At 61.0% G+C, this 55,680-nt stretch carries 62 protein-coding genes (2 of these 62 only partly in view); 40 read left to right on the forward strand and 22 right to left on the reverse strand.

Annotated features, from left to right (window positions below):
* Both C453_RS17460 and C453_RS17465 read right to left on the reverse strand, forming a co-directional pair.
* Positions 1-1,203, reverse strand: the 5' portion of a protein-coding gene (locus tag C453_RS17460) for an HsdM family class I SAM-dependent methyltransferase (protein WP_007541764.1). 1,011 nt of this gene lie to the left of the window's left edge; 1,203 of the gene's 2,214 nt are visible here — the first part of the coding sequence; its start codon is at positions 1,201-1,203; its stop codon lies off the left edge, out of view.
* 283 nt (positions 1,204-1,486) lie between these two features.
* Positions 1,487-2,224 carry a M48 family metallopeptidase gene (locus C453_RS17465; protein WP_160163414.1) on the reverse strand — a complete coding sequence of 246 codons (738 nt, stop codon included), beginning with the start codon at positions 2,222-2,224 and terminating at the stop codon, positions 1,487-1,489.
* A gap of 57 nt (positions 2,225-2,281) precedes the next feature.
* Between C453_RS17465 and C453_RS17470 the strand changes: the two genes are divergently transcribed.
* The 5 genes from C453_RS17470 to ddh all read left to right on the forward strand — a co-directional run bounded on the left by C453_RS17470 (position 2,282) and on the right by ddh (position 8,534).
* Positions 2,282-4,651: an ATP-binding protein gene (locus tag C453_RS17470; protein ID WP_008326629.1), complete on the forward strand. Its 2,370-nt coding sequence runs from the start codon at positions 2,282-2,284 to the stop codon at positions 4,649-4,651.
* On the forward strand, positions 4,644-5,714 hold the full coding sequence (locus tag C453_RS17475) for a DNA-binding transcriptional response regulator (RefSeq protein WP_008326630.1): 1,071 nt from the start codon (positions 4,644-4,646) through the stop codon (positions 5,712-5,714). The genes C453_RS17470 and C453_RS17475 overlap by 8 nt, the downstream gene beginning before the upstream one ends.
* Before the next feature lie 64 nt (positions 5,715-5,778).
* Positions 5,779-6,525, forward strand: coding sequence for a hypothetical protein (locus C453_RS20710; protein WP_241429830.1), 747 nt, complete (start codon positions 5,779-5,781; stop codon positions 6,523-6,525).
* Between the two features lie 268 nt (positions 6,526-6,793).
* Positions 6,794-7,564 (forward strand): DUF3179 domain-containing (seleno)protein, encoded by a 771-nt coding sequence (locus C453_RS17485; RefSeq protein ID WP_008326631.1) that lies wholly within the window; start codon positions 6,794-6,796, stop codon positions 7,562-7,564.
* Positions 7,565-7,607: 43 nt separating this feature from the next.
* Positions 7,608-8,534 carry a D-2-hydroxyacid dehydrogenase gene (gene ddh / locus C453_RS17490; RefSeq protein WP_008326632.1) on the forward strand — a complete coding sequence of 309 codons (927 nt, stop codon included), beginning with the start codon at positions 7,608-7,610 and terminating at the stop codon, positions 8,532-8,534.
* A gap of 17 nt (positions 8,535-8,551) precedes the next feature.
* Here ddh and engB read toward each other — a convergent pair whose 3' ends face one another.
* Together engB and C453_RS17500 are read right to left on the reverse strand one after the other, a co-directional pair.
* Complete coding sequence (gene engB, locus C453_RS17495) at positions 8,552-9,169, reverse strand: GTP-binding protein EngB (RefSeq protein ID WP_008326634.1); 618 nt, start codon at positions 9,167-9,169, stop codon at positions 8,552-8,554.
* A 58-nt stretch (positions 9,170-9,227) separates the two neighbouring features.
* Complete coding sequence (locus C453_RS17500) at positions 9,228-9,551, reverse strand: DUF7344 domain-containing protein (protein ID WP_049907853.1); 324 nt, start codon at positions 9,549-9,551, stop codon at positions 9,228-9,230.
* Between the two features lie 398 nt (positions 9,552-9,949).
* On the opposite strand from C453_RS17500, the gene C453_RS17505 reads away from it, so the two are divergent.
* Positions 9,950-10,612, forward strand: coding sequence for a helix-turn-helix domain-containing protein (locus C453_RS17505; protein ID WP_008326636.1), 663 nt, complete (start codon positions 9,950-9,952; stop codon positions 10,610-10,612).
* A gap of 44 nt (positions 10,613-10,656) precedes the next feature.
* Here the strand turns inward: C453_RS17505 and C453_RS17510 are convergent, their stop codons facing one another.
* Positions 10,657-11,145 (reverse strand): GNAT family N-acetyltransferase, encoded by a 489-nt coding sequence (locus C453_RS17510; protein WP_008326637.1) that lies wholly within the window; start codon positions 11,143-11,145, stop codon positions 10,657-10,659.
* A 97-nt stretch (positions 11,146-11,242) separates the two neighbouring features.
* Between C453_RS17510 and C453_RS17515 the strand changes: the two genes are divergently transcribed.
* From C453_RS17515 to C453_RS17525, 3 genes are all read left to right on the forward strand, one after another.
* Entirely contained in the window at positions 11,243-11,956 is a 714-nt protein-coding gene (locus C453_RS17515; RefSeq protein ID WP_008326638.1) for a 5-formyltetrahydrofolate cyclo-ligase, read from the forward strand.
* A gap of 72 nt (positions 11,957-12,028) precedes the next feature.
* Positions 12,029-13,333 (forward strand): TIGR00341 family protein, encoded by a 1,305-nt coding sequence (locus C453_RS17520; protein ID WP_008326639.1) that lies wholly within the window; start codon positions 12,029-12,031, stop codon positions 13,331-13,333.
* Positions 13,334-13,422: 89 nt separating this feature from the next.
* Complete coding sequence (locus C453_RS17525; RefSeq protein ID WP_008326640.1) at positions 13,423-14,154, forward strand: SIMPL domain-containing protein; 732 nt, start codon at positions 13,423-13,425, stop codon at positions 14,152-14,154.
* 111 nt (positions 14,155-14,265) lie between these two features.
* Here the strand turns inward: C453_RS17525 and C453_RS17530 are convergent, their stop codons facing one another.
* Positions 14,266-15,243 (reverse strand): NOG1 family protein, encoded by a 978-nt coding sequence (locus tag C453_RS17530; RefSeq protein ID WP_008326641.1) that lies wholly within the window; start codon positions 15,241-15,243, stop codon positions 14,266-14,268.
* Between the two features lie 144 nt (positions 15,244-15,387).
* Between C453_RS17530 and C453_RS17535 the strand changes: the two genes are divergently transcribed.
* Entirely contained in the window at positions 15,388-15,750 is a 363-nt protein-coding gene (locus C453_RS17535; RefSeq protein ID WP_008326642.1) for a DUF5518 domain-containing protein, read from the forward strand.
* 90 nt (positions 15,751-15,840) lie between these two features.
* Here C453_RS17535 and C453_RS17540 read toward each other — a convergent pair whose 3' ends face one another.
* The 4 genes from C453_RS17540 to C453_RS17555 all read right to left on the reverse strand — a co-directional run bounded on the left by C453_RS17540 (position 15,841) and on the right by C453_RS17555 (position 18,564).
* Positions 15,841-16,371 (reverse strand): ester cyclase, encoded by a 531-nt coding sequence (locus C453_RS17540; RefSeq protein ID WP_152418094.1) that lies wholly within the window; start codon positions 16,369-16,371, stop codon positions 15,841-15,843.
* Between the two features lie 2 nt (positions 16,372-16,373).
* Positions 16,374-16,817 (reverse strand): cupin domain-containing protein, encoded by a 444-nt coding sequence (locus tag C453_RS17545; protein WP_008326645.1) that lies wholly within the window; start codon positions 16,815-16,817, stop codon positions 16,374-16,376.
* A 147-nt stretch (positions 16,818-16,964) separates the two neighbouring features.
* Positions 16,965-17,933, reverse strand: coding sequence for a DUF7351 domain-containing protein (locus C453_RS17550; protein WP_008326646.1), 969 nt, complete (start codon positions 17,931-17,933; stop codon positions 16,965-16,967).
* Between the two features lie 133 nt (positions 17,934-18,066).
* Positions 18,067-18,564 carry a DUF367 family protein gene (locus C453_RS17555; protein ID WP_008326647.1) on the reverse strand — a complete coding sequence of 166 codons (498 nt, stop codon included), beginning with the start codon at positions 18,562-18,564 and terminating at the stop codon, positions 18,067-18,069.
* A 114-nt stretch (positions 18,565-18,678) separates the two neighbouring features.
* Between C453_RS17555 and C453_RS17560 the strand changes: the two genes are divergently transcribed.
* The gene (locus C453_RS17560; RefSeq protein ID WP_008326648.1) at positions 18,679-19,026 is read left to right on the forward strand and encodes a nuclear transport factor 2 family protein; all 348 of its coding nucleotides are present in this window, start codon (positions 18,679-18,681) and stop codon (positions 19,024-19,026) included.
* Positions 19,027-19,111: 85 nt separating this feature from the next.
* On the opposite strand, the gene serS is transcribed toward C453_RS17560, so the two are convergent.
* Together serS and C453_RS17570 are read right to left on the reverse strand one after the other, a co-directional pair.
* The gene (gene serS, locus C453_RS17565) at positions 19,112-20,497 is read right to left on the reverse strand and encodes a serine--tRNA ligase (RefSeq protein ID WP_008326649.1); all 1,386 of its coding nucleotides are present in this window, start codon (positions 20,495-20,497) and stop codon (positions 19,112-19,114) included.
* Positions 20,498-20,594: 97 nt separating this feature from the next.
* On the reverse strand, positions 20,595-20,894 hold the full coding sequence (locus tag C453_RS17570) for a MazG nucleotide pyrophosphohydrolase domain-containing protein (RefSeq protein ID WP_007541727.1): 300 nt from the start codon (positions 20,892-20,894) through the stop codon (positions 20,595-20,597).
* Between the two features lie 40 nt (positions 20,895-20,934).
* On the opposite strand from C453_RS17570, the gene C453_RS20060 reads away from it, so the two are divergent.
* On the forward strand, positions 20,935-21,129 hold the full coding sequence (locus C453_RS20060; RefSeq protein ID WP_152418095.1) for a hypothetical protein: 195 nt from the start codon (positions 20,935-20,937) through the stop codon (positions 21,127-21,129).
* Positions 21,130-21,163: 34 nt separating this feature from the next.
* On the opposite strand, the gene C453_RS17575 is transcribed toward C453_RS20060, so the two are convergent.
* Positions 21,164-22,732: an SLC13 family permease gene (locus tag C453_RS17575; RefSeq protein WP_008326650.1), complete on the reverse strand. Its 1,569-nt coding sequence runs from the start codon at positions 22,730-22,732 to the stop codon at positions 21,164-21,166.
* Between the two features lie 189 nt (positions 22,733-22,921).
* Positions 22,922-23,182, reverse strand: a complete 261-nt coding sequence (locus tag C453_RS17580; protein WP_008326651.1) for a hypothetical protein — start codon at positions 23,180-23,182, stop codon at positions 22,922-22,924.
* 85 nt (positions 23,183-23,267) lie between these two features.
* Here C453_RS17580 and C453_RS17585 point away from each other — a divergent pair, with 85 nt between their 5' ends.
* The 3 genes from C453_RS17585 to C453_RS17595 all read left to right on the forward strand — a co-directional run bounded on the left by C453_RS17585 (position 23,268) and on the right by C453_RS17595 (position 28,254).
* The gene (locus tag C453_RS17585; RefSeq protein WP_008326652.1) at positions 23,268-24,173 is read left to right on the forward strand and encodes an MBL fold metallo-hydrolase; all 906 of its coding nucleotides are present in this window, start codon (positions 23,268-23,270) and stop codon (positions 24,171-24,173) included.
* Positions 24,174-24,255: 82 nt separating this feature from the next.
* On the forward strand, positions 24,256-26,259 hold the full coding sequence (locus C453_RS17590) for an AMP-dependent synthetase/ligase (protein WP_008326653.1): 2,004 nt from the start codon (positions 24,256-24,258) through the stop codon (positions 26,257-26,259).
* 129 nt (positions 26,260-26,388) lie between these two features.
* Positions 26,389-28,254: a cation:proton antiporter domain-containing protein gene (locus C453_RS17595; RefSeq protein ID WP_008326654.1), complete on the forward strand. Its 1,866-nt coding sequence runs from the start codon at positions 26,389-26,391 to the stop codon at positions 28,252-28,254.
* 48 nt (positions 28,255-28,302) lie between these two features.
* Here C453_RS17595 and C453_RS20495 read toward each other — a convergent pair whose 3' ends face one another.
* Positions 28,303-28,473, reverse strand: a complete 171-nt coding sequence (locus C453_RS20495; protein WP_169316555.1) for a hypothetical protein — start codon at positions 28,471-28,473, stop codon at positions 28,303-28,305.
* Positions 28,474-28,658: 185 nt separating this feature from the next.
* Between C453_RS20495 and C453_RS17600 the strand changes: the two genes are divergently transcribed.
* Positions 28,659-30,353: an aldehyde ferredoxin oxidoreductase family protein gene (locus C453_RS17600; protein ID WP_008326655.1), complete on the forward strand. Its 1,695-nt coding sequence runs from the start codon at positions 28,659-28,661 to the stop codon at positions 30,351-30,353.
* Positions 30,354-30,396: 43 nt separating this feature from the next.
* Complete coding sequence (locus C453_RS17605) at positions 30,397-30,591, forward strand: hypothetical protein (RefSeq protein WP_008326662.1); 195 nt, start codon at positions 30,397-30,399, stop codon at positions 30,589-30,591.
* A gap of 118 nt (positions 30,592-30,709) precedes the next feature.
* Here the strand turns inward: C453_RS17605 and C453_RS17610 are convergent, their stop codons facing one another.
* Positions 30,710-31,843 carry a thiolase family protein gene (locus tag C453_RS17610; RefSeq protein ID WP_049907872.1) on the reverse strand — a complete coding sequence of 378 codons (1,134 nt, stop codon included), beginning with the start codon at positions 31,841-31,843 and terminating at the stop codon, positions 30,710-30,712.
* Positions 31,844-32,114: 271 nt separating this feature from the next.
* Between C453_RS17610 and C453_RS17615 the strand changes: the two genes are divergently transcribed.
* The 5 genes from C453_RS17615 to C453_RS17635 are packed head-to-tail and all read left to right on the forward strand — an operon-like array spanning position 32,115 to position 35,505.
* Positions 32,115-33,518, forward strand: a complete 1,404-nt coding sequence (locus tag C453_RS17615) for an ATP-binding protein (protein WP_008326665.1) — start codon at positions 32,115-32,117, stop codon at positions 33,516-33,518.
* 55 nt (positions 33,519-33,573) lie between these two features.
* Positions 33,574-34,185 (forward strand): hypothetical protein, encoded by a 612-nt coding sequence (locus C453_RS20715; protein ID WP_241430788.1) that lies wholly within the window; start codon positions 33,574-33,576, stop codon positions 34,183-34,185.
* Between the two features lie 51 nt (positions 34,186-34,236).
* Positions 34,237-35,061, forward strand: a complete 825-nt coding sequence (locus C453_RS17625) for an MBL fold metallo-hydrolase (RefSeq protein ID WP_008326668.1) — start codon at positions 34,237-34,239, stop codon at positions 35,059-35,061.
* Positions 35,062-35,095: 34 nt separating this feature from the next.
* Positions 35,096-35,296, forward strand: coding sequence for a hypothetical protein (locus tag C453_RS17630; RefSeq protein WP_008326670.1), 201 nt, complete (start codon positions 35,096-35,098; stop codon positions 35,294-35,296).
* Positions 35,293-35,505, forward strand: a complete 213-nt coding sequence (locus tag C453_RS17635; RefSeq protein ID WP_241430789.1) for a hypothetical protein — start codon at positions 35,293-35,295, stop codon at positions 35,503-35,505. The genes C453_RS17630 and C453_RS17635 overlap by 4 nt, the downstream gene beginning before the upstream one ends.
* 10 nt (positions 35,506-35,515) lie before the next feature.
* Here the strand turns inward: C453_RS17635 and C453_RS17640 are convergent, their stop codons facing one another.
* Positions 35,516-36,499 (reverse strand): DUF5787 family protein, encoded by a 984-nt coding sequence (locus C453_RS17640; RefSeq protein ID WP_193788084.1) that lies wholly within the window; start codon positions 36,497-36,499, stop codon positions 35,516-35,518.
* Between the two features lie 153 nt (positions 36,500-36,652).
* Between C453_RS17640 and C453_RS17645 the strand changes: the two genes are divergently transcribed.
* The 12 genes from C453_RS17645 to C453_RS17700 all read left to right on the forward strand — a co-directional run bounded on the left by C453_RS17645 (position 36,653) and on the right by C453_RS17700 (position 45,059).
* Complete coding sequence (locus C453_RS17645) at positions 36,653-37,462, forward strand: DUF6517 family protein (RefSeq protein ID WP_008326673.1); 810 nt, start codon at positions 36,653-36,655, stop codon at positions 37,460-37,462.
* Positions 37,463-37,636: 174 nt separating this feature from the next.
* Entirely contained in the window at positions 37,637-38,866 is a 1,230-nt protein-coding gene (locus tag C453_RS17650) for a translation initiation factor IF-2 subunit gamma (RefSeq protein ID WP_193788085.1), read from the forward strand.
* A gap of 22 nt (positions 38,867-38,888) precedes the next feature.
* Entirely contained in the window at positions 38,889-39,257 is a 369-nt protein-coding gene (locus C453_RS17655; protein WP_008326675.1) for a DUF188 domain-containing protein, read from the forward strand.
* A gap of 7 nt (positions 39,258-39,264) precedes the next feature.
* A complete protein-coding gene (locus C453_RS17660; protein ID WP_008326676.1) occupies positions 39,265-39,837 on the forward strand; it encodes a DNA-directed RNA polymerase in 573 nt (190 codons plus the stop codon).
* The gene (gene spt4 / locus C453_RS17665; protein WP_007541684.1) at positions 39,837-40,034 is read left to right on the forward strand and encodes a transcription elongation factor subunit Spt4; all 198 of its coding nucleotides are present in this window, start codon (positions 39,837-39,839) and stop codon (positions 40,032-40,034) included. Before C453_RS17660 ends, spt4 begins: the two co-directional genes overlap by 1 nt.
* A 1-nt stretch (position 40,035) precedes the next feature.
* Complete coding sequence (locus C453_RS17670; protein WP_008326678.1) at positions 40,036-40,575, forward strand: GTP-dependent dephospho-CoA kinase family protein; 540 nt, start codon at positions 40,036-40,038, stop codon at positions 40,573-40,575.
* A gap of 69 nt (positions 40,576-40,644) precedes the next feature.
* Positions 40,645-40,950, forward strand: coding sequence for a 30S ribosomal protein S24e (locus tag C453_RS17675; RefSeq protein WP_008326682.1), 306 nt, complete (start codon positions 40,645-40,647; stop codon positions 40,948-40,950).
* A 36-nt stretch (positions 40,951-40,986) separates the two neighbouring features.
* Positions 40,987-42,645, forward strand: coding sequence for a bifunctional N(6)-L-threonylcarbamoyladenine synthase/serine/threonine protein kinase (locus C453_RS17680; protein ID WP_008326683.1), 1,659 nt, complete (start codon positions 40,987-40,989; stop codon positions 42,643-42,645).
* A 132-nt stretch (positions 42,646-42,777) separates the two neighbouring features.
* Entirely contained in the window at positions 42,778-43,053 is a 276-nt protein-coding gene (locus C453_RS17685) for a DUF5808 domain-containing protein (RefSeq protein ID WP_008326684.1), read from the forward strand.
* A 52-nt stretch (positions 43,054-43,105) separates the two neighbouring features.
* Positions 43,106-43,744: a non-canonical purine NTP pyrophosphatase gene (locus C453_RS17690; RefSeq protein WP_008326685.1), complete on the forward strand. Its 639-nt coding sequence runs from the start codon at positions 43,106-43,108 to the stop codon at positions 43,742-43,744.
* Between the two features lie 94 nt (positions 43,745-43,838).
* A complete protein-coding gene (locus tag C453_RS17695; RefSeq protein ID WP_008326703.1) occupies positions 43,839-44,222 on the forward strand; it encodes an ACT domain-containing protein in 384 nt (127 codons plus the stop codon).
* A 42-nt stretch (positions 44,223-44,264) separates the two neighbouring features.
* Positions 44,265-45,059, forward strand: coding sequence for an SDR family NAD(P)-dependent oxidoreductase (locus tag C453_RS17700; protein ID WP_008326705.1), 795 nt, complete (start codon positions 44,265-44,267; stop codon positions 45,057-45,059).
* Positions 45,060-45,111: 52 nt separating this feature from the next.
* On the opposite strand, the gene C453_RS17705 is transcribed toward C453_RS17700, so the two are convergent.
* Positions 45,112-45,588 carry a PIN domain-containing protein gene (locus tag C453_RS17705; protein ID WP_008326709.1) on the reverse strand — a complete coding sequence of 159 codons (477 nt, stop codon included), beginning with the start codon at positions 45,586-45,588 and terminating at the stop codon, positions 45,112-45,114.
* 231 nt (positions 45,589-45,819) lie between these two features.
* Between C453_RS17705 and C453_RS17710 the strand changes: the two genes are divergently transcribed.
* From C453_RS17710 to C453_RS17720, 3 genes are read left to right on the forward strand one after another with little or no spacing between them, the layout of a single operon-like run.
* Positions 45,820-46,848 carry a substrate-binding domain-containing protein gene (locus C453_RS17710; RefSeq protein ID WP_008326710.1) on the forward strand — a complete coding sequence of 343 codons (1,029 nt, stop codon included), beginning with the start codon at positions 45,820-45,822 and terminating at the stop codon, positions 46,846-46,848.
* Between the two features lie 24 nt (positions 46,849-46,872).
* The gene (locus C453_RS17715; protein ID WP_007541663.1) at positions 46,873-47,565 is read left to right on the forward strand and encodes an ABC transporter permease; all 693 of its coding nucleotides are present in this window, start codon (positions 46,873-46,875) and stop codon (positions 47,563-47,565) included.
* Positions 47,562-48,335, forward strand: a complete 774-nt coding sequence (locus C453_RS17720) for an ABC transporter ATP-binding protein (RefSeq protein ID WP_008326712.1) — start codon at positions 47,562-47,564, stop codon at positions 48,333-48,335. Before C453_RS17715 ends, C453_RS17720 begins: the two co-directional genes overlap by 4 nt.
* 284 nt (positions 48,336-48,619) lie before the next feature.
* Here C453_RS17720 and C453_RS17725 read toward each other — a convergent pair whose 3' ends face one another.
* Both C453_RS17725 and C453_RS17730 read right to left on the reverse strand, forming a co-directional pair.
* On the reverse strand, positions 48,620-49,273 hold the full coding sequence (locus C453_RS17725; protein ID WP_008326715.1) for a potassium channel family protein: 654 nt from the start codon (positions 49,271-49,273) through the stop codon (positions 48,620-48,622).
* A 728-nt stretch (positions 49,274-50,001) separates the two neighbouring features.
* Positions 50,002-51,132, reverse strand: coding sequence for an ABC transporter ATP-binding protein (locus C453_RS17730; protein ID WP_008326717.1), 1,131 nt, complete (start codon positions 51,130-51,132; stop codon positions 50,002-50,004).
* Positions 51,133-51,300: 168 nt separating this feature from the next.
* Between C453_RS17730 and C453_RS17735 the strand changes: the two genes are divergently transcribed.
* From C453_RS17735 to C453_RS17745, 3 genes are all read left to right on the forward strand, one after another.
* Complete coding sequence (locus C453_RS17735; protein ID WP_008326719.1) at positions 51,301-52,527, forward strand: aminotransferase class V-fold PLP-dependent enzyme; 1,227 nt, start codon at positions 51,301-51,303, stop codon at positions 52,525-52,527.
* Between the two features lie 48 nt (positions 52,528-52,575).
* On the forward strand, positions 52,576-53,280 hold the full coding sequence (locus C453_RS17740; RefSeq protein ID WP_008326729.1) for a PIG-L deacetylase family protein: 705 nt from the start codon (positions 52,576-52,578) through the stop codon (positions 53,278-53,280).
* Positions 53,281-53,398: 118 nt separating this feature from the next.
* A complete protein-coding gene (locus C453_RS17745; protein ID WP_008326731.1) occupies positions 53,399-53,773 on the forward strand; it encodes a Rid family detoxifying hydrolase in 375 nt (124 codons plus the stop codon).
* Positions 53,774-53,887: 114 nt separating this feature from the next.
* Here C453_RS17745 and nagZ read toward each other — a convergent pair whose 3' ends face one another.
* Positions 53,888-55,480: a beta-N-acetylhexosaminidase gene (nagZ, locus tag C453_RS17750; protein WP_008326732.1), complete on the reverse strand. Its 1,593-nt coding sequence runs from the start codon at positions 55,478-55,480 to the stop codon at positions 53,888-53,890.
* 70 nt (positions 55,481-55,550) lie between these two features.
* A protein-coding gene (locus C453_RS17755) for a carbohydrate ABC transporter permease (protein ID WP_008326733.1) crosses the window boundary here: on the reverse strand, positions 55,551-55,680 show its final stretch. Its footprint extends 782 nt past the window's final position; only the last 130 of its 912 coding nucleotides appear in the window; the start codon falls outside the window, past its right edge; its stop codon occupies positions 55,551-55,553.

Genomic DNA, 55,680 nt, shown 5'->3' on the forward strand with positions numbered 1-55,680 from the left:
TTTCTTTTCGAGGAGTGTGATACAGGAGGTTGTTTTTGCACCGTCGAATATCAGCGAGTCCTGGTTGTTGTGTAGGATTAGGGCCTTGATGTGGAACTCGTTGAGCAGGAACTGCTTGAGTGGTTCTCCATAGTTCGTTTCCAAGAACTCAGATGGAGTGAGGAACGCCATTTTCCCCCCAGGTGCCAGGAACTGCGCTGCGTGGATGAAAAAGAAGAGATACATTGGAGAGTGTCCAGATAGTGATAGGCCCGACTCAGCTTGTGCGATCTCTTTGATTCGGCTTTTATCGAACTTACTCAGTTCGTGGTGACGTGAATATGGTGGATTGGATAGGATAGCATCGAATTCAGGGAATTGGATCGCTTTCTCGGTATCCAGTCGCTCCTTTGCGTCTGGGTTGACAGTCTCCATGAAGTCTCCGGCGAATACCTTTGGTGACCCTTCGCCGTTCACGAGTTTGAGTGCGGTAGCAGACATCACCACGGCGAGTTCACTGAGATCGATACCATACATCTCATTGACGCGAGAGGGCCCAGGAAGCCCGATCTTGGTTTCGTACGCACATGCGGTTAACGCACCTGCCCCCATGCCCGGATCAAGTACTGTATCTTCTGCTGTATCAATCGACCAGTCAGCTAGTATTCGTGCAACGTGGTCCGGGGTTCGGAATTGGCCGAGTTTACGGCGAGAATCTTGGAGGACTATCTCCTCAAAGATACGCCCGATTAGCTCAGGTTTATTATCGGCATCTAACAGAAGGTGACGGGCGTCGATAACCGGGTGAAGCGTATCATCGCCTGCTGCCTGTGCTATTTCGTCAAGGAAGTATCTAGTGAACGCTTCGTTATTGGTTTCTTTTTTAGCAATGGCGAAGCATTCAGCGAGAGTTTGCTGCGAGCCCAGCTTTGGGAGGTCGACACCGTCAAGTCTGTAAACGGAGTACAGAGCAGATTTCAGTAGAGTACTAAATGCTGCCTGTTTGGCTATTGTAAGGTTAGAATTTTCGTGTTGATCGAGTCCATGGAGACTCTTCCAGTGTTCCGCTTTTTTATTAAGTGTGGATTCTTGGGCAAGGGGAACCTGCTGGTGTATGGCCTCTCCAGCTTCAATAATCGAGTCATGGAGTGATGGCCTTTCAGACATTTCAGTTATGTTGTTGGTGGTAAACGGAAGGATGATTCTTATAAATACTGACTTCACTATCAGGAATATCGTCTATTTGAAATGAGAGGGGTGTTTGGATTGAAAGTGTATGCATTCTCACTCTTTTATACTCATTGACCTTGTTCTAGAAAGACCTATCCTTACGTTCTCGGCAGTCCTTTTTTACAAACAGATTATCTGTGGTGTCGCATATCGGGTTCAACATGTCACCTGATGTGATGAAGCGGATGGTGAAGAGATTCTAGTAGTCCATGCACCAGGTGCTTGAACCACCACTACATTGGGAAGGCCACCGTTGAGAATGGCACCTAGAGCCCGCTCAAACAGGCCCTTGAGAGAGAAGTCGTTGCCACTGGCGATTATGATGCACGGCGTACCAGAATCCCTGTAGTTCGTCCCGGTATGTTTGGTACCCCGGCACGAGAGTATCCACGAGTTCCCAGAATGCCTCAGTGTGGTCTGGTTCACGCAGGTGGGACACCTCGTGGGCGACAAGATAGCGGAGGTGTCCAATTGGGAGGAACGCGCAGCGCAGATTGAAATTTAACGTGTCTCCGTTCGAACAGCTGGCCCATTTTGTCCGCTGTGAACGGATACTTAATTTCGAATAAGTTACATTTATCTGCTCACAGAAATCTGAAGCAATCGCCTTAATTGCAACAGAAAGTGCCTGTCGAAGCTTATTATAGAGGTACTGTTCGGTTGACTTCGATTCGGGTGATGTAACACGTAATGTCGCAGCATCGATGCTGAGATCGTATTGGCCAGTCCGTTCAATGAGGGAGTAGCTCTTTCCCCAAATAGTGAATTCTTCTTCCAATACCTCGTACTGTTCTCGAATCGCTAAGAGCTTAGCCTGCTGTTCATGATACTCTTCCGCAATCCAGTCCTCTTCGCGAGCAACCAATGTGTGCCCCGGTGTGTCCGGCGGAACAATGACAGCAAGCGTGCCATCAGGATTGAGTGTGATTCGGGGGTGCTCAACCTCTCTCCGGTCAATTGAGTAAGGAAGTCGCTCGCCGGAAGGGAGAGTCACCGATTTCGGGCCGCTGCTCACGCTGGTGAAAGCGTACACCCTGGATACTTTTAACCTTGCCTACGGTGAGATTAGCCAATGGCCGACTCAAACCAAGAGACAGTCACATTTACAATTGACAGTCGGCTTCTGGAGGAGTTGGGTGAAAACCTAGTCACCCGAAACCACGTCGCTGTCGGTGAACTGATCAAAAACGCGTATGACGCTGACGCGACAGAGGTGATCTTAGAGTTTGAAGACGCGACAGCAGACGATACGACTGACAGTGAAATCCGCGTCATAGACGATGGAATCGGGATGACAATGGAAGAAGTCCAGGACGACTTCATGCGGATCGCGACAACGAACAAGCGTCGCAATCCCATCTCAGAGAAATTTGGCCGGGAGAAAGCAGGTGACAAAGGGATTGGTCGATTCGCCTGTCGACGGCTTGCAAACATTCTCGAGATCGAAACGACTGCTAAGAACTCAGACGGGGCCTACGAACGGACAGTATTGGAGATTGACTGGCGGGAGTATGCGGCTGATCAGGAAATTGAGGAAGTCACCTTCCAAGCCGACGTCGAGATTCTCGAAGAAGAGGATGAAGCCGAAATATCGACGGGAACGACTCTCCGGCTACGAAACCTTCAGGATTCGTGGTCACAACGGGATTTCGACACGCTCCGACGGAATGTAGTGAATCTCGCGATAGTTCAACCACAAAACCGCCCAGAAGGTGAAGAGCCTGACCCGGGATTCGATATAACGTTCCGGGCACCAGAGTTTGAATTAGGAGATGGATCCCTCTCCGAGCAAGTTCACGACGCTAGCTGGGGCTGCCTCGAAGGAGAGATTGGTTCTAATGGTAAAGTGAGCTTAGAACTCAATGCGAAGCTGATCGGGCATCGATCGTATTCCTTCAACCACGACTCAACGGGACTCAAAGGTACAACGTTCAAAATATCGTATATCCCATTGGATACGAAAGAGCACTATCGCGACTCCAAGACTTTAAGCCTTGGACGAGCCCGTGATATAGCCGATGACCAGAGCGGGGTTCGTGTGTACAAAGGTGGGTTTCGGGTGTTCTCCTATGGCGGCCCGGATGACGACTGGCTAAATGTCGATCAAAAAAAGACAACTCACGCAAACCGATCGCCCAGTGAAACGTTCAAAGGGCTGCGTGGGAACATGGACTTCCACCGGGACTTCGATAACATCCTCCTATCAGGCCCCTCAAACAGGAATCTGGTAGGGCGGGTAATGATCAGTTCTGACGCCGATCTGAAGATGGCATCGAACCGAGAAGACTTCATGGAGAGTGATCTCATGGATGACCTCCGTGAGATCGTTAGCCTCAGTCTGGAATGGCTCACACTCCAGTGGAGCCATTACAAAGCGGTGAAATCACGGAAAGAACTCGAGGAAGAAACTGAGAAGTTTCTGGACGAAACGACAGATGGCAATTCAGACCGTGAATCGGGGGACGTTGGTCTAGATAAGTGGAATAAAGACAGTCCTGACGAGGATACATCTGACGAGGAAGATGAGCCCGAGCGAGAGCCCGTTGATAGTGCGATTGATTTGTTGGAGGGTGTCGCGGACACTGCAACAGATACCGTTCCCGAAGATGAGCGGCAAGTCTCGAACGAAGCGGTCGAAACTGCGACACGCGTAATCCGTAACACGATCGACCAGAAGGAACGCGAGATCGACTTCTTCCGGTCGGCATTTTCTGTTAATCAGGTCGTTTTCTCGTTCTCCCACGAACTCCGGTCCATGGTTGGGCGTCTAGGAAGTAATGCGGCCGAGATTGAGAGAGTGTTAGACGATATTCCGGAGTCCCGCCGCGACGATTTCGAAGAAGTAATTTCGGATCTCCGAACCATGGAAGAGCGGTTCAAGAACCAGATGGAACTCTTCGGCCTCTTTATGGAAACAGGAAATCAAAAGACAGCAGAGGAGCAGCACGTACGCGAGATCGTAGACGACGTTATTGAAGCAACGGAATATATCGCAGAGTATTATAATGTTGAGATCAGTCAGGATATCTCAGACTTGTTATATACTCCGCCGATGTTTAAGTCAGAACTTTATTCAATCGTTATAAACCTACTAACTAACAGTATCAAAGCTGTGGGAACATCTGGAAAAGACGGAAATAGAATTCACGTGGATGCCAAACAATCAGAGGAAGGAGTTCGCCTGCGAGTTTATGATAACGGTGTTGGACTCCCAGAGGGGGCGCGTGAAGAGGCTTTCCAACCGCTTATTTCAGACCCAGTAAACAACATTTACGAGGATCTATCCACCCAAATGCCTGCAGAGTTGTCTGATCAGTTGGGCCGAGGGACTGGTCTTGGGCTCAGTATCGTTCGGAATATCGCTGAGAAGTATGATGGTCAAGCTCAGTTCATTGATACTGAAAATTGGTCGACCTGTGTTGAGGTGACGCTGAATGAGTGAGTACACTATCTGGTGGATCGATGACAATGAGAGTCGCATTGAGGATTCTGAACGCCTAGAAGATGAATTGAACAACGCTACAGTCCAGTTCACAGGGCCTGATAAAGCCATAGAACAACTCAATCCAGAGCACGAGAATATCGAGGGTTTGGACGAGCTTGATTTGGTACTCATCGACTGGAAGTTACACGAGAAGAGCAAGTTCCCTGGCAAAGGTCTCACGATGGCAGGGCGAGTTCGTGAGGTATATCCGGGAGTCCCGATCTATGGCTTTAGTTCTGAAATTTCCGCACTACGTGCAGGTGCTGGAGACGATCAATTTGAAGCTATCTACGAGGACAGCGATCTAAAAGGGGGTGATAATGCGGCTCTGATTGAGTCTGATCTCGAAGACTACGCTACGATTGAAGCAGCTCGTGGGGAGGGATTCGAGGCACTCATTGAAACACTCAATCCCCCGGAGGACGCGATAGAGGCCCTTCGAAGTGTCGTCCCGCGTGAGTATAATAATGGACTGAGATCAGATCCCAATGTCAAAGGCGGAAGTACAATCCAATTTGGACGCTGGATCCGTAGCCGGTTCTTAGAAACGCCTGGTCCGCTCATCGATAATGTCTGGGCTGCGACGAAAATTGGGCTCCGTCCTGACCAACTGGAAGATTATCACGATGAGTTAAACGGGACAAACCGCGGTGAAATCACCTACGATGGAGTGTTCAGCCACCGAGTTCCAGACCGGTGGTGGTCGACATCAGTGATCGGTGCAGTTGTCGCAATTGCAAGTGATCGTGAGGCCCAGTTCGGGAAACTGAACACTTTTGGGAAAGACGTCTTCGAAGTAGATGAACTTCCGCGGTGCCAGGTTTGTGGTGAAGAACTCCCCGAAACAGTTGCAGCAGGACGAGATGGTAGAGACGCAGAGAGTCAAGTTCACCTGAGGTGTAGCCATGTACATCATACTAGAGAGGGTGAGTTCGAAGACTACCGCATTGCGGACAAACTGGAAGTTTCAGAAGAAACAGAAGAGCCCCCAATAAATCCGGAACAGGAGGGCTCTAACTAGAATGCCGCGGCTACCTTCTCCGGACACTTTACTCCCAAAGCCTAAAGAGCTGTATTCACGGTTAGTGGATGAGGTTAGATTTCTCAAAGATCAAGCTGGAATGAAAGAGAATAACAAAAACAGCCTCGAGCGGAGCTACCACAGACTCTCTAACCAGGAACCAACAGATTGGACTCTCAATATTCAGCCAAATTGGATAATTAAGATTGAGGCGCCCGATGAACGAACACAGCGAGACAGGTCACGGGATTTCAGTAACGATGATGGATGGGCAGTAATCGGGGGATATATTTCAGTTAGAGACAATGAATACACTAACTATTCAATCAATCTAACTATATTAGCAGGTCGTGACTCGGAATATCGTGGTCAAGGCATAGGGGATCCCTGTTGTTGGGATGGCGAAGGCGCAGAGGACGCCTGGAGGGTGGCAAAGCAATACCACTTTGACATCGATGTCGGCGATAACGACGATGAGTCTAAGCCAATTACACACTTCCAATCACGGGGGAAGTTCGACCCAGACCGGTTGCCGAACGCTATTTGGGAATCTGTTCATTACTGTTCTACTCCATTAGACAAGCCACGACTTCCGTTCCCCCCGATGGATCCTGTTCTTCTTGTACAAATTATCAAGGACCAATATGGCTGTCCGGAGCAGCTACATTCGGAATACTGGGGCTCCGAGGTTCTTGATTCTGAATCTATGCTGTGGGGGAGCTACTACTCCGGCATTGCTCAGCACATGGATGATGACAATCGGTCCGACCCGTTTGATTCTCTGCTTTCTAATGGACGGATGAACTCGTAAGGGAGAACAAACGCCAAAGCGTGAGGTTCTTCACCTGCACAACCGACAATCAACCGGTGGCGATGATGAGGGTTACCCCCACCGAGCCCCTTGTGACGACCCTCACTAACACCTGAGCCACTTTCTGACGGCGCTCGACCGGTGAGTGACAACGCTCCACTGCCTGATTCCCGAGTCACACCGCGAATAGCACTGCATCCACGACACCCCGTGCGACACCCACGCACGACCCCGTCGCTGTTTCCCTCGCTGCGGCCGCAGATGTGCTATGAACCGACGGGCGTTTCTCGGCCTCTTGACGGGAGCGACCGCCAGCCTCGCCGGGTGTATCGAGGGGACCGCCCGCCCACCGATTGCGGGCTTTCCGGCCCCCGAAAACCCAGACCCGATAGTGCAACACGGGTTCCCCGGAAGCGTCTGTGGCGACCCGCCAAACCCGTTTATCGGCATCAAAGCCGTTCTCGAACCGGCGGTCGGTCCTAACTGGAACGACCTCGCCGTCGCCGAGAAATACCGCTTCGGCTACGAAGTCGGCCCAGGCCTCTCGGACGACGGCTACGTGGTCGGGGTCGAACGCAACGGTGAGGCCCGCGCCTACGCGCTCTCGATTCTCTGGTGGCACGAAGTCGTCAATGACACCCTCGGTGGCGACCCGGTGTTAGTAACGTACTGCCCGATTTGCCAATCCGGGATGGTCGCCGAGCGGCGTGTCGATGGCGAAGAGGCGGTGTTTCAGGTCTCCGGGCACCTCTGGCAGCCACCCGCCGTGTACGGGTACGCCAGTGTCGAAGAGGGGCGAACGTTCGGGGCCTCAGCCACCTCGGGCGAGGCCGAAGTCCGAAACTCAGGGAACCTCGTGCTCTACGACGAACTAACCGGGAGTTATTGGAGTCAGATTCTCGCGAAGGCAATCTGCGGTTCGGAGTCGGGCGAGCGAATGGAGATTCTCCCGTCGACGGTGACGACGTGGGGCGAGTGGAAGCGCGAGCACCCAGACACTGACGCGCTCTTGCCGCCGCCGTGGTCGAAGACGGCATAGTTCGGGCGCAAGTTCCTTCGTCCGGCGACGAGACACATCAGCCATGCACATCGAACGCATTGCGCTCGACGAGTCGGTCGGAAAGGCGATGCCGCCACAGTTGCTCGTCGATGCGCTGTCCGACCTCGACCCGACGGTCGAACTCGTCGAAGACGGCGAACAGTTCGGGCCGGGCGACGCCGTCGTCTCGTTCGGGCACCGCGACGCGTTCTTCGACGCCGACTGGGTTCACTGCATCCGCGCCGGATACGACGAGTTCCCCGTCGGCGTCTACGACGAGGCGGGGACGTTCCTCACCAACAGCACCGGAATCCACGGCACGACCGTCGGCGAGACGGTTCTCGGGTACCTGTTGACGCTTGCTCGGCGTCTCCACACCTACCGCGACGCGCAGCACGACCACCGCTGGCGACGCCCCTCCTACGAGGAGTCGTTCACACTCCGCGGGGAACGAATCTGTGTCGTCGGCCTCGGAACGCTCGGCCAGGGGGTCGCAGACCGGGCCGCCGCCCTCGGCATGGACGTCGTCGGCGTTCGTCGGTCTGGTGAGTCGGTCCCGAACGTCTCCACCGTCTACACGCCGGACCAACTCCACGAAGCCATCGAGGACGCTCGGTTCGTCGTGCTCGCAGTCCCACTCACCCGTGAGACGACCGGGATGATTGCCGCGCCGGAGTTCGAAACGATGCGCGACGACGCGTATCTCGTGAACGTTGCGAGAGGGCCGGTCGTCGAGACAGACGCCCTCGTGTCGGCGCTGGAAGACGAGGCGATTGCCGGTGCTGCGCTCGACGCATTCGACGAAGAACCGCTGCCAGAAGACTCGCCGCTGTGGGACTTCGACGACGTGCTCATCACGCCGCACGTCAGCGCGGCGACGGGCGCGTATCACGAAGACATCGCGGCGCTCGTCCGCGAGAACGTCGCCCACATCGAAGCCGGTGAGACGCTGAGAAATCGGGTCGTCTAACGAGGCAGGCGACCGCCTCAGAGGAACTTAAACAGATCGTCGCGGCCCTGTTCGTGGAGGTGGGAACGGAGCGCCGATTCGAGATTCGAGATGTCGCCGCGCTTTGCGGTAATCGGGGCGATGATGTTGCGGTACTGCTTCCACGGCGGGAACAGACCGAGTCGGTCACAGAGGTTGTCCAGCCGTTCGTCTTTGTCGTCGACTTTGTCCATCTTGTTCACTGCGACGACCGTCGGGATGTCGAGTTCGTCGAGGAAGTAGAACATTTCAACATCGTGTGGGATAGAGTCGTCGGTCGTGTGGCGGTCGATAATATCGACGACACTCTTTCCGTCCACGACGAGGACGGCCGCGAGGATGTCGTCGGCGTTCTCCTCGATATACTGGACGATGTCGGTCTTGATGGCCTCACGCGTGTCGGCGTCGACGCCAGACATGAACCCGAATCCAGGAAGGTCCGTGAACATGAACTTCTCGGAGGTCCAGTCGAAGTGGTTCGGTTTCCGGGTGACGCCGGGCTTCTTGCCGGTCGTGAACTTGTTGTGGCCCGTGAGTTCGCGCATCAGCGTCGACTTGCCCACGTTCGACCGCCCGACGAGGATAACCTCGTCGTAATTCGGTCGGTCTTCGAACATACCTGCGGTTCGCCGTCACGACAGATAAGCAGGGCGGAAGTCTGTCACTGCGCGGTGCTCACACCCACTCGCTCGGTAGCTCGTCGGTGTGGTCGGCGAAGAGTCTGAGCACGGGTTCGACAGCGTCGAATCGCGGCCCCCGGACGACAGCGCCGGTTCGGGGGTCCCAGTCGACGAATCCGGCGTCGTCGAGTTTCGGAAGGTGGGTGTGGAATAGTTCCACCTCCAGATGCTTGCAGCCGCTGCGGCCACCATCCGCAACGACTCGCGACGCCCCTTCGAGGTGTGGGACGTGGCCGTCTCGGAGGTCCATCAAGAGACGTCTGCGGTGGACGCTCGCGAGGGCAGCGAATACCTCGTCGAGACACTGGGTGGTTGTCATGACCACACCGGAACCGGCACGCTCTGAACCGGCACCACTTGACACTTGGAAGACGCCGACGGTGAGCGTCGGTCGCTCGGTTCGTTTCCCTGGACTCGTTGCGACGGAGTTGCAGCCACCACCACGTTCTGTGTCCGTCCCGAGTGAGACTGGGTCGATACACCGGACGCCGACGCGTCAGTCACCCCCCCGTAACCGGTGGTCGCGGTCGGTGAACGGTGTCGCTGTGTGTTCATAACTGTGCACCCAGTGTGTTGCTTGCAAGCAAACCGGTTTCTCGTTGTGCTTTCGTACTCAGGCCATTCAAAACAGACTGTAGGCATCGTCGCTTTCTCTCTTGATTTCTCAACGAACCCACATCGGGATTCAAGTCGTCTCCAAGAGAACGCACATCGTATATGGCCGTACTCGTCGAATTGACGATTGACTCTCAGGATTTCGACCTTGGCCGGGTGACAGCTGTCCAAGACGGTATCCACATCAGCCTCGAACGTGTCGTCCCGACCGGTGGGGAGGTCATGCCGTTTTTCTGGGCAGAGGGAGCAGATTTCGAGTTGTTCGAAGCGAGCGTCCGAGAGAATCGAATCGTCGACGACCTGACTGCGGTCGCACGAGTCGGGGACAGAGTTCTGTACCACGTCTTCTGGGGAGACACCGTATCGAGCCTCACAAACATCCTCACCGAGAGTCAAGCGACTATTCTGGAAGCGCACGGGAACGACCCGTGGTTCTTCCGCCTTCGCTTCAACGACCACGCTGGACTCACGGAGTTCCACAACCTCAGTCAGGCAGAAGATATCGACTTCCACGTCGAGCGCATCTACTCGCTCGCGGACGGGGAAACCGGCGTGCTGACGTTCGACATCACCCCGGAACAACAGGAAGCCCTCGTGGTCGCCGTCGAAGACGGCTACTTCGAAGTCCCTCGGCAAACAACACTCGGAGACGTTGCCGACCAACTCAGCATCAGTCCACAAGCAGCCTCAGAGCGCGTCCGACGCGGTGCCGACACCGTCCTCCGGAAGGTACTGTTGTCGCGGTCGGCTGCCGACTTCGAATGAGTGCGGAACGTCAGATGTGCAAACGAAGACAGCATCGAACCGACTCAGATTTCCCTGACGAGTTGCAGTGATTCGGTCGGGAGCGCGTCGTGTTGTGCTTGGCCAGTGACGTCGAACCCGCGCGCTCGGTAAAACGCGAGTGTCTCCTCGTCGCCGTCGAGACAGGATGCCCACTGTTCGCGAGCCCCGCCGACCACGTGTTGGGCCGTAATCGTCCGCAAGAGCGCCGTGCCAGCACCGCTGCCCCGAGCGTCCGGCCGGACGTGGAGCGCGAAGACCTCACCCGATTTCGTCCCCGTCAATCCCCCACCTCCGGCCGCGACGACTCGACCGTCTTCGACGGCGACAACCCACCCGTGCATGTCGTCCGCGCGTCGAACCTCGCGTTCCAGTCGGGACGTCTCGAACCGTGTTTCGACCGTCGCCTCGACGTTCTCGTCGGCGACGATGTCGGCGGTCGCATCACGCCACCCAGTCGCGCAGATGTGGGCGATGTCCGGTACGTCCTCGTGTCTCGCGGCGCGGACAAACATACACAAACATTCGTGAAGGTGCTGGAAAATCGTTTCGCGTAGATGAGAGTTCGAACACGGAGCCTATTCCCCCGACTGTCGAGTACACGCGAGTACGATGGACAAAGACGCGTTGCGGGAGGCGGTCTGGGACCGACTAGAGGACTCAGGCGAGGCTCGATTCCCGTTTCCACCCCACGGTCGGATTCCGAACTACGCCGGCGCGGGTGATGCGGCGGCCCGACTCGCCGAGACACAGGAATGGGCCGAGTCGGCGGCAATAAAGGCGAACCCAGACGCGCCACAACTCCCGGTTCGGCGGCGTGCACTTCGCGAGGGGAAGACGGTCTACATGGCGGTTCCACGCCTCCGTGACGAGCAGTGTTTCTACGAACTCGACCCGGCGCGAATCGACGACGACAATCTCGACAGCGCCCCGACTGTCTCGCACGTCGAACAGTACGCAGAGAAGGTCGGCCCCGACGGCCTCCCCGACATCGACCTCGTCGTCTCAGGCTCGGTCGCCGTCACCGAGTCCGGTGCACGAATCGGCAAAGGGGAGGGGTTCAGCGACCTCGAATTCGCGGTCCTCCGAGGCCTCGGAGCCGTCTCCGACGAGACGACTATCGCGACGACGGTCCACGAGATGCAGGTTCGTGACGACGCTCCCGACCCCGACGCCCACGACGTTCCGATGGATATCGTCGTCACGCCGGAGCGAACGATTCGAACCGAGACGCCGTACGCCCGGCCGACCGGAATCGACTGGAGTGCACTCTCCGACGAACAGGTCGAAGAGATGCCTGTCTTGCAGCGCCTCCGCCCCGAATAAGCAGCCGTCAGATTCGGGGTCGTACAACACGAGCACCCGTGTTTATTTGCCCGCCCGGAGAGAGGTGAGAGCGTGCGCCTCGTCCAAGTTCTGGTTCCGACCGGCAAGCGCAAGACGGTCCTGCGGACGCTCGACGAAGAGGGCGTAGACTACGCCGTCTCCGAGGAGACGTCCGGCCGGGACTTCGTCGCCGTCGTCACCTTCCCGGTTCCCAAGGAAGCCGTCGAGCCGGTGTTAGAGCGACTGCGAGAGGCAGGCGTCGAACGCGACGCCTACACGGTCGTCGTGAGTGCTGAGACAGTCGCATCGACCCGTTTCGACCAGCTACAAGAGAAGTACGAAGAAGACGAAGACAACGGCGACCGTATCTCGCGTGAGGAACTGGCGTCCAAGGCAGAGAACCTCGCGCCGTCGTTGCCGACGTTCGTCATCATGACGGTCATCTCGGCCGTCGTCGCCACCGCCGGGTTGCTCCTCGATTCGCCTGCCGTCGTCGTCGGGTCGATGGTCATCGCACCGCTCGTCGGCCCGGCAATGGCCGCCAGCGTCGGCACAGTCGTCGACGACGACGAGATGTTCATCCGCGGCGTCCGTCTGCAGGGATTGGGCGGCATATTAGCGGTCGGGTCGGCCGCGTTGTTCGCCCTCGTTCTCAAAGAGACGGGTGCCGTCCCGCTTGCGACTCCCGAGGTACTGTCGATTCCCGAAGTCAGCGAACGGCTCTCACCTGACGTGCTCTCGTTGGCCATCGCTCTCGGTGCGGGTGCTGCCGGCGCAATCTCACTCTCATCGGGCGTTTCGACGGCGCTCGTGGGCGTCATGATTGCCGCCGCGTTGGTTCCACCAACCGCTGTTGTCGGCATCGGCATCGCGTGGGGGACGCCGGAGTCGGTGGTCGGCTCGGCCATCCTCGTCCTCGTCAACTTTCTCTCTGTCAACTTCGTCGCTATCGCCGTCCTCTGGCAGCAAGGCTACCGCCCCGAACGCTGGTTCCGCCAGAGCAAAGCCCGGCGGACCACGCTGTTTCGCATCGCAGCCCTCGGCCTCGGGTTGCTCGTCCTTTCGTCGTTCCTCGGAACGGTCACGTACACGACTTACCGAAACGCGGGCTTCCAAGCCGACGCAGAGACAGCGGTCCAAGACGTTCTCGACGACACCGACACGCGGCTGTTAGAACTCGACGTCAGATACGACGGCGGGCCACTCCAAGAGCCGTCGGCGGTCGTCGTGACTGTCGGCTACGACCCGTGGGGTGACCCACCGCAAGTCCAAGCCGAACTCACAGAGCGAATCAACGCGGTCGCGCCCGACCCACTGACGCCGTGGGCCGCAAACGAAATCGACGTTGAAGTCCGCTACGTCGCCGTCGATAGCTGAGTCGCGCTCTCGTCTCCGACGTATCGAAGAGTACAACGACTCTTTGTCTCTAGCGCGAGTTGAATATCTCACCTGACGTCAGGAGAGATATGAACCGACGCATCATTGCACCATTCCTCTTTGCGAGCCTCGTCTTGCTCGCAGGGTGTCTCTCCGCCCCGCTCCAGACGGCTGGCGGCGAAGCGGGAACCGACGCGACGACTATCTCGACCACCGGTACCGGTGAGGTCACAGCAGAAGCCGACCTCGCGGTCATCTCTGTCGGCGTGACCGCCACCGCAGATTCGGCTGACGAAGCCCGTGGCACCGTCGCCGAAGACGTCGCCGCCGTCCGCGACGCACTCACCGAAGCGGGCATCGCCGAGGATTCGATTCAGAGTTCCGGCTTCCACATCTATCCCGAGTACGACTACGGCGGCGAGAAGCGCGAACTCGTCGGCTACCGCGCCGTCCACTCGCTGACTGTCGAAGTCGCGCCCGACCGCGCCGGTGAAGTCATCGACCTCGCAGTCGGTGCCGGTGCGTCCGAGATTCGCGGCGTGCAGTTCACCCTTACCGACGAGACGCGCGACGACCTCCGCTCGGAAGCCCTGACGAAGGCCGTCGATTCAGCCAAGTCCGACGCCGACGCAGTCGCCAGCGCCGCCGACCTGTCCATCACGGGCGTCCACACCGCGAACGTCGGCGGCAGCAGTTCACCCGGCCCGTACCCGGTTGCCTTCGCCGAAGACGCCCGCGGCAGTTCCGGCGCACCGACCGAACTCTCGCCCGGTCCCGTGACCGTCTCGGCGACGGTCGAAATGGTCTACACGGCCGAGTAGAGGCCTCATCTACACTCTTTTTAGCACGACGTCCGTGAAAACAGCGTCCGAGTCCGAACTCGGGTCGGGTTCGACTTCGATACAAACCCGCGCTCAGTGTTCGCTACCGGACTACTCGTTACGCGACGGCGGGATGTCGGGTTCGAAGCCGACCGCCTCCACGGCGGCGTCGAGGACTTCCTCGACGTTCTCGCCCGTCTCGACGCTCATGTACAGGTCCGCTTCGACGTCGGTCGAGCGGTCGCTCTTGTTGCAGACGGTGAGCACCGGAATGTCGCGCTGTTCGAAGCGCGTCTTCACGGCGTCACGGAGTTCGAGTTGCGACTCGATTGGGTAGCCACACTCCCCGCTCGCGTCCACGACGAAGAGGACGGCGTCGGCGAGGTGTTCGAGCGCGCTGACGGCCTGTCGCTCGATGTCGTTGCGGTCTTCTTCCGGGCGGTCGAGAAGCCCCGGCGTGTCGATAATCTGGTAGCGGATGCGGTCGCGTTCGAAGTGGCCGATTTGGACACCCTTCGTCGTGAAGGGGTAGCGGGCGATTTCGTTCGACGCGCGAGTCACGTCGTTGACGAACGACGACTTTCCGACGTTGGGGTACCCGGCGACGACCAGTGCCGGTTCGTCGGGGCGGATGTCGGGGAGCGTCTTCAGCGCGTCGCGGGCTTCACCGAGGCGGAGCAGGTCGTCTTCGACTTCCTCGACGACGCTGGCCATGCGGGCGAACGCCTGCTTTCGGTGCTTGCGCGCGGTGTCGGCGTCGGTCTTGCGGAGCTTCGACTGGTACTCGCGGGCGAGATTGTCGATTTGGCGCGAGGCCCACATCACTTCCGAGAGACTCTTTCGGAGTTCGTCGACGTCGACGATGGCGTCGGCGAGTTCGTAGTAGAACGGGTCGACCAGTTCGAAGTCCGGCCACTCGACGACGACGTTCTCCAGATTGTCCGAGAGAATATTCGAGGCGGTCTGGAGCATCGACTGCTGAGCCTCCAACTTGTTCTGCTTCGCTCGCCCCGTGCGCGCGGCCCGCGAGAAGGCCTTATCGATGAGTTCGTCCGACCGGGGCGTGGTCGGGAGAGACTCGAAAATCATTGCAACCCGCTACACGGTCGAGGCGTAAAAGCGCGTCCGTTTGGGTTTCGACGCCTCGGACGCTGAATTTGGCGTGGCTGGGCGTCGCACGGGTGGGCGCGGTTTCGCCACGAAGCTCATGCCCGGCGATGGTCTACTGCGACTATGACCAACTGGAAAGCGGTCGCCGTCGGCTTCGTCGTCATCCTCGTCGTCGGAACTGGTGGCCTCTCGATTCCGATTCTCGGCCAAATCGGGGCTGGTCTCCTCGGTGGATTCGCGGCCGGTTATCTGGCCGGTGGAACGCTTGGCAACGGCGCGTGGCACGGACTCGTCGCTGGGTCGGTGGCGGGCATCATCGTGTCTGTTCTCGCGGCGACACTCGGCGGTCTACTCGGACTGGCCGGTGGGCCGCTCGGTGGGCTCCTCGGCGGCCTCGGCGTCCTCGTTGCAGGCATCGTGCTGACGCTGCTGTTTGCTATCGACAGCGCCATCGCCGGGGCTGTCGGGGCGTGGGTCAAGAGCTGATTGCAACGGTCGGTTCTGGCGGGGCCTCAGAGGGTATCGGAGAAGTCAGCAACGGGATGCTGAAGACAGGACGGCACCCGCCCAGACAGCTCAGAGCGCTCGTCTCGCTTTGCCGACGACGAGTTTTGGGAGTTGACCGAGTATCTGCGGGAAGGTCAAACCGAGTTGCTCGGTCGCCTCGGTCATGTTCGTGTGGAAGCGGTGTTCGGTGATTATCCCCGCGTCGATGCGCAGTATCGAGACGCCGCGAAGTTGGACTTGTCGCCCGGTTGGAGGGAGGGCACCGAGAGGACCGTCGTGGGTCATCGTCAGTTGGACCTCGTACATGGCGACATCCTCGCCCGTGAGCATTTCGAGGACTGTAATCTCGAAATCGGAGAACGACGTGGTTAGCAACTCCATGAACTGTCGGAGCCCGTCTCGTCCGTGAACCTCTCCCTTCGGGCCCGGTATCTCTGCCGCTGACGCAGCAGGGTCGTACATGACGAACGACTCCGAAACCAGTCGCGGAATCGCCGCGTAGTCCCGGTCGTTCCACATCTTCACGTACGCGCTGGCAACCACTTCGAGTTCGGTCTCAGCCTGCACTCGACCCGCATTCGGGGATTCTTGCGATGGCATCGCTACGTTTTGAGGACCGCCTCTCCGAACGGTTCGACTGGTTCCTCGAACTCCGAGATGGTCACCCGGTCCGAGAAGAAGCCGAGGAACCGAGCAGTGTGCTCACCCCTGTTGTGGAATCCGTGGGGTGCCAGTGGTGGAATCACAGCCAACTCGCCCCCCTCGATTGACCCCGTCTCGTCGCCGACCCACACGTCAACGCGCGACCCCTCGAGACAGACGATAATCTCCTCGGGGCTGTCGGTGTGTGTCCCCAGTTGCTGTCCGGGGTCAAGTTCGAAGTAGACGATGTTGTGCCCGCCTTCGAGTTCTAGCCCAGTTGACGCAGGGAACGATGGTGAGAAGGGAAAATTCACCCGCACGTCCATTCCCGAACCGGGTTGGGTCCCTCTGAGCAGTTCGAGTTCGTCGAGACCGAACGTTTTCAGTGTTGTCGTATCCGACATGGTCAGTTATTCGTACGACAGATTCGAGCATGAGTGTTTGGAGAATGACATTTCTCTCAGAAAAACTAGTGAAAGGCTCTTCTCTCATTCTACTGGAACGTTGCGACAGCAACGTGGACGTGCACAGAAGTCGAGCAGTTGGTACTGCTACTGGGAAATTTCGACGACCGACAGGTGTTCGTCCAGCGTCAGCGTCAGGGTATCGCCCTCAGTACCGATTGTAGTGCGTACGCCACGTGGGGTTTCGGTGACAGTAGTGACTACCTGCGACTGGACGAGGTCGAAGAGGTCATCGAGCGAAGGGGCGAGCACGTTGGTTCCCTGTGCATACAAGAACCCGATAACGGGGGCGAGTCCCATCACACAGAGTTCGATTGGCAGCCGTTTGGCGAATCGACACGTCTCACACCGCAGTTCGCCCCACGCGACGAAGGGAGTCGCACAGGCCGGACAGGACCGCCCGGGAGTCGCGTCGTGTGTCTCGCACACCGAGAGAGTTCCCCGGACAGCACTCGCACACTCGGGGCAGACGCCCTGCACCATGTGCGTTAAATCCGACATGCACCGATAGAGCTCGGTCGCAAGCAGGTCGTCGGGTGTCCGATTGGCTAATCCGGGTGTGGGAAACGGCGCGTTCAAGAGTGTCCCTTTGGGAGCCACGTCACCGAACAGTCCGGCACACTCGGTACAGGAAAATCGGAGCCACTGGTCTTCGTAGGTCGCCTCGATTGCACCGCCACAGACGGGGCAATCGGAATTCACTGCACCGGTGATTTCAGTCCCGTGTTCCCCCGCAACCGTGACGACTGCTCGCGCGATGCGCTTGCCACCACCACTCAGCCGGTACCCATCGTCGGTCTTTCGCACGAAGTGTGGAACCAGCTTCGAGAGATGGTAGTTGAATCGGCCGTTGTCGCCGACGTTGACGCGTCGACGCAACTCCGAGAACGACAACGCCGACGCGCTGTCGTCGATATCGTCGTATTCGTGGAGGGCACCGGCCCGCCACAGCGTTCGGACGATGTTCAGTCGCGTCTCGTCCCCAAGAATTGCGAACGCTTCTTCCGGCGACACGCCATGTAGCTCGGTTCTGGGAGCCGACTGAACGTCATCCATGCGTCTAGGTACCGCGTGACAGAGAATAAAGCTGTCAGCGCACGATGCTGGGAACGACGTGACACAAGGCGTCACCGCGAGACTGAACGTCGTCCGCTTTTTCGGCGGGGTGTCCCCGAGAGAGGCCGCAGATTCACTCCGCGCGGTCCAGGTACTCCTGCTGAATCTCGACGACTTCGGTCGAATCCTCACACTCCGAATACCGGCGCAGGGGTTCTTCGTTGAGTTCGAGGAAGGTGTGTCCCCAGTTGAACTTCGAGAGAATCTCCTCGGCCTGCGGCTTCTCGCCGAAGATGACGAGTGCGGCGGCGAGGGCTTCGACCGTCGTGAGTTGCATCGGTCGCCCGAAGTTCACTGGGTTGGCGGCGACGAGATACGGCAGTGCGCGGTGCTCACCGGGAAGCGAGAACATCGCCTCTCCGGCCGACTCCCACGAGCAGTCGAGCGCGACGAGCGCGCCCGTGTCTCTGTCGGCGGGAGACAGCGCTTTCTCCGCATGAGGGTTGAGGACGACGCCGTAGGGCGTCGCGCGGTCCGAGCCGTGGAGGGCGGCCATGTCGAACCGTTCGAGCTTCTTCGCCGTGCACTTCTTCGGGTCGTCGTCGCCCTCGTATCGAACGTGCAGGTCCACACCGGCCGTAAGCGGGTGTGAGAGAAAAGCGTCCCGAACGTGACGAACGCGTGTGCAACCCGAAACCGCGGTCGCAGGCGGCGGATTCTTCCCATCCGAACCCGAACACCCGCCGTGCATCCCGACGCCACGTATCTCGCGCGACTGTACTACACGGCGCTCGACGACCACGGGTACGACACGCTTCAGGAGCTTCTGTGCCCGACGTTCGTCCACGACCGGGAAGATATGACCCTCGACGGCCGCGACGAGTTCGTCTCGTTCATGCGCGATGGGCGACCGCAGACGGAGACGACCCACGTTATCGACCAGTACATCCAGTCGAAACACGGCGACGAAATCGTCGTCCGCGGCCACCTCGAAGATAGCACCGGCGACGAACTATTCGTCTTTCTTGACCGGTTTCGGGCGCGAGAGGGGAAGTTAGTCGAGTTGAAGACGTTCACACGCACGCCGAACTAAGAGAGAACGAGGCCGTCGAAACAGAAGTGATGTCGGATAAGAGACCGCGGAGACTGCAGAAACCGCAGAAATCGCAAAGACTGCGTTAGTCTTTCTTGCCAGCGCCGACGGCCGCCTCACCGACCGGCTCGTGGCCCTCGATGACCTCGCGGCCGCCCATGTAGGGCTGGAGGACTTCGGGCACGTCCACGGTTCCGTCCTCGTTTTGGTAGTATTCGAGCAGCGCGACCATGATGCGGCCGACGGCCGTGCCCGACGCGTTGAGCGTGTGGAGGTACTCGGCCGACTCGTGGCGCTCGGGGCGGTAGCGAAGGCCGGCGCGACGCGCCTGGAAGTCCTCGAAGTTCGAGGCCGACGAGACTTCGAGCCAGCGACCGCCGTAGCCGTCGGGGCTGTCGTCCGACTCGGTGCCGGGTGCCCAGACTTCGAGGTCGTAGGTCTTCGCCGACGCGAAGGTCAGGTCGCCGGTACAAAGCGAGAGCACGCGGTACGGGAGGCCGAGTTGTTCGAGGACTTCGGCCGCTTCGTCGAGGAGGGCTTCGAGTCGGTCGTACGACTCCTCGGGTTCGACGAAGTTGACGAGTTCGACCTTGTTGAACTGGTGGACGCGAACGATACCGCGCGTCTCGGTCCCGTGTTCACCGGCCTCGCGGCGGAAGTTCGGCGTGTAGGCCTGGTGCTTCAGCGGCAGGTCGTCCTTCAGCAGAATCTCGTCGCGGTACATGTTCGTGACCGGGACTTCAGCGGTCGGACAGAGCCAGAGGTCGTCGTCCTCGTAGTCTTCGGTCTCCGACCCGCCGATGCGGTAGGCGTCGTCGGCGAACTTCGGAAGTTGACCGGTGCCGACCATCGAGGTGGTCTTGACCGGGACCGGCGGGAAGAGGTCCACGTAGTCCTGCTCGCGGTGGACGTCCAGCATGAACTGGATGAGCGCGTGTTCGAGCATCGCGCCCTCGCCCTTGAGGAAGTAAAAGCCCGAGCCGGTCGTCTTCGCGGCGCGCGCCTCGTCGATGATGTCGAGTTCTTCGCCGAGGTCGTAGTGGGGTGTCACCTCGTCCGGGAGGTCACGCAGGTCGTCGAACCCCTCGCGTCGAACTTCGACGTTCTCCGATTCGTCGGTGCCGACCGGGACCGATTCGTGCGGGAGGTTCGGGATTTCGAGGAGTGCCTCGTCGAGTTCCGCTTCGAGTTCGTCGGCGCGGGCTTCGAGTTCCTGCAGTTCCTCTTTGAGTTCGCTCGACCGCTCGATGGCTTCCTGTGCTTCCTCGTCTTTGCCCTCCTGCTTGAGCGTGCCAATCTTCTGGCTGACCTCGTTTCGCTCGTGTCGCAGGTCGTCACCGTCTGCTTTCAGCGAGCGCCACTCGTCGTACACGTCGAGGACGTGGTCGACGTCGACCCCGTCGTTGCCGCGAGCGTCGAGTGCGTCTCGGACACGCTCCGGGTCGTCACGGAGCAGTTTCCTGTCTATCATTGGTTCGTGGTTCTCGTGTATGCGGGAAAATCGTATCGCATCGCGCGGTTCGATTCGGGACGGGGCCGCCGACCAAAAGGCGGCTCAGTTCACCGACTTACTCTCCGGAGCCTGCGTCACCGCTCGCCGACATCCGTTCTTGATACTTGTCGAGACTCGCAGCGAGTGCCGCCTCGGCGTCGATGTCGAGTTCGGCCGCCAGCGACAGAAGCGAGTAGTACACGTCGCCGAACTCGTCGACGAGGTCATCAGTTCGCTCGAACTCGGTTTGGCCGTAATCCTGCGCATCGACGACCTCTTTCGAGAGTTCACCGACTTCCGAGGAGAGGTCGAGCATCCGAAGTTCGGGCGAGAGTTCCAGTCCGTGTTCGGCGTTGAATTCGGAAACGTCGCGCATCAGAACCTTCTTGTCAGAACACCGTTGTCAAATTTACTATATGAACTTGACGGGGGACTCTCGTGTTATGCTCATCGGTGGGGTGGTCGCCGACCAGACCAGCGCCACCGTCGCAGTCGCGGCTATCGGCGGCGTGTACCTGTTTTCGAGTCTCTGTTCTGTGGTGTGGGAATCGCCAGTTGTCGGTGCCACCGAGCAAAGCGAGTCAGATGTCGCGTCTGTGGCGACCGATTGATAGGAAGACGAGCGTAGCCAACCAAATCGGGTGACTACCAGAGGAACATCGGCCAGACGTACTGGAACATCATCCAGATGAGCACGGTCAAAACGCCAGTCATCACGATGTTGAGTACCGTCCCGGCGCGCATCATGTGCGACTGTTTGAGGTGACCACTCCCGAAGACGATAGCGTTCGGTGGCGTCGCGACGGGGAGCGCGAACGCGAAGGAGGCAGCGATTGCGCCACTGACCGACAAGAAGACGGCGGCACTGACTTCTGAGAGGCCGAGCGTCGCCGCGAAGATACTCCCGATACCGATGAGAACCGGGACGATAATCGTCGCCGTCGCGGTGTTCGAAGTCATCTCCGTGAGGAAGATAACGAGCAGGACGATGGCACCGACGACGAGAACGATAGGTGCGCCGGTAAGTGAGCCGAAGACGGCCTCCGCGAGCCACTTCGTCGCCCCAGTCGTTGCGAACGCGTCGGCGAGCGAGATACCGCCACCGAACAGGAGAATCGTCCCCCAGTCAATCTCGACGAGTTCGTCCCACTCCATCGTGTCTGCAAGCACGAGCGATGGAATCGCGAACATGCCGACCATCACGTAGTAGAGGAGACCCTGATGGCCGACAACGCCGAGGAGTGTCATCCCCTTGTCTGTCCCGAAGAGCGTGTTGAACACGGGGTCCGAAAGGATGCCCTTGAACATGATGTCGAGACCACCGACGACCCACAACCCCGCCGTGACGGCGAAGATGTATGCGACACGTCGCCCACGGGTCGAGAGCGCGCCTTCTTCGGCGAGATACTCGCGCGCCTGCTCGCGAGCACCATCGACGTTGTCGATTTCTGGCGGGTAAAAGCGGAAGGTGAGGAGGTACCAAACCAACGGAAGCGTGATGACAACGATTGGGAGGCCGACCAACAGCCACTCGGCGAAACCGATATCGTAGCCGAGGAGCGCGTTGAGTTGCGTGGCGACGACTGCGTTCGGAGGAGTGCCGATGAGTGTCCCGACGCCACCGACGGACGCGGCGTATGCAGTCCCGAGTAACGTCGCAATCTGCATGTTGGAGAACTCGTCCCCGCTGGCGTCTGTGTCGTACACCTCGTCACGGCCGAGGACCTGCGCGAGGACACCCAGTGCGATTGGTGTCATCATCGCCGTCGTCGCAGTGTTCGACACCCACATCGACAGGAACGCCGTCGCGACCATGATAGCGAGGATGAGTCGCCGTGGCGACGACCCCATCACCGCCATGAGCCACAGTGCGATACGGCGGTCGATGTTGTACTTCTGGAGCGCGTTTGCGAGCATGAACCCAGCGATGAACAGGAAGATGAGGTGGTCAGCAAATCCTGCGAGTGCCGGGTCGATGTCGTCGTAGACACCGTACGCCGTCAGTAGGACTGGAATAGACAGCGCCGTCACAGCAAGTGGGAGTGCACCAGTAACCCAGAGCACCCCGGCGAAGACCATCGTCGCGAGTGCGTACTGACCTCTGGTCGAGAGCCCCTCGAACGATGGGCCGAAAGCCAGCGTCAGGGACGCAACGAATGCGATCAGGAAAATGACTATTTTGCCGCGAGAGGACGTTGTGAGGCTACGTATCATTGATACACTCTGTTGCTAACGATACGCATACTTAATTATTTTCAATACGGTACAACTGGCCATTCTTTGTCGCCACGGCTCACGGACGTAGCAGTACGGCACCAGAATCGCAAGGAGAAACCAGAACCGCGAGGAGAAGAGAAAACGTGTGAGAGCGACGTGACTGCAGCGGCGTCGGAAGCGGTCGACTCAGAAGTGTTCTAACAGGGCGTCGACCTGCTCGTCGTCGAGTTCAGCAGTGTAGAGAACGAACAACGCACGGCGGCGAGACTGAGAGAGTCCGCGACTACCGGATTCCAGCATCGAGATGTGCGCCTGCATCAGATTGTCGACTTCGCGTTCGACCGCACGCTGGTTGTAGCCCGCCGCAACCCGCAGCAGTCGCCACGCCTTCGGCGAAATGTCGGCAATGTCGACGTCTTCGAGCGATTCGCCGTGGCGCTCAGACATAAACCGGCCTTGACCGTCAGGGGTAATCAACATATTGGGTGTCTGGTGGCCGAACGCTTTTCCGCTCCCGTGACGCCCGTCAACTATGGCGATTGGCGACATCGAACAGGTGCCGAACAGCACTGATATCTACTACGTCGATACGGGCATGTACGAGGTCGAACAGTACGGTTCGGTCTATCTCATCGATGCCGAGCGACCGGCGCTCATCGACACGGGCATCGCCGCCGACCGCGAGCACATCTTCGCCATGCTCGACGAAGTCGGCGTCGACGACCTCGCGTACATCCTGCCGACACACGTGCACCTCGACCACGCGGGCGGCGCGGGATACCTCGCAGAGCGCTACCCCGACGCGACAGTGATGACCCACGAAATCGGTGCGCCGCACCTCGTGGACCCGACGCGCCTCGTCGAGGGGACGAAAGCCGCCGTCGAAGACCAGTGGCGCTTCTACGACGAACCACTCCCAATCGACGACGACCGCGTCGAGGGACTCACCGACGGCGACGAAATCGACCTCGGCGACCGCACACTTACGGTTCACCACGCCCCCGGTCACGCCCCGCATCAGGTCATGTACCACGACAGCGGCGACGACGCGCTGTTTGTCGGCGACGCGATGGGTATCTGGGAACCGAACACGAAAACGGCTCGGCAGACGACGCCGCCCTCGCAGTTCCACCTTCAGAAGGCTCTCGACGACGTGCGAACCATCGAAGACATCGCTCCCGAGACCATCTGCTTCGGCCACTTCGGGTCGGAAGAATACTCCGAGGAGTTGGCCGAATCGTACAAACGAACCCTCGTCGAGTGGGTCGAAGCGATTCGACAGAAGCGCGAGGAACTCGACGACGACGAGGCGGTCATCGAGCACTTCGTCGAACACACTCAGATGGACGAGGTCTGGGGCGTCCGCAAAGCACAGGACGAAGAGCGACTGAACGCTCGCGGCGTCCTCGGCTACCTCGACTACATCGATTCCCAGTAGTCCGGGACCGTACCCCGTTTCTCCGGCAAGTAAACCGACCGAACGTACATAGTTTTAAATGTTGATTCATTATTAATAGGATATGGATTGGCGTGACGCGGAGGCAGCGTTCGATGACCCCGTCATCGGTCGAACGACCCTCCCCCGAATGTTCGAGGAGAGTGTGGCGCGAAACGCCGCGCGCCCCGCACAGCGGTACAAAGGTGGTGTCTACGAGCGGTCGCTGGTGAGCGAAGGCGTCGTCCCGAAAGCACCCCGCAACGACTTCGCCGAGCTAACCTACGAGTCCATGCAGGACATCGTCAGGAAGCTCGCCGCCGGGTTCCGTGACCTCGGCCTCGACGCCGAAGACCGCGTGGGACTCTTCGCGCACACACGCATGGAGTGGGCACAGACCGACTTCGCCGTCCTCGCCGCTGGCGGCGCCGTCACCACGGTCTACACCTCGTCGTCGGAACGGCAGGTTCGGTATCTTCTCTCCGACCCCGGCGCGAACGCCGCCGTCGTCGAAAACGAGGAGCTACTGGAGCGAGTCCTCGCCGTCGAAGACGACCTAGACCTCAAATTCATCGTCGTCATGGACGAGTTCGACGGCCACGACGACCGCGACGACATTCTGACGCTCGGCGAACTGTATCGCCGCGGTGAAGACGTGTTCGACGAGGAAACGTACGAATCGTGGCTCGACGCCCGCGACCCGGACGACCTCGCGAGCCTCATCTACACCTCGGGGACGACCGGCCAGCCGAAGGGCGTCAAGCTCACCCACTGGAACTTCCGGTCGAACGTCAACGAGAGCTACCGCCGCTTCGGACCTCACCCCGGTAGAGACGACGCCCCGTTCATCGGTCCGGACGCAGTCGCACTATCGTTCCTCCCGCTCGCGCACGTCTTCGAGCGAATGGCTGGCCACTTCATGATGTTCGCGGCCGGTGCCACAGTCGCATACGCCGAGAGCCCGGACACGCTCCGCGACGACTTCCAACTCGTCCAGCCGACGACGGGAACCAGCGTCCCGCGCGTCTACGAGAAGCTCTACGACGCGATTCGGACGCAAGCAAGCGAGTCGCCGCTTAAGAAGCGCATCTTCGAGTGGGCAGTCGGCGTCGGCAAAGAGTACCACACGTCCGAAGCACCCGGCTACCTGCTCGAGCTTAAACACCAACTCGCGGACCGACTCGTCTTCGAACAGGTCCGAGACGCACTCGGTGGCAACATGGAGTTCTTCATCAGCGGGGGCGGCAGCCTCTCGGCCGAACTCTGTGCGCTGTACCACGGCATGGGACTCCCAATCTTCGAGGGGTACGGCCTCACCGAAACCTCGCCGGTCATCTCGGTCAACCCCCCCGAAGAGCCGAAGATTGGAACTATCGGCTATCCGCTTCGCAACGTCGAGGTAAAACTCGACAAGACCGTCGTCGGCGACACACTCGGTGACGCGGGCGGCGACATCGGGGAGCTTCTCGTCCGAGGACCAAGCGTCACGGAGGGGTACTGGAACCGCCCAGAAGAGACCGAAGCGGCGTTCGAGGAAGACGACGATGGAAACCGCTGGTTCCGCACCGGCGACATCGTCGAACTCCGACCCGACGGCTATCTCGCCTTCCGCGAGCGCGCCAAGCAGATTCTCGTTCTCTCGACTGGCAAGAACGTGGCTCCCGGCCCAATCGAGGACGCGTTCGCCTCTTCGGACGTCGTCGAGCAGTGCATGGTCCTCGGCGACGGTCGGAAGTTCGTCTCTGCACTCATCGTCCCGAGTTTCGACGGCCTACGGTCGTGGGCCGACAAGGAGGGTATCGACCTGCCGGACGACCCGAAGGCCATCTGTCGGCACGACAAAGTCAAAGAGCGCATCGACGCCGAAGTCGAACGCGCCAACCAGCAGTTCGAGTCCTACGAGAAAATCAAGCAGTTCCGCGTCGTCCCCGAGGAGTTCTCCGAGGACAACGACCTGATGACGCCGACGATGAAAAAGAAGCGCCGGAACATCCTCGACCGGTACGCCGACCAAGTGAATCTTATCTACGAGGAGTCGAACCACCGGACTGAAGAGCGACACCGGAGCGAACAGGCGACGAGCGAGTAGAATTTTAAATAACAATATTATATCCTCATTTTCTACACAATCAATTACCCCTGGCGGGGAGAATGCCGTCCGGGATGTATGCTTTTATCTTCCGTCGCCACAACAACCGAATCAATGGAGGCGATATAAGTGGCCGCCGGAGGTGGAGCGCATCTCATACCGCTCGTCGCCGCAATCATCGGCGTCGGCGTTGTCTCGCAGGTGCTTTCGGACCGATTTCAGGTCCCCAGCGTCGTGTTCCTCATCGCGTCGGGCATTTTGCTCGGCCCAGAGGGGCTTGCGGTCATTACTTCCGACTCGTTCGGGAACGCACTGCAGGCAATCGTCGGTCTCTCGGTCGCTATCATCGTTTTCGAAGGTGCCTTCCACCTTCGAATCGACAAGCTCCGAGAGGCACCGGCAGCGACGCTCAAACTCGTCACCGTCGGCGCGGTAATCTCGTTTATCGGGACCGGACTCGCCGTCCACTACGCGCTCGGCGCACCGTGGATGGTGTCGTTCCTCGTCGGCGCACTGCTCGTTGCGACGGGACCGACGGTCATCGCGCCGATTCTCGAAGTCGTTCCGGTTCGTGACCGAGTCGGCGCGGCACTCGACACCGAGGGTATCGTCAACGACGTGACGGCGGCTATCGTCGCCGTCGTCATCTTCGAGGCCATCCTCGCAGGCGTCACTAACCCGAACGCCCTCGTGGCGCTGTTCGCAGAGCGATTAGGAATCGGTGTCGTCGTCGGTGCAATCGTTGCAGGGACGCTGTACTACGTGCTCCGGTACGTTGACTTGTCTCCCGGAAACGCACCGCAGAACGCTCGACTCCTCACGCTCGCGGGCGCACTCGTCGCCTACGGCGCGGCCGACTTAATCGCCACCGAAGCGGGCATCGCCGCGGTGGCGACCGCCGGTATCCTCCTTGGAAACGTAGAGATACCGTACGAAGAGGAGATTTCCGCGTTCAAGGGTGACATCACCCTGCTCGTGCTCTCGTTCGTCTTTATCGCCCTCGCAGCGCTTCTGGACTTCGGGACTCTCCTCGACCTCGGTGTCGGCGGCATCATCGTCGTCGCCGTCGTCGCCCTCGTTCTCCGGCCAGCGCTCGTGTTCCTCTCAGCCCGCGGCGACCGCTTCACGACGGGCGAGAAGTGGTTCATGAGCCTCGTCGGTCCGCGCGGTATCATCCCCGCGTCCGTGGCGACGCTGTTCGCCATCCAACTGCGGGCGGCGGGCCTGACGGAGGCCGCCGACACCCTCGTCGGCACCGTCTTTCTCGTCATCCTCGTGACCGTCGTGTTCGAGGCTGGACTCGCCCGTCAGATTGCAGAATACCTCGACGTCATTCCAATGCGTGTACTTGTCATCGGAGGCGGTAAGGTGGGCCGTGCGCTCGCCGAACGCCTCGCAGACCGTGGAGAGAACGTGGTCCTCATCGAAGAGGACCAAGAAGTAGTACAGACCGCCCGCAATCAGGGCTTTACCGTCCATCACGGTGATGGAGCCGACACGGACGTACTCAGGTCGGCCGGCGCTGGGAACGCCAAGGTCGTCGTCGCCGCCACCGGTGACGACGACGTGAACCTGCTGGTGTCGCAACTCGCTAGCTCGAAGTTCGAACCCGAGAGCGTTCTCGCGCGGGCCAACAACCCCGATAACGTCGAAGCGTTCGAAGAACTCGGTGTACGGACCATCTCGTCGACCATCGCCACGGCGCAGGCGATGGACAACTACATCGAACGGCCATCGATGTCCAACTGGATGGGCGAAATCGGTCGCTCCGGCGACGTACAGGAGGTCGAGATGACTGCCGAAACCCTCGTCGGCCGGACCATCAAAGAAGTCGGACCGGAACTTCCCGACGGGTGTCTCATCGCGCTCGTCTCTCGAAACGGCGATACGAACGTTCCCGCAGCGGACTTCACACTCCAGCAGGGTGACCGCATTACTATCATCGGCGAGCGCGACGCTGTTCGTGAAGCCGAGTCGCTCGTCCACCCCGAATAACTCGGTCGGGGACGGCTTTTTCTCAGTGTCGTTCGACGAGCGTCCGGGTTAGGTTCGGGCCCACCGAAGGAAGACGGCCCAGTACCCGACGGTCAACGCGACCAGTACGTACCAGACCACGGCCCCGAGTTCAGGCCTCGGAACGACCCCCATCGACGCAACGCCCGCGGCAGCGAGCGCCGCCACCACCCCAGAGACGACGGCCGTCGAGAGATTCATCGTCACCTGTTGCTCACGACGAGGGTAAGAACGTGACGAATTTCAAAAGAACATTCATTATGAATAACCAAACAATGACGGGGTAGCGACCGTCTCAAGCAAGGTTTGGGTCGCAACTCGCAGACAGAGTTGTTGATTCTCGGACATACACGAACGATTATTCACATCCCTGTCGAAGCACGGGCATGCGACACTTGGAGGGGCCACTGTGTTCGGTCGACTTGACCGACCGCCTAGCCGAGACATCGTCCATCGACGGGATTCTCGAATCGTATCTCGGCGGGCGCGGCGTCGGGACGAAACTCGCCCACGACCAGATTCCGTTTGACGCTGACCCGCTTGGGGCCGAGAACCGACTTGTTCTCGCCGCCGGGCCGATGCAACAGTCTCGAATGAGCTTCACCGGGCGGGTGAGCATGACCGGTCTGTCACCACTGACGAATGGGCTCGTCTCCTCGAACGCCGGTGGGTTTCTCTCACGAAACCTCGTCGGAACCGGCTACAGCGCCATCGAATTCACCGGCGAGGCAGACGAGTTGCTCGCGGTTCACGTCCGCCCCGACGGCGTCGAATTCGAGTCCGTGCCGGAACTCGAAGGCGCGGAGGTTCCCGACGTCACCGAGTACGCTGCGTCGGAGTGGGACCTCGACGCCGAACAGACCATCTGTATCGGTCCGGCGGGAGAAAACGAGGTCCGATTCGCGTCGGTGATGACGACCGAGACGCGGGCGTTCGGTCGCGGCGGTCTCGGCGCAGTCATGGGGTCGAAGAACCTGAAAGTCGTCACCTTCGCCGGTGACGACGCGCCCGACGTCGAAATCGAGTTCCCGGACGTCGCGATGGACGTGCATCGAGACGCAGCCACCTCCGACCACTCGATGAAGCGACAGGGAACGACCGCCGGGACCGACTACGCGAACGCAGTCGAGGCGTTCCCGACGCGCTACTTCTCCGAGCGCGAGTTCGAGGGCGTCGAGGGCATCAACGGCGACGCCGTGGAGTCGAAGAAGTACAAGAAAGGGACCTGCTCGCAGTGCGCCTTCGCCTGTAAACTTCCGACGAAAGACGAGGAACGCGGCGTCGAAACCGAAGGCCCAGAATTCGAGACGGTGATGGCCTTCGGGTCGAACTGCGCCGTCGACGACATCGTGGACGTGATGAAGTCCAACGACCTGTGTGACCGCCTCGGTCTCGACACCATCTCCTGTGGCGACACCATCGCGGCGTACCTGATGGCCGAAGACGAGTTCGGCAACGTTGACCTGATTCACGAACTCGTCGAACAAATCGGCCACCGCGAGGGCGTCGGCGACCTGCTCGCGGAGGGCACCCACCGCGTCGCGGACGAACTCGGCGTCCACGACTGGACGGTCAAGGGCATGGAGTTCCCGGCCCACGACGGCCGCCACCTCCACGGACAGGGCCTCTCCTTCGCCACCTCGAACCGCGGTGCCGACCACATGTACGCCTCGTTCTACGCGCTTGAGTACCCCTACGTCGAGAAGTCGAAGGCCGTCGAACCCCACGGTCTCGGCGGCAAGCCCGAACGCCTCGTGGAGAAGGAAAACCACAACGCCGTCCTCGACAGCGGCGTCGTCTGCAAGTTCTCGCGGGACTTCATCGACGAGGAGACGCTGGCGACGCTGTTCGATACGACCTACGACCATCTCCAGGAAGTCGGCGAGCGCATCGTCACGCTCGAACGCCACTTCAACAACCAGCGCGGTTTCGACCGCGACGACGACCGTCTCCCCTACGATATTCCCGGCTTCCCACACGCGCTCTCGGAGTACTACGAGCTTCGCGGGTGGGACGAAGATGGTGTCGTGCCGGAGTCGGCAGTCGGTGGAGAAAGCGGAGCAGCACCGGCGGACGATTGAACGTACAGCCATTTACGGCTGCCCCGAAAATGTTGACTCGTCTATGAGACGAAACGCAAAGCTCGCGTTCGTCACGAGCACCCACCTCGTGTTGCTGTCGCTGTTCTTCAAACTCGAACCGGCCAACGTCGATGCAGCGGGCTTTCTCGCCACGACCGGGGCGGTCGTATTCCTCGCGGGACTGGGACTCGAAACGTCGGTTCTCTCGTTCGGGGCGTCCGAAAGCGAGTCGTCCTAAAAGCAGTTTTTCGAAGCCTTATCGACTGAATTCGATTGTCGCGCCGCTGCCACCTTTTTCCGGGATTCGCTCACGCTCATCCCGCAAAAATCTGGACCAAAAACCGCTTAGAGAGGAGTTACCGGCTGAATTCGATTGCCGCGCCTTGACCGAACCCGACACAAAGCGAGGCGAGGCCGCGGTCCACGTCGCGCTTTATCATCTCGTGGATGAGCGTCACGGGGAGGCGCGCGCCGGAGGCACCGAGCGGGTGGCCGAGGGCGATTGCGCCGCCGTTGACGTTGAGTTTGTCCTCGTCGATGCCGAGTTCGCGGCGGGAGTACTCACACTGGCTGGCGAACGCTTCGTTGATTTCGACGAGTCCGTAGTCGCCGATGTCGCGTCCGGCGCGTTCGAGGAGGCCGCGGGTGGCCGGAACTGGACCGATGCCCATGACCGTCGGGTCGACGCCAGCGACGTTGTTCGTACCCACGGAGGCGAGCACGTCGAGACCGTGTTCCTCGGCGAACTCGCGGGAGGTCACGAGGACGGCTGCTGCGCCGTCGGTAATCTGCGAGGAGTTGCCAGCCGTGACCGAACCGTCGCCCGAGAACGCCGGTGGGAGACCACCGAGCGCGTCCAGCGAAGTGTCGTGGCGGATGCCTTCGTCTTCGGTGACGACGCCGTCTTCGGTCTCGATGGGAACGATTTCGTCGTCGAAACGTCCGGTCTCGGTCGCGTCGGCGGCGCGCTCGTGGCTGCGGAGCGCGAACTTGTCTTGGTCTTCGCGAGAAACTTCGTGCTCGTTTGCAACCTTCTCGGCGGTCATCCCCATCTGGAGTTGGAAGACGTTGTACGCCTCACTCAGTTCGGGGTGGAGGTGCTGGTAGGAGTCGCCGTCCATCGGGACGCGGGACATGCTCTCGACGCCGCCCGCGATGATACACTCGCGGTTGCCCGCGGCGATGGCGTCCGACGCGGAAATAATCGACTGCATCGACGACGCACACCAGCGGTTGATGGTTGTCGCGGGCGTCCCTTCGCCGAGTTCCGAGAGGAGCGCGATGACGCGTGCGACGTTGTTGTCCTGCTCGGTGCGCTGCTGGGCGACGCCCCACATCAGGTCCTCGACGTCGTCTGCATCAACGTCGTGTTCGTCGAGGATGTGGTCGATGAGGGCAATCGAGAGGTCTTCGCTTCGAACGTCTTCGAACACACCGCCGGACTTGCCGAACGGCGTTCGGTATGCGGCCGCGATGACTGGTTCTGGCATGCCACACAATGCGTGTTCGAACACCATAAATAGTTTAGAACTCATAAATGATTGTCAAAAGTTTACTCGTCAGCAGCGACAGCGCCGATATCGGCGTCGTCATCCATCGATTTTTACCCGACGAGGGACGCGTGGGCGGAGACAAGGGGTGCGTGGGCGGAGACAAAGGGCACGTGGAGGGAGACAACAGACACGTTCGGGGTGGCAGAGACAGTTCGCTGCGAACGCTACTCCGACGCTCTTATGCGTCTGCCCCGGCAACTTTGTGCGGATGAGTGAACGGGCGCTCGAGGTTGTCGAGTTTCTGCTGACTGCACACCTCTACACCGACGACCGAACGCTTGATGAGAACGACCTCCCTCCGCGGTACCGCCGCGTCTTCTGGGCCGAAACCGGCGAGGAAGACGAAGGCGCAACGGGGGGTATCGAGCGACCACTCGTGGTGACAGACTCCATCGCGCGCAAGGCGACGGGAGTCGAACATCCGTGGGATGCGATTTCGGACCTCATGTTCACCCAACGTGAGGATTTCTCCGGGCGACTCTCGCTGACGCAACCCGAGATGGCGCTGGAGTGGTTCGTCAAACGAGCCGACCACGACCGGTTGGTGACGAACCCGACTATCGCAAAATCGGTCGAAGAACGCGACGACGTGGACGTGACCCACGAAGAGGCGCGCGACCAGACGCGACCCATCCACGCGGACCGGGTCTGGATAGACAGCCTCCTCGACGAGTACTTCGACGACGAAGACGACGCCGAGATGCTGGACCTCGTACAGGTCCGCGCACCCGAGGAAATCGAGATGACGCTCGACGACCTCGTGCTCACCTCGGACCAGGAGGGCGAGATTCACAAGCTCATGAAGGCCATCGAGCACCGCGAGTACCTCGCGCAAATCGGCCTCCGTGAGATTGGGAAGATTCTGTTCGTCGGGCCGCCGGGCACCGGGAAGACGACCGTCTCCCGTGCCCTCGCACACGAACTCGGACTCCCCTTCGTCGAGGTCAAACTCTCGATGATTACGAGTCAGTATCTCGGTGAGACGGCCAAGAACGTCGAGAAGACCTTCGAGGTCGCAAAGCGACTCTCGCCGTGTATCCTCTTTATCGACGAGTTCGACTCGGTCGCCAAGACGCGCCGGTCGGACGAACACGCCGCGCTCAAGCGCGCCGTCAACACGCTGCTGAAGAGCATCGACGACATCTCGCTGATTCGCGACGAGGTCATCCTCATCGGAGCGACGAACCACCCCGACCAACTCGACTCGGCGGCGTGGCGGCGCTTCGACGAAATCGTCAACTTCCCCAAACCGGACTACGGGATGCGCGCGGACATCCTCCGCGTCATCACGAACCGGATGGACATCGACGAGTTCGACCCCGAAGCAATCGCCGACGTGACCGAGGGACTCACCGGCTCGGACCTCCGACTCGTCCTCCGCGAGGCCGTCCTCGAAGCGCTCACCGAAGAGCGCATGGAACTCACGCAGGACGACCTGCTCGAAGCGGTCGCCGACTTCGAAGAGCGTGACAACCTGAAGAACCTCGATATGATGTCCGACTCGTCGGAACTCGTCGCCGGGTCTGACGATGGTCATGACCACGACCACGACCACGACCATTCGCACGAACACGAAGGCGAGACGCAGAAAGACGCCGGCGCGGCGCAGTAACTGCACCGCGCAGTTCTGACAAAGTATTTACTTGTTGTCGGAGCACGTCGAGTCGATGCCCTCCAGCAGAAGACGCTTCGTTAGAGCGATTGCGGCGGGCGGGTCGATTTCGGTGCTCGCCGGCTGTACGTCGGAATCCGAGGAATCGACCGCGACGCCGCTTCCCGAACCCGAATCGAACCCCGCACCCGCATCCGGGGACCCGATTACGGTCTCGCGCGACTACCGAGACTCGTCGAAGTACGACTACTACCCGGATACTGAGGAGATTCGCCAACGCACCGGCTACCGCAAGCACATCAACGAGTCGGGGACGACGAAAGAGCCGATATACAAGCGCGAACCGGCATCGTCGTGGATGACTCGGGTCGGAGGGACTGTCGCAGGGAAAGCGGCGATGAAGGCGGTGCGGGTGCGACTCGGTGTTGACTCCCTAGATGACATTAGCCCGGGTATTGGATACGACGACGACGGAGTGCAACGAGTGATGATTGGCTACGTGGTGTGGCCCAATCGGAGCGGTGAGACGCGAACACCGCCCGTCGAGTTCGAGACGCTCGTCGCAGAAGTTCCGCGGACGGTTACTGCGAATCTCCAGTTCGAAGAGAAGACGTTCTCGGAGACGTTTCACCCTCTGGTCGAATTCCGGCAGGTGTATCGTTCCTGACTCGCCGCCGTCGGCCACGTTTAAGCCCCGCCATCTCCCTTCTCTGAATCGATGCGCGTGACCCTCCTCGGTACCGGTGACACGACCGGGACGCCGACCGTCGGCTGCGACTGCGACACCTGCCGCGAGGCCCGCGAGCGGGGCATCGAGCGGACGCGCTTTTCGGTCCACGTCGAAAACGAGCGCACCGGCGAGTCGCTGCTGGTGGACTTCAGCCCCGACTTCCGCCACCAGTTTCTCACACAGGAGACGCCACTTCCCGACGAGGCACTCGTCACCCACATCCACTTCGACCACCTCGACGGCCTCGGGAACGTCTACCGCTTGCTCGATGAACTCGACGTCCACGCCGCGGACGAAATCGACCCGATGACCGACGAGAGCGTTGCCGACACGATTCGCTCGAAGTTCGACTACCTCGACCGAATCGACGTGTACGACCAGACACCCCTCGAACCGTTCCGAGCCTGCGGGTTCGACGTGACATTCGTTCCGGTCGTCCACCCGCCGCTTCTCTGCTACGGCGTCGCCATCGAGGACCCCGAAACGGGCGCGAAGCTCTCGATTTCCGGCGACTCGACGTACGCCATTCCCGAGGAGTCGCGGGCAATCCTCGACAATCCCGACTTGCTCCTCGCGGAGGCCATCGTCCCAGCGTCGCTCTGTGAGTACCACCCCGCCGGAGGTGACGACTTCGACGAGGACGGCGTCCCGCGAACCTTCGGCACGAAGCACATGACCCGCGAGGGAGCCATCGCGCTCGGCGAGGACCTCGACGCCGACGTGACTCGACTGGTCCACGTCGCGCACTACTACCCGCCCGAGGAGGCGTTCGAAGAGCCGCTGGCGGTCGATGGCGAAGTGTACGAATTGTAACCAGATTTTTACACGCGGGGCGGAAGCGTCGGGTATGGTCCCTGCTCTCCGAACGCCGCTGGGCATCGTGTCTGGGCTCTCCCTCGGGATGGTGATTGCGACTGGGTACGCGCTCTTTTCGCCGCGACCGCCCACGCAGACGTATCTCACGGGCGTGTTCGTCCTCTCGGTTTGTCTCAGTGCGGCGGGATTATGGTTGCATTCGGCATCCGGGAACGCGGAGGGGAGCGCGTGAGCTTTCGGCCCCTCAGAGAAGACATGACGTTCACCCACTTTCTCACCGCGGGCGTCGTCACGGCGGCGATGAACGCGGGAGTAAACTACGTTAAAACCGGAGAGGTAGCACTCGTCGAGGCCGGTATCCAAATACTGCTGCTCGTCGTCTTCGGCGCACTCCTCGTCACCTATTGGGACTACATGGAGCGCCGCGCCGAGTCGGAGTAATCCGAGGGAACTACCGAAATCGGTCGAGACCGGCCTGCCTGCGCGCGACACCGGAAGGGTCCGAAACCCAGCCAGTCCGACGCTCACGAAGTTCCGCGCGGTCGAATTCCGGTGGGTCGGCTGTTTCGAATGCCCGACAGTCGCCGCCGCACTCTGAGCCGGGGTCGACCACGCGGCCGAAGTGCTCGCAAACCGGGCGACCGTCCTCGTCGACCGCGGCGTGGGCACATCCCGGCAGGTTGTACGCGCGCCAGCCCTTGCCGTAGGCTCGCTCCGCGAGTCGAAGCCGGGCAGTTCGCTTGTCAGCGGGCGAGACGAGCGCAACGTTGGTGTGGAGTGAGTGGTACTCGACGGGCTCGACGCCGAGGTCATCGGGGGTGAGTGTCTCGGCCTCGCGGACGACCTCACGCTCGCCGGTGTCGGGGTCGAATCGCCAGACGCCAACTTCCTCCGGGATACGATTCAGGTGCGCACCGGTGACGTAACTCTCGGTGGCGAGGACGACTTCGTCGAAGAGGCCGAGACTCACGTCGAGACGGAGTTGCCGGAGCAGGTCACCGGGTTCACCGAGGTCCGGCTTGTTCTCGATGCCGACGAGACGGGAAAACCAGTCGTCGGGGTAGCGCGCCGCGCGGCGGACGTACTCCCGGCCGCGTCGGACCTCAGACTCGAAAAAGCCGACATCGACGGCGGCGTCGGTCGCTCGGCGGGCGCGTGCGGGGTGACAGTCGAAGCCGTCGCGCCAGAAGACGGCGCGGCCAGTGCCAACGTCACTCTCAATAGCCGTCGCCGGAATCGCCCGGTTCGTGATTCGCGTGCGGTCGTTGAATGCTGGTCCGGGCACCACGGCGCAGACGTCGATGATTCTGCTCCCTGGCGACGCGACTGACGCGCCGAGTTGGCGGGCCGGAAGCCAGTCTGTCGTCGTTTCGAGGGCGGCACACAGCGCGACCTCGAAGGCGAACTCGGACGGCGACGACACCGGCGGAGACACGCGTGATACTGCGATGTCGAAGGCAAAAAGTCTCGCTCTCACCGAGTCGGGGTCGTCACTCAGCGGGAAGGCCTGAGTCTCGACAGACCAGTCACGATTGATGAGTGTCACGTTGGCGAAAGTATTTGACTAAAGACGGGGCAACACCGACCAATGTCCGGGCAGGACGACGCAACCCAACGAATCAAGCGACGAACGTACCTCGGTGCAGCGGCCAGCGCAGGGCTGGTCGGCCTCGCGGGATGTAGTTCGAGCGGGACTGCCTCCGCCGCACGAGGGCCGCCGAAAGTGCCGGAGTCGAAGTTAGCGGACGGTGGCTGGAAGAAGATAGACGAACAGACGCAGGACCCCGCGTTCGAGAAGAGTTTCGGGCCGGTGACTGTCTCTGCCGCGTTCCACACGCTCGTCTACGAGGACGCCGCGCTCGCCGCCGAGTTGAAAGAAAAGACGCTGGGACAGGCCGAAGGGCAGTTCTCGATGTTCTTCGCGTCCCGCGTGACGCTCGACCCCAGTTTGGCTAACATCCCCGACGCGGCGATGGGGCCTGTGGTCGAACAGGTCGAAAAGCAAGCGCGAGCACAGTTCGAATCGCAACTCGAATCGGCCGGACTGGTGGACATCGAGCAGGCATCGGATGCAGAGCTGACAGTCGACACGGGCGAGACGGCGAACGTGACGAACTACACGGCAGCGTTCCCGTTCGAGGGAATCAATTTCCCACTGACCGAGGAGAAATCCGTCGAAATCGAGGGTCGGAAGCTCGGCGTCACCGGGCTACTGGCGGTCTGGGAACACGACGGCTCCCTGCTCATCGCGGGCGGAGCACATCCCGGAGAGAATCTCGCACTCGACGTGACGAAATCACCGACGGACGCCATCGAAGTCTCGGTCAATCTGGACCTCGGTCTCACGCCAGCGGACTACAGCGCGGAACTCGAAGCGTTGGTCAAAGCGACCGAGTGAGCTTTCGACTCCGCCGCTGTCGAAGGTGCTCTGCCTCCATTCCGACGCCGTCTCCGAACCACCCACGTCGCGTGTGACCGCCCGACGTGGACCCAGAGCGACCGCTTCGAGAACAGCACCTTTATCAGGCGCTCGGGGCGAAGTTCACGCAAGATTACTCTCAGGAGGTCAATGGTGACGCAAAACCCACAACAACCGGAGGTGAACATCGGACTCGTCGGTCACGTCGACCACGGCAAGACGACGCTCGTTCAAGCGTTGTCCGGCTCGTGGACTGACCAGCACTCCGAGGAGATGAAACGCGGTATCTCCATCCGCCTCGGATACGCTGACGCAACGTTCCGCAAGACACCCGGCGAAGAGCCGCCGGAATGCTACACGGTCGAAGAGACGACCGAAGACGGTGAGGACACAGAGGTTCTCCGTACCGTCTCGTTCGTGGACGCACCCGGTCACGAAACGCTCATGGCGACGATGCTCTCTGGTGCCGCCATCATGGACGGCGCCATTCTGCTCGTGAGCGCGACCGAAGACGTCCCGCAAGCGCAGACTGCAGAGCACCTGATGGCGCTCGACATCATCGGCATCGAGAACATCGTCATCGCGCAGAACAAGGTCGACCTCGTCGACCGCGAGCGCGCGCTCGACAACTACGAACAAATCAAGGAGTTCGTGAAGGGCACGGTCGCAGAAGACGCACCAATCGTTCCCGTCAGCGCCCAGCAGGAGGTCAACCTCGACCTCCTCATCGAGGCAATCGAAGAAGAGATTCCGACGCCCGAGCGCGACGAGACCGAAGACAGCCAGATGTACGTCGCACGGAGCTTCGACATCAACCGTCCGGGAACGACGTGGGAAGACCTCTCGGGCGGCGTCATCGGCGGCAGCGTCGTCGCCGGAAAGCTCGAAGCAGACGACGAAATTGAACTCCGACCCGGCCGCGAGGTCGAAGAGGAAGGCCAGACCGAGTGGCGACCCATCACGACCGAGATTCGCTCGCTGCAGGCGGGCGGCAACATGGTCGACGAGGTTCGCCCCGGTGGGCTGTGTGGTGTCGGGACCGGTCTCGACCCCAGTCTGACCAAGGGTGACGCCCTCGCGGGACAACTCGCAGGCGAGCCCGGAACGCTCCCGCCGACGCGCGAGCAGTTCACGATGGACGTCGAACTGCTCGACCGCGTCGTCGGCGGCGACCAAGACGACGTCGAAGAAATTTCGACCGGTGAACCCCTGATGCTCACCGTCGGCACCGCAACCACCGTGGGTGCCGTGACGAGTGCACGAACCGGCGAGGCAGAAGTCTCGCTCAAGCGGCCAGTCTGTGCCGCCGAGGGTGCGAAGATAGCCATCAACCGCCGTGTCGGCGCGCGCTGGCGTCTCATCGGTATCGGGACCCTCAAGTGACGTGAGCGCCACCGTAGTCGTCATGGACACGAACGCACTCATGATGCCGGTCGAACTCGACGTTCGCGTGTTCGACGAACTCGACCGGTTACTCTCGGCCGACGTGGACCTCGTGGTCCCCACGGCCGTCCTCGACGAGCTGGACAAGCTCTCGACGGGCGGGGGGACCGAGGCCATCGCCGCGAGCGTGGGTGCGGACCTAGCGACTCGGTGCCGAGCGGTCGAAACCGAGGAATCGTACGCCGACGACGCGGTCGTCGAACTCGCCGAATCGGGCGACATCGACTACGTCGTCACGAACGACAAGCCCCTCCGTGACCGGATACTCGACTGCGGGATTCCCGTCGTCGGTATCCGCGGGCACGCCACACTGGCAATCACGGAACCTTAACGAAACTATGTACAAACGGGTACGACTCAAAGACACAGTCGAAGTCCCGCCACGCCACCTGGGCGACGTCACGCCCGAGCGGGTCAAGCGACTGTTGCAGGACAAACTGGAAGGACGAATGGACGAAGACGTCGGGAGCGTCGTGAGTGTCGTGAACGTCCACGACATCGGCGAGGGGACCGTACTCCCCAGCCGGCCGGGCGTCTACTACGAGGCCGAATTCGACGCCATCACCTACGACCCCGACATGCAGGAAGTCGTCGACGGCATCGTCGTCGAAGTGGTCGAATTCGGTGCGTTCATCGGTATCGGTCCGGTGGACGGCCTGCTCCACGTCTCGCAGATTTCCGACGAATACCTCGCCTACGACGGCGAGAACCAACAGCTCGCCTCCACCGAGTCCAACCAGACGCTCGCCGTGGACGACGAGGTGCGCGCCCGTATCGTCACAAAGAGCATCGACGAGCGCAACCCGCGGGACTCCAAGATTGGACTCACCGCGAAACAGCCGGGGCTCGGCAAGCACGGCTGGCTCGAAGCGAAGCGCCAGCAGAGCGAGGCGTCGGCGGAGGGTAACTGATGGCGCGAAAGCGTCTCGCCTGCCGTGAGTGCCACTACGTCAACGACCCCGACTCGCAGACCTGCGACAACTGCGGGTCGACGAGCCTCACCGAAGACTGGGCGGGCTACGTCGTCATCACCCACCCCGAAGAGAGCGAAATCGCCGACGAGATGAACGTCAGCGAACCCGGCGGCTACGCGCTCAAGGTCCGCTAAGATGCTCACCCTGCCGACGGAACTTCGCGCGGCGTTCAAAGAGCCGTTCGGCCCCGTCTACACCGAGGCCGAGGAGTTGCTCGCGGACGCCGCCAGCGAGGAACGAGACACCCCACTCGTCGCCGTCGGCGACGTCGTCACCTACCACCTCCGACGCGCGGGGAGAGCCCCGGACGTCGCTGTCATCGACGGAAAGACGAAACGCGAGGCAGTCGGCGAAGAGATTCGCCGCGCCGTCGAGACGGGGCGGCTCGTCGAAGTCGCGAACGAACCGGGCACGGTTTCGCGCGCACTCGTCGACGCGCTCGTCGACGCGCTCGCCGCAGACGAACCGACGACACTCTTAGTCGAGGGTGAAGAAGACCTCGCGACCCTCCCCGCGGTGCTCGCCGCGCCGCTCGATTCGACCGTCGTCTACGGCCAGCCCGACGAAGGAATGGTCAGAATCCGGGTCACAGACGCAGCGAAGACCGAGATGCGGGACCTTCTCACCCAGTTCGAGGGTGATATCGACGCCGTCCTCGTGCCACTCGACGCCTGAGGACCGGTCTCTCCCTCTCCCTTCGAAATCCTTTTACTTGCTTCGGGGGGATGTACTGGTAACTGAACCATGGATATCGAAATCATCTCCGAGGAGGAGAACCCCATGTTGCATCGGACGGACGTCCGATTCGAGATTGTCCACGAGGAAGCGACGCCGTCGCGGCTGTCGGTTCGTGACTCCCTCGCGGCCAAACTGAACAAGGACTCCGACGAAGTCGTCGTCCACGAACTCGACACGAAGTTCGGCATGCGCAAGACCGCTGGCTACGCCAAGGTCTACGCGAGCCCCGAGTTCGCGCGCGACGTCGAGCAGGAGCACATGCTCGAGCGGAACAAGATCACCGACGCCGAAGCCGAGGCCGAAGAGGCCTAATCTCGGTTTCGAATCGCCGTTTTCGACCAACTCTCGATGCGTATTCTCGGAATCGAAGGAACAGCGTGGGCCGCGAGCGCAGCGGTTTTCGAAACCGACGACCCCGCCGCACTCGGTCACGAAACCGACCGCACACCGGACCCCGCCTCCGACCACGTCTTTATCGAATCTGACCCCTACCAGCCCGACAGCGGCGGTATTCACCCGCGCGAGTCGGCCGAACACATGGCGAACGCCATCCCCAGCGTCGTCGACACTGCGCTCGCACACGCCGCCGAGCGCCACGACGGCGACGGCCCCATCGTCGATGGTGTCGCGTTCTCTCGCGGCCCCGGCTTGGGACCGTGTCTCCGTATCGTCGGGACTGCCGCCCGCTCGGTTGCCCAGACACTCGACGTGCCACTCGTCGGCGTCAACCACATGGTCGCCCACCTCGAAATCGGACGCTACCAGTCCGGCTTCGAATCGCCCGTCTGTCTGAACGCCTCGGGCGCGAACGCCCACCTGCTCGGCTATCACAACGGGCGGTACCGCGTCCTCGGCGAGACGATGGACACCGGCGTCGGCAACGCCATCGACAAATTCACCCGCCACGTCGGCTGGACCCACCCCGGCGGGCCGAAGGTCGAGAAGGCGGCGAAAGACGGCGAGTACGTCGACCTGCCGTACGTCGTCAAGGGGATGGACTTCTCCTTTTCGGGAATCATGAGCGCCGCGAAGGACGAGGCAGACGCCGGCACACCCGTCTCTGACATCTGCGTCGGACTGCAAGAGACCATCTTCGCGATGCTGACCGAAGTCTCGGAGCGCGCGCTCTCGCTCACGGGGACAGACGAACTCGTCCTCGGTGGCGGGGTCGGCCACAACGCCCGCCTGCGCGAAATGCTCGCCGAGATGTGCGAACAGCGCGGCGCGAAGTTCCACGCCCCCGACCCGCAGTTCCTCGGCGACAATGCCGGGATGATTGCCGTCCTCGGCGCGCGGATGCTCGACGCGGGCGATACGCTCCCAATCAGCGAGTCCGCTGTCGACCCGAACTTCCGGCCTGACCAAGTCGACGTGACGTGGCGCGGCGACGACGAATCGGTCGCGCGCGCCTACACCGACGACGGTGCGATTCGCGGGGCCGAAGCGACGGTCGATATCAGCGCCGACGACGTGGTGAAACGCCGCGTCCCGAAGACCTACCGCCACGCAAAACTCGACGACCGACTGCGCGGCGAGCGCACCAAGGCTGAGGCACGACTGACGAGTGATGCCCGCCGCGCCGGGGTTCGAACACCTGTCGTCCGCGATATCGACCCCGTCGAGGGTGTCATCACCTTCCAGAAAGTCGGCGACGCGGACCTCGCAGAACAGCTCGACCCCGATGCAGTTCGAACGGTCGGCGAGTATCTCGCTCGACTGCACCAGGGGGGAATCGTCCACGGCGACCCCACGACGCGGAACGTTCGCGTCGGAACCGACGCCGACGGGAACACGCGCGTGTACCTCATCGACTTCGGCCTCGGGTTCCACTCGGGTCACGTCGAAGACCACGCGATGGACCTCCACGTCTTCGCCCAGAGCGTCGAGGGGACGGCCGACGACGCCGCACCACTCCTCGACGCACTCGAAGCGGGCTACGAGGAAGTCGGCTCCGCGGACGTGCTTTCCCGACTCCGACAGGTGGAGTCGCGCGGGCGGTATCGGTAACGAGTCGCTGGTACCGCGCCGCCGTCTCGTAGAATCGTGCTATCGACCCGCATTCGTTGGGGTCGAAATCGCCTCACCAAAACACGTCGGAAGGCCAAAACGATTTATCCGGCGCGAGCGTATTCGTCTCGTATGGCAGACAAACCGCAACGAGGAACTCTCTTTGGTATCCCGTACAACTTCGAGCGCCCGAGCGTCGGCCGCCTGCTCTCGTCGTACTGGCAGCCCGGCGAGGGCATGCTCGTCGAGAAACCGTTCGGTATCGGCTACACGCTGAATCTCGCGAGCTGGCGCTCGTGGGTCGTCCTCCTCGTCGCCGGTGGTCTGTTCTGGAACGAGCGCCAGAAGCGCGACGGGGCCGAGGAAGCCGAAGCCGACGAAGGCCCAGTCGAAGTCATCGTCGACTAACCGCGCGCGCAACACCGACGACTTTTCCCACCCCGCCCGCAGATGAGCGGGTATGCTCAGGTACGTCACTACGAACGAGGGCAAGGTACGCGAAGCCCTCGACTACCTCGACGACGACGTGACCCAACTGGACTTCGACTACACCGAGGTTCAGGCAGCCGAACTCGGTCCTATCGCAGCCCACGGTGCCCGTGAAGCGTACCGCTACGCCGGCGAACCCGTCCTCGTGGACGACGCCGGACTCTTTATCGGCGGTTTCGACGGCTTCCCCGGCCCGTACTCCTCGTACGCCGAGGACACGCTGGGCGTCGAAGCAGTGTACCGACTGGCCGCCGCGGAACTCGACGAACCGCGTCGGGCGTCCTTCCGCTGTGTGCTCGCGTACTGTGACGGCGAGGAGTTCGAAGCAAGCCCCGACCCAATCGACCGCGACGACCGAACTGTCGCGGCCGCCCACGGTGCCGAACAGGACGCACAGGAGACCGAAGCCCTACCGGTGAAGCTCTTTACCGGTGTCGTGAACGGGCGAATCGTCGCTCCACGCGGTGATGGTGGCTTCGGCTACGACCCAATCTTCGAACACGACGGAACGACGTTCGCGGAGATGTCCGCGACGGAGAAAAACGGCATCTCGCACCGCGGCCGGGCGTTGGCGAAGTTTGCGACGTGGTATCCTGAGCGAACGGAGTAAGCGAAGGATATCTCGTCGGGCGCAGCGCGTCCGACGGTGGTACGCCGAGCGATAGCGAGACAAACCTTACACACGCGAACGCCGAGTGTCGGGTATGAATCCCGCAGACTACTTCGAAGGCGGTACGGTCACCGTCTCGGACGAGACGTACACCGTCTACAAGACGACGCGGCCCGACCCCGAGGCGTTCGCAACGATTCAGGACGAGACAGAGACGACAGTAATAGCCGAGACAGGAGCCATCGACGAACCGACCGTCGTTGAGGCCGAACACGGGTGGAAACGCCTCACCTTCGAGATGGTTCTCCCGTTCGAACTCGTCGGGTTTCTAGCGGCGGTCGCAACCGCCCTCGCTGAGGAGGATGTCTCGATATTCGCGCTGTCGTCGTACTCGACCGACCACGTGCTCGTGAAAGAAGCCGACCTCGCGACGGCGACGCAAAAACTGGAAACACTGGGGTGTGTGGTCGAGCAGTAGCTCACCCGAGCAATTGTTACCATTGGGCGCGTCAGGAGCGACATGACGTTCCCCGACCGCGACGCCCCCGTCGCACTCGTCACCGGTGCATCCGGCGGCATCGGACGCGAACTCGCTGACCTCCTCGCTGCAGACGGACACGACCTCGTCATCGTCGCCAGAAGCGAAGCCGACCTCCGCGAACTCGCCGACGAGGTAAACGACGCCTACGGAACTGCAGTCGTCGTCCTCGTGAAAGACCTCGCCGAGCGAGCCGCGCCGCGGGAGATTTTCGAGACCCTGCGTGACCGCGACATCGAGGTGGACGTGCTGGTCAACAACGCCGGGTTCGCGACGTTCGGCCCCTTCGTTGACCTCGACCTCGACCGCGAGGTCGACGAAATCGAGGTGAACGTCACGGCCCTGACGCAACTCACGAAGCTGTTTCTGCCGGGGATGCTCGACCGCGAATCGGGGAAGGTACTCAACCTCGGGTCGACGGCGAGCTTCCAACCCGGCCCCCTGATGGCCGTCTATTATGCGACGAAGGCGTACGTCCTCTCGTTCTCCGAGGCGCTGGCGGAGGAGTGTCGCGGAACCGGCGTGACCGTCACGGCGCTGTGTCCCGGGCCGACAGAGACTGGGTTCCAGTCGCGCGCCGACATGGAAGACTCTCGACTCCTCGAAGGCGGTGTGATGGACGCCCGGAAGGTTGCGAAGGCGGGAATTCGCGGTATGAACGCCGGGAAGGCTGTCGTCGTCCCCGGCACGCAAAACTGGCTCGGGTCGGTCCTCGTTCGGTTCCTCCCTCGGTGGTTGGTCCGGCGCATCGTGAAGGTCGCACAGCGCCCCACGTAGAGATACCTTCGCCGCTGGCGACTGACGCGACTCTCCACCGGTTCGAAGCTCCTCAGCCCCGAGGGTCGCGGTCGGGACCGGGATACTCGCCGGATTCGACTTCTGCGTACAGGCTTTCGGGAGCAAAGAGCGTCGCAAACGCCCGTGGCTCGCGGATGCTCACCGGGAATCGGCCACTCAAAGCCGCGCCAGCAGAAGCAGACTGAAGGTTCTCGTCGAAAGTGAGAAGATGCATCGCACCACCTCGATAGGCGGCGGCGAGCGCGGGTTGGTCACCCTCGGGGTGGTCGACGAGTTCGGCCCACTCTCCCACTCTGGCACGCCAGTCTGCAGCCAGTTCCTCGTCGGCGAGGCTGGCGATGACCGCCTCGGCATCGTCGAGGAGTGCTGGGCTGGCGACGAGGGTCATCCACGAGTGCGACCGGAGGTGGTCGAGCGCGTCGCGGGCGGCACCGCCAACGAGGAGGTCAGAGGCGAGCACGTCGGCGTCCGCGACGACGCGAGTCGGAGACGGGTCGGCCTCACCCATCGTCCTCTCGGCGGGCGCGAAGCGCCTCGGCGATATCGGTCTCTGTCGTCTCGTAGTCGGCGGCGCGGTCGAAAAGCGACTCCCACGTCATAGTCGAGTCCAAGACGGCGACCGAGAAGAAACCGACGCAACCGATAATTCACACAATCAGTCACAATAGGTAGAAAATGAAATGTTTCGTGGTTTCGTCGGCTAGGAAACAGTTAATTTCCGTTCAGCACACGACACTGCATGGCAATTCAGCGACGGCGCTTCTTACAGGCGGCCGGTGTCGGTGCGATACTCGGACTCAGTGGGTGTACCGGAGACGCGGAGCCTCCGCAAGCGGCAGACGGAGAGAGTGGCTCCCAGTCCGGGTCCAGCGATGGGTCGAGTAGCTCGGACCAAGAGCTGACGCTCGCGACCACGACGAGTACGTACGACACAGGACTGTTGGACGAACTCAACCCGGTGTTCGAAGAGAAGTTCGATGCGACAGTCAAGACCATCCCGCAGGGGACGGGCGCTGCAATCGAGACGGCCCGAAACGGCGACGCCGACGTGATTCTCGTCCACGCTCGCGGTGCAGAAGACGAGTTCCTGAAAGAGGGCTACGGCGTCAACCGACGCGACGTCATGTTCAACGACTTCGTCGTGGTCGGGCCAGCCGACGACCCAGCGGGAATCGAGGGGATGGAGAGCGCCGCTGACGCCTTCGCCACCATCGCGGAGTCGGAAGCGACGTTCGTCTCTCGCGGCGACGACTCGGGGACGAACAAGAAGGAACTGCTCATCTGGGACGCCTCGGGCGTCGACCCGGCGGGGAAGTGGTATCGCGAAATCGGGAAGGGAATGGGCGACACGCTCGTCCAGGCCGACCAGTCCGGCGCGTACACGCTCTCTGACCGCGGGACGTTCCTCGCGACGAAGAGCAAGATAGACCTCGAAATCCTCGTTCAAGGGCCACTCAAGGGCGGGCCGACGATTCTGAAGAACCCCTACGGCGTCATCCCGGTCAACCCCGCGAAGTACCCCGACGTGAACTACTCGCTGGCGATGGCGTACGCCGGGTTCCTGACGAGTCCCGAAGGACAGGACATCATCGACTCGTACACTGTCGATGGCTCGCAGTTGTTCTTCCCGAACGCGCTGTCCGAGTCACCGCAGTTCGGGCAGTACGTGCCTGAGGACTACGACGACGACGGTGGCAACGCCTCGGCGTCCGTCTCGGATGCCCAGTTCGAGCAGTGGGTCGCTGAGAACGTCCCCGAGGACTTTTAGTCCGGTCCGACCCCACCGTATCCCGTGTTCGGCCTCGGCGACCTGAACCTCACGTATCTGGTGAGCATCACACTCGTCTCACTGTACGTGAGCACCGCAGCAGTGCTCGTCAGCGCTACGCTCGGTCTCCCGATGGCGTTGGCCGTGAGCTTCCGCGACTTCCGCGGGAAAGCGGTCGTCACCTCCATCATCTCGACCGGGATGGGCTTTCCGAGCGTCGTCGTCGGGCTACTCGTGCTCTTGGCACTCTCGCGGTCCGGACCGCTCGGGGAGTTCGAACTGCTGTTTACGCCCGAGGCCATGATTCTCTCGCAGACAGTGCTCGCGCTTCCGGTTCTCGTGAGCGTCGCGCTCTCGGCGATTCAGTCGGTCCCACAGGACCTCAGAGACGCCGCGTTCGCCTCCGGCGGGACATCGACCGACGTAGCCCTGCTCGTCGTCAGAGAGGCGCGGTATGGCATCGTGACGGCACTTCTCGCCGCGTACGGTCGCGCCATCAGCGAGGTCGGGTCGGTTCTCATCGTCGGCGGCAACATCGTCTTCTCGGACGGCACCTCGTTCACGCGGACGCTCACGACCGCAATCACCGTCGAAGCGCGAAAAGGAAACATCGAGACGGGTATCGCTCTCGGCGGGATTCTGCTTGCGCTCGTGCTCGCGGTCAACGCACTCGGAGCGCGCTTCCGCGACCGAACGCCGAGTGGGGGGCGTCGATGACAGACAGCATCGTCGCGACCGACATCACCCACGGGTTCGAAAACGGGGCGATTCTGGAAGACGTCTCTCTGGGCGTCGAACCCGGTGAAATACTCGCTGTCGTCGGTCCCTCGGGGACAGGAAAGACCACGCTCTTTCGTCTCCTCGCGATGTTCGACCGTCCCGACAGCGGCGTCATCGAGTTCGACGGCGACGACGTGTGGTCGATGTCGGATGCGCGCCGACTCGAAGTGCGGCGTCGAATTGGGATGGGTTTTCAAAACCGGAGTCTGTTCTCGGCGAGCGTCGCCGACAACGTGGCCTACGGACTGCGAGTCCGGCGGTCGTGGAAGACGAGAGTGGCCAGCGCCGTCTCGGGGCTGCTTGGACCTGCCGACTACGACGAGGCAGTGACCGCGGCGCTGGAGACGGTCGGGATGGCAGACAAAGCGTCTCGGGACGCCGGGTCGCTGTCGGCGGGCGAAGCACAGCGTGTCGCCATCGCCCGTGCCCTCGCCCCCGACCCGGACGTGTTGCTCCTCGACGAACCGACGTCGAACCTCGACCCGCGAAACACCGCCGTCATCGAGGCTGCGATGCGGGCCGCCCGCGACCGCGGTATCGCCGTCGCGTTGGCGACACACGACATGCAACAGGCACGACGCGTTTCGGACCGGACAGCGGTTCTCCTCGACGGAACCTGTATCGAGTCGGGCGCGACAGACCGTGTGTTCGAATCGCCGACCGACGACCGAGTTCGGCAGTTCGTCGAGGGGAAACTCGTCTACTGACCCGTTATTTTCAGGGGCAGTTTCACACAACGGGACGACGAGTTGCCATCGTACGAACAGACAGGATAGGGAGCCAGAACGTCCGTCTGACGTAAGTTTATGGTCGGCGATACACATCCGTCAGATGGGCGCGCACATTCGGCCTCAGTTCCCATCCTCCCACCCGCGCGCCCGGCACACCAAACCGTTCTGGCACCCCCCGGCACGGCGCGCGGCGTCGCCACCACGACGCCGTTTCTCGAAAGAAAGAAGGAATCGACCGAGACGGAGAGCGGTCGGCTCGTTCAGCCGAGGAGTCGCGTCCGAACGCTTTCGAGTTCGTCGCGCTCGGTGAGCAGTGCCAGATGGTCGCCGGGCTCGACGACAGTACCGGGCAGTGGAATGGTCATCGGTTCGCGCTTTCTGCCGTGGGCGTAGATTCGACCGTCGGCTCCGAGGTCGATACTCGCGACGTGCTCGCCGACGATTGGGGCGTTCTCCGGGACCGTAATCGTCGCGAGTCGCAACTTGTCCGTCAGGTCGCCGAGCGCGTTGAAATCGCCGCCGAGGAGTGCGGTTTTCGCACCCGCGGCACCGAGGCGTTCGGGATAGATAATCTCGTCTACGTCGTCGGCGTAACGCTCGTATATCTCTTGTCTGTAGTCCTCGCTGATTCGCATGACCGTCCGGCAGCCGAACTCCTTGCCGAGCATACACGCGGCGAAGTTGATGTTCGGGTCGCCGGTGAGTCCCCCCACTGCATCGGCCTCTTCGATTCCGGCCTGCTTCAGAACACTCTCCGTACCGCCGTCACCAAGGATGGTGTCGAATCCCTCGTCGAGGGCGCGGTCGACCTTCATCTCGTCGTTATCGACGACTGTGACGGCGTGTCCTTCCTCCCGAAGGATACGGGCAGTTCGTGTTCCGACGCGACCATACCCCACGATAACGAACTTCATGATAATACGATACACACCAGACGGCTAAAAGGTGGCCCCTCGTTCGACTGGTGTCGGTCGGATTCGAACCGACTGCGAAGGCTCGAGTTCTGTCGCCACCATTGGTTGGGCATATGACAATTTAGAGGGTTGCTGACGAGTGGGGGGTTGCTGACAAGTGATGAGGCGCTGGCGTTTGATGTGCACAAATACGCGTTCGCAGTGTCGAGGGGCGCTCGTGGTAACAGTCGGAGGCGACAAGTGCCGAATCTCCTCTTCCTTCCCTAGCTAAAAGAAACTCAAGTGCCGTTTCAAAATATCGTGCAGAATAGAATACCAAAGTATCAGTTTACACTATGTAGTCAAATATTATAATTATAACCAGCGTCCGATACCGGTCGTGGAAGTTTAAACTTCCCCAAACCACGGATTAGCGGCGTTTAAGGCGTTTTGGGTGCTGTTATCGATTCGCTCCAAAATTGTGCATCTACAGACGCCCCATAATTAACAGAAGCGGCTATATCGACACATATACAGTGATTTCGAGGGTTGAGGACTCAGAGAAATTAGTACCTTCCACCATCATCAAATTTCTGTCTATCTTGTGTTCTAATAATTATTCTGACTATTCCCAATACACAACTTAGAAACGACAAATGAGTTGTCACACTCATCGCTCCGTGTTGGAGTCTGTCGACTCAGCGAGACACACCGGTGCTCGTCGCACGGGCCGTCGTGTGCAACTGGGTTCAGGCGTGGATTGCGAGTTCGTCGTCGGTCGACTGCGAACTGTTCTTGAGCGCTTGGCCGGAGTCCGCATCGAACAGGTGGAGGTCATCCTCGGGGAATTGGAGCGTGACGTGTTCGCCCCGCTCGAACGCTTGCCCACCCGGGACGACGGCGGTGAACTGCTGCTCGCCGACGTTCAACGTGACGTGCGAGATGTCCCCCAGCGGCTCGACGAGGTGGACATCGGCAGCGACCGGGTTGTCCACGTCCGCCTCGTCGACGACGCGAATGTCCTCCGGTCGAATGCCCATCGTCACTCGGTCGTGGCCATCGACCACGTCGGCAGTCGTACTCGAGAGTTCGTAGTCGAAAAGCGAGTGTCTGAGCCGATTCCCTTCGACCGATGCGTCGAGGAAGTTCATCGAGGGCGCACCGATGAATCCGGCGACGAACTTGTTTGCTGGCTGGTGATAACACTCCAGCGGCGTGCCGACCTGCTGTAACTCGCCGTGGTTGAGGATGGCGATTCGGTCACCCATCGTCATCGCTTCCGTCTGGTCGTGGGTGACGTAGACGGTCGTGACACCGAGGTCGTCTTGGAGCGCTTTGAGTTCGGTTCGCATCTGCGTCCGAAGTTTCGCGTCGAGGTTCGAAAGCGGCTCGTCCATCAGGAACACTTCGGGGTCGCGGATGATTGCCCGACCGAGCGCGACGCGCTGTTGTTGCCCGCCGGAGAGTTCCTTCGGATAGTCGTCGAGCAGTTCTTCGATACCTAGCGATTCGGCGACGTCTTCGACCTGCCGGTTCCGTTCGGCCGAGTCGAGGTCGCTCGTCATCTTCAGGCCGAACCCGATGTTCTCTCGGGTCGTCATGTGCGGATACAACGCGTAATTTTGGAACACCATGGCGATGTCGCGCTCGCGGGGTTCTAACTCCCGCACCGACTCCCCGTCGATGACGACGTCCCCCGCGGTGACCGACTCTAACCCGGCTATCATTCGGAGGGTCGTCGACTTGCCGCACCCGGACGGACCGACAAGCACCAGAAACTCGCCATCGTCGAGTGTTAAATCGACATCGTCTACCGCGACGATATCCTCTCCACCTCCGGTGAACTCCTTCCGGAGGTTACGCAGCTCTAACTGTGACATGCTTTCTCCCCAACCTTTAGATTCAAACTATATAATGCTTTGTCATCACTACCCACAGTCGTCGAAATGTCGCCGTCGTTGAGGCGAAGCGAATGTTTATGTGCCGAGAAAATGACACAGCAGAGTATCTGGAGTCACTAACGACTCGTTCGTTTCCAGTGAGCCACAATGACAGAGCAACGTTACCGGAGTCACACCGACTCCATCTACGGAGAGTTGGACGTCCCGACAGTGGTCAACGCAGCCGGGACGAAGACACGAATCGGCGGGAGCCTCATCAGAGACGAAGCCCTCGAAGCCATGCACAGTGCAGCATCGGCCTTCGTCGAGTTAGGAGACTTGCAGGCTGCGGCGTCGGACCGAATCTCGGAGGTGACTGGTGCGGAAGCCGGGTACGTCACCAGCGGGGCTGCGGCCGGGCTGTGTCTCTGCGCCGCTGCGGCCATCGCCGGGCACGACGTCGCGGCGATGGACCAACTCCCCGACACCGAGGGACTTCCGGGCGAGATTCTCATGCCCCGAACGCACAGAACCGGCTACGACCACGCGCTTCGGACCGCAGGTGCGACCATCGTCGACGTAGGGACCAACGACCTGCATCTCGGAACCGGGTCGACGAGCGTCGAACCGTGGGAACTCGAATCGAACATCACCGACGAGACGGCGGCTATCGCCTACATCGAGAAATCGTACACTGAGCCACCACTCGACGTCGTCGCCGACATCGCCCACGACCACGACATCCCGGTCATCGTCGATGCCGCGGCCGAACTTCCGCCGCGGTCGAACTTCTCTCGCTTCATCGACCAGGGTGCCGACATGGTCGTCTTCAGCGGTGGGAAGGGAATCCGCGGCCCGCAGACGACGGGAATCGTCGCCGGCAAACAGGAGTACATCGAGTCGATTGCCATGCAGCATCTCGACATGCACGTCGCCGAAGCGGCGTGGTCGCCGCCGAAGCGACTCGTCGACCTCGACAACTTCGCTGGTGTCCCCCGGCAGGGAATCGGCCGCCCGATGAAGGTCGGAAAGGAGGAACTTGCTGGCCTCATATCCGCACTCGACGCCTTCTTGGCCGAGGAACAATCCGAAACACAGCGCGAGTGGCAGCGTCGCGCCGACGACATCGCACACGGTCTCGAAGACGCTGGCTTTGAGACACACGTCACGGGCGGCAGCGACGTCAGCGTCGCCCCCGAAGTCGTCGTCGACGTCGACAGCTCTTCGGAGACGACCGCACTCGAACTCGTTCGACGCCTTCGTGCAGAGAACCCCCGCGTCTACCTCGGTGGTGACAAACTCGACGAAGGCATCGTCGTCGCGAACCCCATGTGTCTGACCGACGAAGAGGCCGACTACGTCGTCGACAGAATCGTCGCCAACGTCGAGAACTGACGGCGGAGAGTAACTTATTTTAGTCAGTTCGACGCACTGACAATCGCGATGAACGTGTTAGCAATAGTCGCACATCCAGACGACGCTGCAATTTTCTGTGGCGGAACGCTCGCAAAGCACGCCGACCGCGGCGACCACGTCGCGGTCGCCCACATGACCCGTGGCGAGTACGGCGGGCTCGGAAGCGACACCGAAGAAGACGTTGCGGCGGTCAGAACCGAGGAGTCGCGTGCTGCCGGTGAGGTTCTCGGCGTCGACGAAGTCGAGTTCCTCGGGTTCAAAGACGGTCGTATCGAGTACTCGCTCGAAGACCGCTTCGTCCTCGTCGACGCGCTCCGGAAGCACGACCCCGATATCGTCCTCACGCACTTCCAAGACGACTTTCATCCGGACCATCAGGCGACTGCCCGCCTCGTGACCGACGCGTACTACATGGCGTCGCTCCCGCTCGCCGAGACCGACTACGAGCCGTGTGACCCCGACAACATCTACTACTTCGGAAAGCCGACCTCGTCGTTTGAGCCCGAGACGTTCGTCGACATCTCCGGGTATCTCGATACGAAAATCGAGGCGCTCGAACAACACGAGTCACAGGTCGACTTCCTCGTCGAACACGGCGGTATCGACGCCGAATTCGACAACCTCGTCGATAGCCTCCGCGCCGAAGGAATGACGCTCGGCAAGCGAGTCGGCTGCAAGGCGGCCGAAGGATTTGCCCCGCTTCACGAACAGGCGCAGGGCTACCTGCACTGAGTTTTGAGTACCCACTCACCTCTCACCACGCAGCACACACGACACAAGCCACACGACCCACAGACGACCCATACCGCACACCTCAACCCCAACACCACCTCAACACCTCACATCACCAATGCGCGAACTCACCACTGACGACGCCCCCGCAAGTATCGGCCCGTTCTCCCAAGGCATCGAAACTGACGGCACCATCCACGTCTCCGGGCAGGGACCGATTGACCCCGAAACAGGCGACGTAGTCAGCCAAGACGTCCGTGAACAGACGAGACAGACACTCGAAAACGTCGAAGCCGTCCTCCGTGCGGGCGGTGCGACCCTCGACGACGTGGTGAAAGCAACTGTCTTCGTCAACGACATGCGCTACTACGACCGCGTCAACGAAGTCTACGGCGAACTGCTCTCGTCTCCGTACCCTGCCCGCAGCGCGGTCGAAGTCGTGAAACTCCCCGTCGACATCAAAGTCGAAATCGAAGTCGTCGCCGAAGCGTAGCAGACTCGCGTTCGTCCGTCCGGCTTCTCGTTTGTCTTCTCGCCTATTTTCTCATCCGCTTTCTCGCTTATTTTCCCGTCCGTGTTCTCGCCCGACTCGTCGCCTACGTTTCGCTCATTCGACGCCGGGAATCGTCACGGGTAACGTCCCGCTACCCTCTGTTCTCCCGAGGAGCACGTCCGCAAGAGCATCCAGCATCGCGGGCGAGTACCCGTAGCTCGTGAGATACGTCGAAACGTCGGGGAATGCGGCGAGGTCGTACGGGTCACGAACTGAGACGACAGCCAGCTCGGTTCCTGCGTCGGCTATCTCGCTGACGACTCGCTCCTGTTCGGGATTCGACCGCGCGTGATACGTCGCGACGGCGACTTGCTCGCCACCGTCGAACGGGTGGTCGTACCCCGCAGGGTCCACAATCTGATGGAAATGGACTTCCACGTCGTGCTGCGCGAGTGACGCGAGGAGGTCGGCTGGGTCGTATCGGTCATCTTCGGCGTCAGACTGGGCGGACCCCGCGAAGCCGACGAAGTGAATCGGCTCGGACGTGTCGAATGGGACCGTCTCGGTACGGTCGCGGACGACGGTCACGGACTCTCGTGCGAGTTCTCGCGCGACTGTTCGGGACTGCTCGACCGCTGCTTGCCAGTCACCCGAACCTGTGCGCCCATCCCCGAACTGCTGGCGCTTGTATCGCTGTACTCGCTCGAACGCGCTGTCGATTCGGGACTCGGGTATCTCACCGGACTCGACAGCCGCGACGACGCGCTCGATGGCGTCGCGTTGACGCTCCGGTGAGTGCGACACGAGCACGATGTCGCATCCCGCGTTAAGTGCCTGTACCGCGCCCTCGGCCGTGCCGACCGTCTCAGAGATGGCGTTCATCTCCAGACAGTCGGAGACGAGCAGGCCGTCGAATCCAAACTCCTCGCGGAGGATACCCGTGAGAACGTCTTCTGAGAGCGTCGCCGGAAGCGTCTCGTCGCCCGTAATCGCCGGGAACGCGATATGCGTCGTCATGAGCGCGTCGATGCCGGCGTCGATAGCGCGGCGGAACGGGACGAACTCGACGGCTTCCAAGCGGTCTCTGTCGTGTGGGACGACCGGAAGCGACCGATGTGAATCGGTTTCGGTGTCTCCGTGGCCGGGGAAGTGCTTTCCGCAGGCGGCGACGCCAGCAGACTGGAAGCCCGACGCGAGCGCCGCGCCCAGTTCGCCGACGAGGTCGGGGTCGTCACCGAACGACCGGACGCCGATGACTGGGTTTTCGGGGTTGTTGTTCACGTCGAGAACCGGCGCGAAGTTCATCGAAATGCCGAGAGACGCGAGTTCTTCGCCGACCGTCTCGCCCGCCGTGCGAAGCGTGTCCGGGTCTCGTGTCGCACCGAGTGCCATCTGGCTGGGTAACTGCGCTCCCCAGTCGAATCGAGAGACGACGCCTCCTTCCTGGTCGGTCGCAATGAGGAGTGGTGGCTGACCGGCATCGTGTGCGATGGTCTGGAGGTGGTCCGAGAGCGACGCGACCTGTCCGGGTGAGTCGATGTTCCGGCTGAAGTAGATGACGCCACCGAGATGGTGTGACGAGACGAGCTGTTCGATGTCGTCGGTCGGCTCGGTGCCGTCGAATCCGGCGACGAACAACTGGCCGACCTTCTCTTCGAGCGGCACCGCCTGCACGCGGCGCTCTGTTATCGAGGCGTTGTCTGTCATTCGGCCGGACAGTCGCAGGGGATGGTCTTAGTGCTACTGTCTCACGCAGTCGAAAAAGTCGGAGGGAGAGTCAGTGCTTCACGCTGCCGGAGGTCAGTCCAGAGACGATGGGCTTCTGGAACAGGACGAACAGGAACAACAGCGGAATCGTCGCCACCGTCGAGGCCGCCATCATCTGCCCCCAGTAGGTCTGGGTCTGC

The sequence above is a fragment of the Haloferax elongans ATCC BAA-1513 genome, assembly GCF_000336755.1.
In the GTDB taxonomy this organism is placed as follows: domain Archaea; phylum Halobacteriota; class Halobacteria; order Halobacteriales; family Haloferacaceae; genus Haloferax; species Haloferax elongans.

Excerpts from the sequence above, each read along its gene's own strand:
- C453_RS17470 (WP_008326629.1), top strand. The coding sequence starts at position 2,282 with ATGGCCGACTCAAACCAAGAGACAGTCACATTTACAATTGACAGTCGG.
- C453_RS17475 (WP_008326630.1), top strand. The coding sequence starts at position 4,644 with ATGAGTGAGTACACTATCTGGTGGATCGATGACAATGAGAGTCGCATT.
- C453_RS17485 (WP_008326631.1), top strand. The coding sequence starts at position 6,794 with ATGAACCGACGGGCGTTTCTCGGCCTCTTGACGGGAGCGACCGCCAGC.
- ddh (WP_008326632.1), top strand. The coding sequence starts at position 7,608 with ATGCACATCGAACGCATTGCGCTCGACGAGTCGGTCGGAAAGGCGATG.
- engB (WP_008326634.1), bottom strand. The coding sequence starts at position 9,169 with ATGTTCGAAGACCGACCGAATTACGACGAGGTTATCCTCGTCGGGCGG.
- C453_RS17500 (WP_049907853.1), bottom strand. The coding sequence starts at position 9,551 with ATGACAACCACCCAGTGTCTCGACGAGGTATTCGCTGCCCTCGCGAGC.
- C453_RS17505 (WP_008326636.1), top strand. The coding sequence starts at position 9,950 with ATGGCCGTACTCGTCGAATTGACGATTGACTCTCAGGATTTCGACCTT.
- C453_RS17510 (WP_008326637.1), bottom strand. The coding sequence starts at position 11,145 with ATGTTTGTCCGCGCCGCGAGACACGAGGACGTACCGGACATCGCCCAC.
- C453_RS17515 (WP_008326638.1), top strand. The coding sequence starts at position 11,243 with ATGGACAAAGACGCGTTGCGGGAGGCGGTCTGGGACCGACTAGAGGAC.
- C453_RS17525 (WP_008326640.1), top strand. The coding sequence starts at position 13,423 with ATGAACCGACGCATCATTGCACCATTCCTCTTTGCGAGCCTCGTCTTG.
- C453_RS17530 (WP_008326641.1), bottom strand. The coding sequence starts at position 15,243 with ATGATTTTCGAGTCTCTCCCGACCACGCCCCGGTCGGACGAACTCATC.
- C453_RS17535 (WP_008326642.1), top strand. The coding sequence starts at position 15,388 with ATGACCAACTGGAAAGCGGTCGCCGTCGGCTTCGTCGTCATCCTCGTC.
- C453_RS17540 (WP_152418094.1), bottom strand. The coding sequence starts at position 16,371 with ATGCCATCGCAAGAATCCCCGAATGCGGGTCGAGTGCAGGCTGAGACC.
- C453_RS17545 (WP_008326645.1), bottom strand. The coding sequence starts at position 16,817 with ATGTCGGATACGACAACACTGAAAACGTTCGGTCTCGACGAACTCGAA.
- C453_RS17550 (WP_008326646.1), bottom strand. The coding sequence starts at position 17,933 with ATGGATGACGTTCAGTCGGCTCCCAGAACCGAGCTACATGGCGTGTCG.
- serS (WP_008326649.1), bottom strand. The coding sequence starts at position 20,497 with ATGATAGACAGGAAACTGCTCCGTGACGACCCGGAGCGTGTCCGAGAC.
- C453_RS17570 (WP_007541727.1), bottom strand. The coding sequence starts at position 20,894 with ATGCGCGACGTTTCCGAATTCAACGCCGAACACGGACTGGAACTCTCG.
- C453_RS20060 (WP_152418095.1), top strand. The coding sequence starts at position 20,935 with ATGAACTTGACGGGGGACTCTCGTGTTATGCTCATCGGTGGGGTGGTC.
- C453_RS17575 (WP_008326650.1), bottom strand. The coding sequence starts at position 22,732 with ATGATACGTAGCCTCACAACGTCCTCTCGCGGCAAAATAGTCATTTTC.
- C453_RS17580 (WP_008326651.1), bottom strand. The coding sequence starts at position 23,182 with ATGTCTGAGCGCCACGGCGAATCGCTCGAAGACGTCGACATTGCCGAC.
- C453_RS17585 (WP_008326652.1), top strand. The coding sequence starts at position 23,268 with ATGGCGATTGGCGACATCGAACAGGTGCCGAACAGCACTGATATCTAC.
- C453_RS17590 (WP_008326653.1), top strand. The coding sequence starts at position 24,256 with ATGGATTGGCGTGACGCGGAGGCAGCGTTCGATGACCCCGTCATCGGT.
- C453_RS20495 (WP_169316555.1), bottom strand. The coding sequence starts at position 28,473 with ATGAATCTCTCGACGGCCGTCGTCTCTGGGGTGGTGGCGGCGCTCGCT.
- C453_RS17600 (WP_008326655.1), top strand. The coding sequence starts at position 28,659 with ATGCGACACTTGGAGGGGCCACTGTGTTCGGTCGACTTGACCGACCGC.
- C453_RS17605 (WP_008326662.1), top strand. The coding sequence starts at position 30,397 with ATGAGACGAAACGCAAAGCTCGCGTTCGTCACGAGCACCCACCTCGTG.
- C453_RS17610 (WP_049907872.1), bottom strand. The coding sequence starts at position 31,843 with ATGCCAGAACCAGTCATCGCGGCCGCATACCGAACGCCGTTCGGCAAG.
- C453_RS17615 (WP_008326665.1), top strand. The coding sequence starts at position 32,115 with ATGAGTGAACGGGCGCTCGAGGTTGTCGAGTTTCTGCTGACTGCACAC.
- C453_RS20715 (WP_241430788.1), top strand. The coding sequence starts at position 33,574 with ATGCCCTCCAGCAGAAGACGCTTCGTTAGAGCGATTGCGGCGGGCGGG.
- C453_RS17625 (WP_008326668.1), top strand. The coding sequence starts at position 34,237 with ATGCGCGTGACCCTCCTCGGTACCGGTGACACGACCGGGACGCCGACC.
- C453_RS17630 (WP_008326670.1), top strand. The coding sequence starts at position 35,096 with ATGGTCCCTGCTCTCCGAACGCCGCTGGGCATCGTGTCTGGGCTCTCC.
- C453_RS17645 (WP_008326673.1), top strand. The coding sequence starts at position 36,653 with ATGTCCGGGCAGGACGACGCAACCCAACGAATCAAGCGACGAACGTAC.
- C453_RS17655 (WP_008326675.1), top strand. The coding sequence starts at position 38,889 with ATGGACACGAACGCACTCATGATGCCGGTCGAACTCGACGTTCGCGTG.
- C453_RS17660 (WP_008326676.1), top strand. The coding sequence starts at position 39,265 with ATGTACAAACGGGTACGACTCAAAGACACAGTCGAAGTCCCGCCACGC.
- spt4 (WP_007541684.1), top strand. The coding sequence starts at position 39,837 with ATGGCGCGAAAGCGTCTCGCCTGCCGTGAGTGCCACTACGTCAACGAC.
- C453_RS17670 (WP_008326678.1), top strand. The coding sequence starts at position 40,036 with ATGCTCACCCTGCCGACGGAACTTCGCGCGGCGTTCAAAGAGCCGTTC.
- C453_RS17675 (WP_008326682.1), top strand. The coding sequence starts at position 40,645 with ATGGATATCGAAATCATCTCCGAGGAGGAGAACCCCATGTTGCATCGG.
- C453_RS17680 (WP_008326683.1), top strand. The coding sequence starts at position 40,987 with ATGCGTATTCTCGGAATCGAAGGAACAGCGTGGGCCGCGAGCGCAGCG.
- C453_RS17685 (WP_008326684.1), top strand. The coding sequence starts at position 42,778 with ATGGCAGACAAACCGCAACGAGGAACTCTCTTTGGTATCCCGTACAAC.
- C453_RS17690 (WP_008326685.1), top strand. The coding sequence starts at position 43,106 with ATGCTCAGGTACGTCACTACGAACGAGGGCAAGGTACGCGAAGCCCTC.
- C453_RS17695 (WP_008326703.1), top strand. The coding sequence starts at position 43,839 with ATGAATCCCGCAGACTACTTCGAAGGCGGTACGGTCACCGTCTCGGAC.
- C453_RS17700 (WP_008326705.1), top strand. The coding sequence starts at position 44,265 with ATGACGTTCCCCGACCGCGACGCCCCCGTCGCACTCGTCACCGGTGCA.
- C453_RS17705 (WP_008326709.1), bottom strand. The coding sequence starts at position 45,588 with ATGGGTGAGGCCGACCCGTCTCCGACTCGCGTCGTCGCGGACGCCGAC.
- C453_RS17710 (WP_008326710.1), top strand. The coding sequence starts at position 45,820 with ATGGCAATTCAGCGACGGCGCTTCTTACAGGCGGCCGGTGTCGGTGCG.
- C453_RS17720 (WP_008326712.1), top strand. The coding sequence starts at position 47,562 with ATGACAGACAGCATCGTCGCGACCGACATCACCCACGGGTTCGAAAAC.
- C453_RS17725 (WP_008326715.1), bottom strand. The coding sequence starts at position 49,273 with ATGAAGTTCGTTATCGTGGGGTATGGTCGCGTCGGAACACGAACTGCC.
- C453_RS17730 (WP_008326717.1), bottom strand. The coding sequence starts at position 51,132 with ATGTCACAGTTAGAGCTGCGTAACCTCCGGAAGGAGTTCACCGGAGGT.
- C453_RS17735 (WP_008326719.1), top strand. The coding sequence starts at position 51,301 with ATGACAGAGCAACGTTACCGGAGTCACACCGACTCCATCTACGGAGAG.
- C453_RS17740 (WP_008326729.1), top strand. The coding sequence starts at position 52,576 with ATGAACGTGTTAGCAATAGTCGCACATCCAGACGACGCTGCAATTTTC.
- C453_RS17745 (WP_008326731.1), top strand. The coding sequence starts at position 53,399 with ATGCGCGAACTCACCACTGACGACGCCCCCGCAAGTATCGGCCCGTTC.
- nagZ (WP_008326732.1), bottom strand. The coding sequence starts at position 55,480 with ATGACAGACAACGCCTCGATAACAGAGCGCCGCGTGCAGGCGGTGCCG.